This is a genomic window from Sphingopyxis sp., assembly GCF_051861155.1.
Taxonomy (GTDB): Bacteria; Pseudomonadota; Alphaproteobacteria; order Sphingomonadales; family Sphingomonadaceae; genus Sphingopyxis.
Window position 1 is genome coordinate 55,531 of sequence record NZ_JBHYDE010000007.1, and the last position, 55,543, is coordinate 111,073.

The 55,543-nt window shown below is 67.1% G+C and carries 52 protein-coding genes (2 of these 52 running past the window's edge); 23 read left to right on the plus strand and 29 right to left on the minus strand.

The genetic code is table 11. The annotated features are described in order from the left end of the window. Both ACTIFP_RS13380 and ACTIFP_RS13385 read right to left on the minus strand, forming a co-directional pair. A protein-coding gene (locus ACTIFP_RS13380; protein WP_439569208.1) for a S9 family peptidase crosses the window boundary here: on the minus strand, positions 1–519 show its 5' end (the start). 1,644 nt of this gene lie to the left of the window's left edge; only the first 519 of its 2,163 coding nucleotides appear in the window; the start codon lies at positions 517–519; its stop codon lies off the left edge, out of view. A 57-nt stretch (positions 520–576) separates the two neighbouring features. Continuing rightward, positions 577–975: a hypothetical protein gene (locus ACTIFP_RS13385; protein ID WP_439569209.1), complete on the minus strand. Its 399-nt coding sequence runs from the start codon at positions 973–975 to the stop codon at positions 577–579. A 215-nt stretch (positions 976–1,190) separates the two neighbouring features. On the opposite strand from ACTIFP_RS13385, the gene ACTIFP_RS13390 reads away from it, so the two are divergent. Beyond that, positions 1,191–1,769, plus strand: coding sequence for a TetR/AcrR family transcriptional regulator (locus tag ACTIFP_RS13390; protein ID WP_439569210.1), 579 nt, complete (start codon positions 1,191–1,193; stop codon positions 1,767–1,769). A gap of 15 nt (positions 1,770–1,784) precedes the next feature. Here the strand turns inward: ACTIFP_RS13390 and ACTIFP_RS13395 are convergent, their stop codons facing one another. From ACTIFP_RS13395 to ACTIFP_RS13425, 7 genes are all read right to left on the minus strand, one after another. Then, on the minus strand, positions 1,785–2,966 hold the full coding sequence (locus ACTIFP_RS13395; RefSeq protein ID WP_439569211.1) for a GGDEF domain-containing protein: 1,182 nt from the start codon (positions 2,964–2,966) through the stop codon (positions 1,785–1,787). A 99-nt stretch (positions 2,967–3,065) separates the two neighbouring features. Continuing rightward, positions 3,066–4,082, minus strand: a complete 1,017-nt coding sequence (locus ACTIFP_RS13400) for a LacI family DNA-binding transcriptional regulator (RefSeq protein ID WP_439569212.1) — start codon at positions 4,080–4,082, stop codon at positions 3,066–3,068. 87 nt (positions 4,083–4,169) lie between these two features. Continuing rightward, on the minus strand, positions 4,170–5,162 hold the full coding sequence (locus ACTIFP_RS13405) for a DUF2891 domain-containing protein (RefSeq protein WP_439569213.1): 993 nt from the start codon (positions 5,160–5,162) through the stop codon (positions 4,170–4,172). Position 5,163: 1 nt separating this feature from the next. Continuing rightward, positions 5,164–6,102, minus strand: coding sequence for a DUF979 domain-containing protein (locus ACTIFP_RS13410; RefSeq protein ID WP_439569214.1), 939 nt, complete (start codon positions 6,100–6,102; stop codon positions 5,164–5,166). Next, on the minus strand, positions 6,099–6,773 hold the full coding sequence (locus ACTIFP_RS13415; RefSeq protein WP_439569215.1) for a DUF969 domain-containing protein: 675 nt from the start codon (positions 6,771–6,773) through the stop codon (positions 6,099–6,101). The genes ACTIFP_RS13410 and ACTIFP_RS13415 overlap by 4 nt, the downstream gene beginning before the upstream one ends. 130 nt (positions 6,774–6,903) lie before the next feature. Beyond that, complete coding sequence (locus ACTIFP_RS13420) at positions 6,904–10,560, minus strand: hydantoinase B/oxoprolinase family protein (RefSeq protein WP_439569216.1); 3,657 nt, start codon at positions 10,558–10,560, stop codon at positions 6,904–6,906. After that, entirely contained in the window at positions 10,544–12,163 is a 1,620-nt protein-coding gene (locus ACTIFP_RS13425) for a CHASE domain-containing protein (protein ID WP_439569217.1), read from the minus strand. The genes ACTIFP_RS13420 and ACTIFP_RS13425 overlap by 17 nt, the downstream gene beginning before the upstream one ends. 174 nt (positions 12,164–12,337) lie before the next feature. Here ACTIFP_RS13425 and ACTIFP_RS13430 point away from each other — a divergent pair, with 174 nt between their 5' ends. Continuing rightward, positions 12,338–12,994, plus strand: coding sequence for a glutathione S-transferase family protein (locus ACTIFP_RS13430; protein ID WP_439569218.1), 657 nt, complete (start codon positions 12,338–12,340; stop codon positions 12,992–12,994). Here ACTIFP_RS13430 and chrA read toward each other — a convergent pair. The 3 genes from chrA to ACTIFP_RS13445 form a co-directional block, all read right to left on the minus strand. Beyond that, entirely contained in the window at positions 12,989–14,191 is a 1,203-nt protein-coding gene (gene chrA, locus ACTIFP_RS13435; RefSeq protein WP_439569219.1) for a chromate efflux transporter, read from the minus strand. The two genes, ACTIFP_RS13430 and chrA, sit on opposite strands and share 6 nt — an antisense overlap. Positions 14,192–14,322: 131 nt before the next feature. Beyond that, a complete protein-coding gene (locus tag ACTIFP_RS13440) occupies positions 14,323–15,294 on the minus strand; it encodes a magnesium and cobalt transport protein CorA (protein WP_439569220.1) in 972 nt (323 codons plus the stop codon). Between the two features lie 69 nt (positions 15,295–15,363). Next, positions 15,364–18,900, minus strand: a complete 3,537-nt coding sequence (locus tag ACTIFP_RS13445; RefSeq protein ID WP_439569221.1) for a tetratricopeptide repeat protein — start codon at positions 18,898–18,900, stop codon at positions 15,364–15,366. Between the two features lie 406 nt (positions 18,901–19,306). Between ACTIFP_RS13445 and ACTIFP_RS13450 the strand changes: the two genes are divergently transcribed. The 3 genes from ACTIFP_RS13450 to ACTIFP_RS13460 all read left to right on the plus strand — a co-directional run bounded on the left by ACTIFP_RS13450 (position 19,307) and on the right by ACTIFP_RS13460 (position 21,519). Further along, complete coding sequence (locus ACTIFP_RS13450; protein ID WP_439569222.1) at positions 19,307–19,681, plus strand: reverse transcriptase-like protein; 375 nt, start codon at positions 19,307–19,309, stop codon at positions 19,679–19,681. Between the two features lie 94 nt (positions 19,682–19,775). Next, on the plus strand, positions 19,776–20,252 hold the full coding sequence (locus ACTIFP_RS13455) for a hypothetical protein (RefSeq protein WP_439569223.1): 477 nt from the start codon (positions 19,776–19,778) through the stop codon (positions 20,250–20,252). A gap of 226 nt (positions 20,253–20,478) precedes the next feature. Beyond that, the gene (locus tag ACTIFP_RS13460) at positions 20,479–21,519 is read left to right on the plus strand and encodes a rod shape-determining protein (protein ID WP_439569224.1); all 1,041 of its coding nucleotides are present in this window, start codon (positions 20,479–20,481) and stop codon (positions 21,517–21,519) included. Positions 21,520–21,666: 147 nt separating this feature from the next. Here ACTIFP_RS13460 and ACTIFP_RS13465 read toward each other — a convergent pair whose 3' ends face one another. The 6 genes from ACTIFP_RS13465 to ACTIFP_RS13490 all read right to left on the minus strand — a co-directional run bounded on the left by ACTIFP_RS13465 (position 21,667) and on the right by ACTIFP_RS13490 (position 26,091). Beyond that, entirely contained in the window at positions 21,667–22,698 is a 1,032-nt protein-coding gene (locus ACTIFP_RS13465; protein WP_439569225.1) for an adenosine deaminase, read from the minus strand. Beyond that, positions 22,691–23,266 (minus strand): phosphoribosyltransferase, encoded by a 576-nt coding sequence (locus tag ACTIFP_RS13470; protein WP_439569226.1) that lies wholly within the window; start codon positions 23,264–23,266, stop codon positions 22,691–22,693. The genes ACTIFP_RS13465 and ACTIFP_RS13470 overlap by 8 nt, the downstream gene beginning before the upstream one ends. A 59-nt stretch (positions 23,267–23,325) precedes the next feature. Continuing rightward, positions 23,326–24,321, minus strand: a complete 996-nt coding sequence (locus tag ACTIFP_RS13475; protein WP_439569227.1) for an acyl-CoA thioester hydrolase/BAAT C-terminal domain-containing protein — start codon at positions 24,319–24,321, stop codon at positions 23,326–23,328. A gap of 105 nt (positions 24,322–24,426) precedes the next feature. Then, on the minus strand, positions 24,427–24,960 hold the full coding sequence (locus tag ACTIFP_RS13480; RefSeq protein WP_439569228.1) for an SRPBCC family protein: 534 nt from the start codon (positions 24,958–24,960) through the stop codon (positions 24,427–24,429). A gap of 2 nt (positions 24,961–24,962) precedes the next feature. Then, complete coding sequence (locus tag ACTIFP_RS13485) at positions 24,963–25,340, minus strand: ArsR/SmtB family transcription factor (protein ID WP_439569229.1); 378 nt, start codon at positions 25,338–25,340, stop codon at positions 24,963–24,965. Between the two features lie 55 nt (positions 25,341–25,395). Continuing rightward, a complete protein-coding gene (locus ACTIFP_RS13490; RefSeq protein WP_439569230.1) occupies positions 25,396–26,091 on the minus strand; it encodes a hypothetical protein in 696 nt (231 codons plus the stop codon). A gap of 134 nt (positions 26,092–26,225) precedes the next feature. On the opposite strand from ACTIFP_RS13490, the gene ACTIFP_RS13495 reads away from it, so the two are divergent. From ACTIFP_RS13495 to phhA, 11 genes are all read left to right on the plus strand, one after another. Beyond that, the gene (locus ACTIFP_RS13495; protein WP_439569231.1) at positions 26,226–26,957 is read left to right on the plus strand and encodes a peptidylprolyl isomerase; all 732 of its coding nucleotides are present in this window, start codon (positions 26,226–26,228) and stop codon (positions 26,955–26,957) included. 62 nt (positions 26,958–27,019) lie between these two features. Next, complete coding sequence (locus ACTIFP_RS13500) at positions 27,020–27,811, plus strand: outer membrane protein assembly factor BamD (protein WP_439569232.1); 792 nt, start codon at positions 27,020–27,022, stop codon at positions 27,809–27,811. A 47-nt stretch (positions 27,812–27,858) separates the two neighbouring features. Continuing rightward, on the plus strand, positions 27,859–29,541 hold the full coding sequence (gene recN / locus ACTIFP_RS13505; protein ID WP_439569233.1) for a DNA repair protein RecN: 1,683 nt from the start codon (positions 27,859–27,861) through the stop codon (positions 29,539–29,541). Further along, positions 29,538–30,197 (plus strand): hypothetical protein, encoded by a 660-nt coding sequence (locus ACTIFP_RS13510; RefSeq protein ID WP_439569234.1) that lies wholly within the window; start codon positions 29,538–29,540, stop codon positions 30,195–30,197. The genes recN and ACTIFP_RS13510 overlap by 4 nt, the downstream gene beginning before the upstream one ends. A gap of 4 nt (positions 30,198–30,201) precedes the next feature. Then, positions 30,202–30,891, plus strand: coding sequence for a GNAT family N-acetyltransferase (locus tag ACTIFP_RS13515; RefSeq protein ID WP_439569235.1), 690 nt, complete (start codon positions 30,202–30,204; stop codon positions 30,889–30,891). 1 nt (position 30,892) lies between these two features. Then, a complete protein-coding gene (gene ligA, locus ACTIFP_RS13520) occupies positions 30,893–33,022 on the plus strand; it encodes an NAD-dependent DNA ligase LigA (protein WP_439569236.1) in 2,130 nt (709 codons plus the stop codon). A gap of 189 nt (positions 33,023–33,211) precedes the next feature. Then, positions 33,212–34,381: a sterol desaturase family protein gene (locus ACTIFP_RS13525; RefSeq protein ID WP_439569237.1), complete on the plus strand. Its 1,170-nt coding sequence runs from the start codon at positions 33,212–33,214 to the stop codon at positions 34,379–34,381. 215 nt (positions 34,382–34,596) lie between these two features. Beyond that, positions 34,597–34,989, plus strand: coding sequence for a hypothetical protein (locus ACTIFP_RS13530; protein WP_439569238.1), 393 nt, complete (start codon positions 34,597–34,599; stop codon positions 34,987–34,989). Between the two features lie 71 nt (positions 34,990–35,060). Beyond that, positions 35,061–37,085, plus strand: a complete 2,025-nt coding sequence (locus tag ACTIFP_RS13535; protein ID WP_439569239.1) for a TonB-dependent receptor family protein — start codon at positions 35,061–35,063, stop codon at positions 37,083–37,085. A gap of 15 nt (positions 37,086–37,100) precedes the next feature. Then, positions 37,101–38,453 (plus strand): PepSY-associated TM helix domain-containing protein, encoded by a 1,353-nt coding sequence (locus ACTIFP_RS13540; protein ID WP_439569240.1) that lies wholly within the window; start codon positions 37,101–37,103, stop codon positions 38,451–38,453. A gap of 39 nt (positions 38,454–38,492) precedes the next feature. Next, a complete protein-coding gene (phhA, locus tag ACTIFP_RS13545; RefSeq protein ID WP_439569241.1) occupies positions 38,493–39,362 on the plus strand; it encodes a phenylalanine 4-monooxygenase in 870 nt (289 codons plus the stop codon). 117 nt (positions 39,363–39,479) lie between these two features. On the opposite strand, the gene ACTIFP_RS13550 is transcribed toward phhA, so the two are convergent. The 4 genes from ACTIFP_RS13550 to ACTIFP_RS13565 all read right to left on the minus strand — a co-directional run bounded on the left by ACTIFP_RS13550 (position 39,480) and on the right by ACTIFP_RS13565 (position 43,264). Beyond that, complete coding sequence (locus ACTIFP_RS13550; RefSeq protein WP_439569242.1) at positions 39,480–40,451, minus strand: 50S ribosomal protein L11 methyltransferase; 972 nt, start codon at positions 40,449–40,451, stop codon at positions 39,480–39,482. A 3-nt stretch (positions 40,452–40,454) separates the two neighbouring features. Continuing rightward, on the minus strand, positions 40,455–41,147 hold the full coding sequence (locus ACTIFP_RS13555; protein ID WP_439569243.1) for an SDR family NAD(P)-dependent oxidoreductase: 693 nt from the start codon (positions 41,145–41,147) through the stop codon (positions 40,455–40,457). A 164-nt stretch (positions 41,148–41,311) separates the two neighbouring features. Further along, positions 41,312–42,664 (minus strand): methyl-accepting chemotaxis protein, encoded by a 1,353-nt coding sequence (locus ACTIFP_RS13560; protein WP_439569244.1) that lies wholly within the window; start codon positions 42,662–42,664, stop codon positions 41,312–41,314. 126 nt (positions 42,665–42,790) lie between these two features. Continuing rightward, complete coding sequence (locus ACTIFP_RS13565; RefSeq protein ID WP_439569245.1) at positions 42,791–43,264, minus strand: Lrp/AsnC family transcriptional regulator; 474 nt, start codon at positions 43,262–43,264, stop codon at positions 42,791–42,793. A gap of 160 nt (positions 43,265–43,424) precedes the next feature. Between ACTIFP_RS13565 and ald the strand changes: the two genes are divergently transcribed. Further along, complete coding sequence (gene ald / locus ACTIFP_RS13570) at positions 43,425–44,540, plus strand: alanine dehydrogenase (RefSeq protein ID WP_439569246.1); 1,116 nt, start codon at positions 43,425–43,427, stop codon at positions 44,538–44,540. Positions 44,541–44,560: 20 nt separating this feature from the next. Further along, positions 44,561–44,791: a hypothetical protein gene (locus ACTIFP_RS13575; protein ID WP_439569247.1), complete on the plus strand. Its 231-nt coding sequence runs from the start codon at positions 44,561–44,563 to the stop codon at positions 44,789–44,791. Between the two features lie 147 nt (positions 44,792–44,938). Here the strand turns inward: ACTIFP_RS13575 and ACTIFP_RS13580 are convergent, their stop codons facing one another. Further along, the gene (locus ACTIFP_RS13580) at positions 44,939–45,343 is read right to left on the minus strand and encodes a hypothetical protein (RefSeq protein ID WP_439569248.1); all 405 of its coding nucleotides are present in this window, start codon (positions 45,341–45,343) and stop codon (positions 44,939–44,941) included. 278 nt (positions 45,344–45,621) lie between these two features. Between ACTIFP_RS13580 and sdhC the strand changes: the two genes are divergently transcribed. The 3 genes from sdhC to sdhA are packed head-to-tail and all read left to right on the plus strand — an operon-like array spanning position 45,622 to position 48,282. Beyond that, entirely contained in the window at positions 45,622–46,065 is a 444-nt protein-coding gene (sdhC, locus tag ACTIFP_RS13585; RefSeq protein WP_439569249.1) for a succinate dehydrogenase, cytochrome b556 subunit, read from the plus strand. Continuing rightward, positions 46,065–46,466 (plus strand): succinate dehydrogenase, hydrophobic membrane anchor protein, encoded by a 402-nt coding sequence (gene sdhD, locus ACTIFP_RS13590; RefSeq protein WP_439569250.1) that lies wholly within the window; start codon positions 46,065–46,067, stop codon positions 46,464–46,466. The genes sdhC and sdhD overlap by 1 nt, the downstream gene beginning before the upstream one ends. A gap of 1 nt (position 46,467) precedes the next feature. Then, the gene (gene sdhA / locus ACTIFP_RS13595) at positions 46,468–48,282 is read left to right on the plus strand and encodes a succinate dehydrogenase flavoprotein subunit (RefSeq protein ID WP_439569251.1); all 1,815 of its coding nucleotides are present in this window, start codon (positions 46,468–46,470) and stop codon (positions 48,280–48,282) included. Between the two features lie 15 nt (positions 48,283–48,297). Here sdhA and ACTIFP_RS13600 read toward each other — a convergent pair whose 3' ends face one another. From ACTIFP_RS13600 to leuC, 5 genes are all read right to left on the minus strand, one after another. Next, positions 48,298–48,591 (minus strand): hypothetical protein, encoded by a 294-nt coding sequence (locus ACTIFP_RS13600; RefSeq protein ID WP_439569252.1) that lies wholly within the window; start codon positions 48,589–48,591, stop codon positions 48,298–48,300. 107 nt (positions 48,592–48,698) lie between these two features. Then, positions 48,699–49,694 carry an NADPH:quinone oxidoreductase family protein gene (locus ACTIFP_RS13605; protein WP_439569253.1) on the minus strand — a complete coding sequence of 332 codons (996 nt, stop codon included), beginning with the start codon at positions 49,692–49,694 and terminating at the stop codon, positions 48,699–48,701. Positions 49,695–49,704: 10 nt separating this feature from the next. Beyond that, the gene (gene leuD / locus ACTIFP_RS13610; protein WP_439569254.1) at positions 49,705–50,298 is read right to left on the minus strand and encodes a 3-isopropylmalate dehydratase small subunit; all 594 of its coding nucleotides are present in this window, start codon (positions 50,296–50,298) and stop codon (positions 49,705–49,707) included. 1 nt (position 50,299) lies between these two features. Beyond that, positions 50,300–51,151: an N-acyl homoserine lactonase family protein gene (locus tag ACTIFP_RS13615; RefSeq protein ID WP_439569255.1), complete on the minus strand. Its 852-nt coding sequence runs from the start codon at positions 51,149–51,151 to the stop codon at positions 50,300–50,302. Between the two features lie 25 nt (positions 51,152–51,176). Next, on the minus strand, positions 51,177–52,607 hold the full coding sequence (gene leuC, locus ACTIFP_RS13620) for a 3-isopropylmalate dehydratase large subunit (RefSeq protein ID WP_439569256.1): 1,431 nt from the start codon (positions 52,605–52,607) through the stop codon (positions 51,177–51,179). 135 nt (positions 52,608–52,742) lie between these two features. On the opposite strand from leuC, the gene ACTIFP_RS13625 reads away from it, so the two are divergent. Together ACTIFP_RS13625 and ACTIFP_RS13630 are read left to right on the plus strand one after the other, a co-directional pair. Beyond that, positions 52,743–54,416, plus strand: a complete 1,674-nt coding sequence (locus ACTIFP_RS13625; protein ID WP_439569257.1) for a phospholipase D-like domain-containing protein — start codon at positions 52,743–52,745, stop codon at positions 54,414–54,416. Between the two features lie 32 nt (positions 54,417–54,448). Then, positions 54,449–54,967 (plus strand): sterol desaturase family protein, encoded by a 519-nt coding sequence (locus ACTIFP_RS13630; RefSeq protein WP_439569258.1) that lies wholly within the window; start codon positions 54,449–54,451, stop codon positions 54,965–54,967. Positions 54,968–55,081: 114 nt separating this feature from the next. On the opposite strand, the gene ACTIFP_RS13635 is transcribed toward ACTIFP_RS13630, so the two are convergent. Then, positions 55,082–55,543, minus strand: partial view of a glutathione S-transferase N-terminal domain-containing protein gene (locus tag ACTIFP_RS13635; RefSeq protein ID WP_439569259.1) — the 3' portion only. Its footprint extends 219 nt past the window's final position; 462 of the gene's 681 nt are visible here — the last part of the coding sequence; its start codon lies off the right edge, out of view — the gene reads right to left on this strand; it ends in the stop codon at positions 55,082–55,084.

The window sequence follows — 55,543 nt, forward strand, 5'->3', positions numbered from 1 at the left end:
TCCGTCGGGAGCCCAGGCGAGCGACGCGGGCGCGGTCGGCAGGCCGGTCAGCCGCACCGCCTCGCCCCCCGCCATCCAGCGCACCCACAGCTGCGCGCTGCCCCCCTCGGTCGAGGCGTAGGCGAGGCGCTTGCCGTCGGGCGACCAGCGCGGCGCAAAGGCGCCGCCCTGCCGCCCGGCGAGCGGGGTTTCTTCGCCGGTCGCGGTGTCGATCAGCCAGATCGAACTGATCGCGCGGTCGGACATGATGTCGTTCGCGCGGCGGACATAGGCGATGTGGCGGCCGTCGGGGCTGACCTGCGGATCGGCGGCGATTGCGAGGTCGAACAGGTCGGCGCCGGTCAGGCGGCGTTCGGGAGCGGTGCGTGCGCTGCCGACCGCCGATCCGGCCATGGCGGCGGGCGGTGCGGCTGGCGGCGCGGTCTGTTCCTGTGCGGTGGGCGCTGGCGCGTCCTGCGCGAGGCCGGGCGACACCGGAAGCACGAGCAGGCTTGCACCGAGAATTGTCAGTTTGCGCATGAAAAGCCGTCCCTTTTTGCCAGACGGCTTGGGGTTTGTACCTTTCGCGGCGGGTCGTCAATCGGGCGCGGCGCGGAAGGTCGAGGCGAGGACGGCGCCGATCGCGATCGTGGTGACGAGCATCATCGCGACCGCCAGATTGACCCCGCCCACCGCGATCTCGCTGCCGTCGCTGTGGAGCATCGTGCCGCCGTAGAGCGGGCTGAGCGCATAGGCGACGAGAAAGGCGAGCGAGATGATGAAAGCGACCAGCGCGGGCAGCCGCACCTGGCGGCTGCACCAGATCAGCCACAGGCAGAGCATCGCGAGCGAACTGTTGGTAAGCAGCTGCCAGACCTCATGCAGCCGCGCGTGCCCCGGCCAGTCGGGATTGACGACATGCGTCACCCCCAGTTCGAGGACCGGGGTGAGGACGCCGAAGGGGATCAGCGCGAGGGTGAGGACGATACGGCGCATCGGGCGACTCCAATTGACGCTGTCAATATAATATCAGGTAATTGACACTGTCAATTACCGCGGACAGCCAAGATTAAAACGGTGCTGCGGGCGACGTGTGGCGCGGCGGGTGTGAGAGCGGTGTCAAAAAGCGAGCCGGGCGCGCGGCATCGGCAAAGCGCCCGTTCGCCATCGTGCGGCTTGCATCGCGCGATTGACGCCATCAATGATGCGGTATGAAACGAGGCCAACATCATGGCGCGCTGCGCCAGCTGCTGATCGATACCGCACTGGAACTGCTCGACCGCGACGGGGTCGAGGCGGTGACGATCCGCGCCGTGGCGCGCGCATCGGGGGTATCGCACGCCGCGCCGGCCAATCATTTTGCCGACCGGCGCGCGTTGCTGACCGCGCTCGCCGTCCAATGCTTCACCGATTTGCGCAGCGGGGCGTCGGCGGCGCGCGGCGCAGCATCGCCGGCGCCGCGCGCGCGCATCATCGCCTTTGCCGGGGCCTATGTCGATTATGCGCTGGCGCACCGCAACCGGTACCGGATGATGTGGCGGATGGACATGCTCGATGCGGGCGACGGCGACCTGGCGGCGCTGATCGACGGCCTGTATGCGGGGGTCGAGGAGGATGTCGTGGCCCTGCCCGACCGCGACCGCGAGGGCGCGACGACGTTGCTGATCGCGCTGAGCAGCATCGTGCACGGTTATGTGTCGATGCGGATCGACGGCAATTTCGTCGCCGCGGTCGACGAGACGAGCGGCAAGCCGCGTTATCGGGCGATCATCGAAGCGCTGATCGGCTGACCCTGCGGCGCGCGTTCAGCCGCCGCTTGCGGCGAGGCGCACGGGTTTGGGGGTGAAGGTGCGGACGCGGTTGCGGCCGGTGCGCTTTGCCTCATAAAGCGCCTGATCGGCCTCCTGCATCAGCGCCGACAGCCCGGCGCCGGGAACCCCGACGGCGATGCCGAGGCTGGCGGTGGGGACGAGCGCGGCGGGGATGCGGTCGGCGCAGGCGGCGGCGAGCCCGGTGCGCACCGCTTCGGCGAGCTGGCGCGCCGCCTCGATCCCTGCGCCGGGGACGAGCAGCGCAAATTCCTCGCCGCCGATGCGCCCGGCGACCATCTCGGCCGGGCCGATGGCGCGGACGTGCGCGCCGAACGCCGCGATGATCGCGTCGCCGACGGCGTGGCCATAGGTGTCGTTGACGCGTTTGAAATGATCGAGGTCGGCGATCAGCAGCGCGACTGGGCGGTCGTCGTCGATGCAGCGGCGCAGCGCCGATCCGGCGCGTGCCTCGAACCCGCGGCGGTTGAGCAGGCCCGACAGATTATCGTCATCGACCTGGCGCTTGAGTTCGGCGATCTGGTCGATCGCGACCGCGACCATCAGGCTGATCGCGGCGAGGATCGACACCATCGCCTGGCTGAACTGCACCGTGGTCCAGTACACCGACTGTTGAAAGCCGTCATAGCTGTCGAAGCCGCCGCCGAGCGACAAGAGGACGATCGGCCGCAGGATCAGGTTGAGCGCCGACAGCGCCGCGACCCAGAACAGCACGCGGTCGATCAGATAGGCTTTTTCGACCGGCCACAGCGCGCGCACGATCATCACCGCGATGACCCCGGCGCCGATGCTGATCGACAGGATGCGCGCCGCGATGCTGGGCTGGCCGAGCAGGAACCACAGGAAGAAGGCCATCGAAATCGCGCCGGTGATCGCCATCGCGCGCCACGGCACCGGCAACCCATAGCGTTGGATGATCGCCGCGGCGAACAGCGCGCCGGTGGCGAGGAAACCGATATTGGCGGGGATACGGTGGAGTTCGAGCGGCAGCGCCGGGCCGACATCGAGAATCAGGAAGGCGATCGCCGAGGCGGTATAGGCCCCGGCGGCATAAGCGACATAGCGGTCGCGGCGGTTCAGCCAGAGCAGGAAAAAGGCAGCCGCGAAGAGCAGGCCGATGCCCGGGTTGAGCAATTGGATGAAAAATTGACCCGACAAATTGCCTGCCTCTCCGCCCCCGAGGGTAGCAGTGCGATGGATAACGATTTCTTACTTTTCGGATAGTTACGTCACGGTTACGTGGAAATCACTAGCGGGTCAGGCGGTGCCGCGCACCACCAGATGGACCGGGATGCGGGTACCGCTGCGGGTGCGTTCGTCATCCTCGAGCGCCATCGCGACCAACGCCTCGCCTGCGGCGTCGAGATCGGGTTCGAGCGTGGTGAGCGCGGGGTCGGCAAGGGTGCCGGCGCGGATACCGTCGAAGCCGATCAGCGCGACGTCCTGCGGCACCCGGCGCCCGGCGTCCTTCAGCCCCTGGAGTACGCCAAGCGCCAGCATGTCCGACGCCGCAAAGATCGCGTCGGTATCGGGATGCGCGGCGAGCAACGCCTGCACCGCGGCGACGCCCTGCGCATGGCGGTCGGCGGCAGCAGGCGGTTCGGCGATGATCGCGGTCAGCCCGTGCGCGGCAAGGGTCGCGGTGAAGCCGTCGCGGCGTTCGTCGAACTGGCGCTGCGGCGATTGCTGCGGCCCGACAAAGGCGATGCGGCGGCGGCCGGTTTTGACGAAATGTTCGGCGGCGAGCTGGCCGCCCTCGTCATTTTCGCTGCGCATCCAGTGGAACGGGCTGCCCGGGCTGCCCCAGCAGACGAAGTCGAGGCCCGACGATTGCGCCGCGGCGAAATAGTCCCAGGCGGCGCGGTTGCTGGTGGTGCCGATGACGATCATCGCGTCGGCGAGCCCCGAGGCGACAAAATCGGCGCGGAAATTGTCGGGATTTTCCTGGAACGAAACGAGCAGGTTGAACCCGCGCGCCGAGGTCGCGGCGGCGATGCTGCCGAGCAGCGCAAAGTAGAAGGGGTTGATCGCGCTGCGATCCTCGCCGGGGCGGCAGATGGTGACGAGCGCGATCGTCTCGCTGCTTTTGAGGCGCAGCGACGAGGCGTGACGATCGACGACATAGCCAAGCTCGCGCGCCGCGGCGGACACGCGGGCGCGCGTTTCGGCGTTGACCCCCGGGCTGTTGCGGAGCGCGCGCGAGACGGTCGATTGCGACACCCCGGCGCGCTCGGCGACGTCGAACGATGTCGGGCGCAGCATTTTTGCGGTCATGGCGGCCTCTCTCCCCTTGGCCTGTCTCTCGCCGGGGGGGCGGAGCTTGTCAATCGGCGAGGGCGTGCGCTGGCCCGGAACGACGGCCTAAAGGCCGTCGAGTGTCAGCAGCGCGAAGGTCGCGAGCCAATGTTCGCCCATATAGTCGCCGGTGACGTGCGGCAGGGCGGCGGCGAGGTGACGCTGTGCGGTCGCCTCGGCGACCGGGGTGACGGGGTGGTCGGGGCCGAGCGCGGCGGCGATGGTGCGCCAGTTCCACGCGCGGCTGAGGTTCAGGCCGTCGAGATGCGCGATCTTGCCGTCGCTGCGGTCGGAGACGGTGGCGGGGGTGAACAGGGTGGCCGGGTGCTGGTCGGCGGCGCGGGGGAGGAAGGTGTTGAACCAGCCGGCGAAGTCGCTGCCAAGGACGGCGGTCATCAGATGCGCTTCGCTGAGCGCCGAGGAGAGGAATTCGTCGCCGCCGGGTTCCCACGCCTGGCAGTCGCGGTCCTGGCCGAACCAGTCGCGCGCGCGGGCGTCGATGAGGGTGACGAGCGCGGGGTCGCGGGTTTCGGCCCAGTCGCGCGCGAGGAGAAGCGCGAAGGCGATGTTGAAATGGGTGCCGACGCGCAGCGGATAGGTGAGCTTGGGCAGGAAGGCGTGGAAGCGCTGCGCGAAAGCCGCGGCGAGCGGTGCGAGCGCGGCGGCCCAGGGGGCGTCGTGCCGCTCGGCCTCGGCATGAAGCGCGAGCAGCCAGCCCCAGCCATAGGGGCGCTCGAAGGCGGCCGAATAGGGGCGTGCGAGGAAGGCGAGTTCGACCGCGACCTTGTCAGGGACGAGCATGGCGTCGGCGCGGGCGCGGATTTCGGCGGCGATGGCGAGATCGGGGAAGCGGCGCGCGAGGCGGAGGATCTGCCACCAGCCATGGACGCAGCTGTGCCAATCGAAGCTGCCGTGGAAGATCGGGTGATGCTCGCGCGGGGGCTTGGCGTCCTCGGGACCGTTGAGGACGAGGTCCATCTTGTAGGGATATTCGCGGCCGAGGTGCGACAGGGTGGCGGTCGCGAAGCGGGTGGCGTGGTCGGGGGTGAGGTGGGTCATGTCAGAATGCAAACAACCAGATGAAGACGATATTCACCGCCAGCAGCGGGACCGCCGTCCCGATCTGCGCCTTGATCACGCCATAAGGGTTTTTGAGTTCGAGCAGCGCGGCGGGGACGAGGTTGAAGTTCGCCGCCATCGGGGTCATCAGCGTGCCGCAGAAACCCGCGAGCATACCGATCGCCGCGACCACCGCGGGGTCGCCGCCATATTGCTTGATCAGCAAGGGCATGCCGACCGCGGCGAGCATCACCGGGAAGGCGGCGAAGGCGTTGCCCATTACCATGGTGAACAGCGCCATGCCGAGCCCGAAGGCGAGGACGGCGCCGAACAGGCTGCCCTGCGGGATCGCGGTGCCGATGAGGTCGCCGACGACCTCGCCAACCCCGGCGAGCGCGAACACCGCGCCGAGGCTGGCGAGCATCTGCGGCAGGATGGCGGCCCAGCCGACCGCGTCGAGCAGGCGGCGCCCCTGTTGCGCGGGGAGCAGGAGCGGCGGTTTGAGCCGCGCCATGCCGACGGCAAGCGCAATGAGCACGCCGAGCGCGAGCGAGATGAGCGTCGCCTGCTTGGGGTCGGCGAGGCCGGGGAGCCATTTGAACACAAAGGTGCCCGCGAGCGCCGCGGCGGGGATGATCAGCGCGACGAGGAGGAGAAAGGGGCCGTGCTGCGCGGCGCGTGTTGCCTGCACCTCGGCAGCGACGTCGCCGCCGGGGGCGCGGCCGATCTGGCCGGTGCCGGCGATGGCGACGAGCGCGAGCACGAGCAGGCCGTTGCCGAAATCGCCGAGGTAATCGCCGCCGAGCATCGACAGCGCGAGCAGCCCCCAGAAGGCGGCGTTGCCGAAGCGTTTGGGGTTGCTGCGGTCCATCGCGCCCAGCACCGCGAACAGCGCGAAGGTGAGGCCCGCGAGGACGTAAACGAAGCCGAGGGTGATCATGCCGCGGCCTCCGTCCTGGCCGCCATGCGCCGGTCGAGGCGGCGGAGGCGCAGGCCGTGGATCAGGAAGGCCGCGATCGCGGTCGGGATGGCCCAGAGCGAGAAGTGCAGCGGCTCGATCTGATAACCATAGCCTTCGAGCACGCCCTTCATCAGCAGGATCGAGCCGATCGCGAGGAAGATGTCTTCGCCGAAGAATAGCCCGATATTGTCGGTCGCGGCGGCGTGCGCCTTGACCTCCTCGCGCTGGTCGCCCGAGAGCGCGGGGTTGGCGGCTTCGGCGGCGGCCTCGGCCATCGGGGCGACGAGCGGGCGCACGGTCTGGGCATGGCCCGCGACCGAGGTGAGGCCGACCGCGGCCATGCCCTGACGCAGCAAGAGATAGCCGGTGAGCAGGCGGCCGAGCGTGGCGCCTTTCATACGGCCGATGAGGGTGCGCGCGTGTTGCTGGAGCCCATAAGCTTCGAGCAGGCCGATGACGGGGAGGACGATCCAGATGATCGAGACATAGCGCGTGTCGTTGAACGCCTTGCCAAAGGCGGCGCCGATCGCGGCGATGTCGAGCCCCGCGGCGAGGCCCGTGGCGAGCGCCGAAGCCATGATGACGAGCAGCGGATTGAAGCGCAGGACGAAGCCCGCGATGATGATGAGGATGCCGATCAGGACGAGCATGGCTGGGTTTCCCTATCAACAAAACTGTTCCCCGGCGAAAGCCGGGGTCCAGGGCTGCCTGACGCAACGCTGGCTTTGAAACGCCCTGGGCCCCGGCTTTCGCCGGGGAACGGCAAAGTGGAGCTGTCGATCATTCGTCTTCCCCCGCTTCGCCATAACCCCCGCCGCCCGGTGTTTCGATCACGAAAGCGTCGCCTGCCTCGAGATCGGCGCTGCCCGTCGCGCCGAGCATCTCGACCGACCCATCCCGACGTTCGACCCAGTTGCATCCCGGTGCGGCATCTTCGCCGCCCGCCAGCCCGCGCGGCGGAATCGCGCGGCGGTTGGCGAGGATGTTGGCGGCCATCGGTTCGCGGAAACGGGTGCGGCGGGTGGCGCCGTCGCCGCCGTGCCAGCGGCCCGCGCCACCCGAACCCTTGCGGATCGAGAATTCCTCGACGATGACGGGGAAACGCGCCTCCATCACCTCGGGATCGGTCATCCGGCTGTTGGTCATATGCGTCTGGATGACGCTGGTGCCGTGAAAGCCCGGCCCGGCGCCCGAGCCGCCCGCGATGGTTTCATAATATTGGTGCGTGGCATTCCCGAAGGTGAAATTGTTCATCGTCCCCTGCGCCGGGGCCATCGCGCCAAAGGCCGCGAACAGCGCGTCGGTGATGACCTGGCTGGTTTCGACATTGCCCGCGACGACCGCGGCGGGATAGCTGGGCGAGAGCATCGAGTTGGCGGGGACGATCAGGGTGACGGGGGCGAGGCAGCCCTCGTTCATCGGAATCGGGTCGTCGAGCATCGTGCGCAGGACATAGAGGACGGCGGCGCGAACGACGGGCAGCGGCGCGTTGAAATTGTCGGGCAGGGTGGCGCTGGAGCCGGTGAAGTCGATGGTGACGTGGCGCGCGGTGCGATCGACCGTGACCGCGACGACGACCTCGGCGCCATTGTCCATCGCATAGCGGAACTCGCCGTCGTCGAGCCGCGCGAGCAGCTGGCGGACCGCGGCTTCGGCCTGATTCTGCCCGTGCGCCATATAGGCGGCGACGGTTTGGACGCCGTGCGCGGCGCTGAGGTCAGCGAGCGCGCTGGCGCCGCGCTGGCAGGCGGCGACCTGCGCCTTCAGGTCGGCGATATTGAGTGCGGGGTTGCGCGCCGGGAAGGGGCTGCCCGCCAGATGCGCGGCGATCGCGGCGTCGCGGAAATGTCCGTCGTCGACGAGGAGGATATTGTCGAAGATGATCCCCTCGTCCTCGATGCTGCGGCTGTTCGGCGGCATCGACCCGGGCGCGATCCCGCCAAGATCGGCGTGATGGCCGCGCGCAGCGACGAAGAAAGCGGGGGCGGGCTGATCGGCGACGAACACCGGCATGATGACGGTGATGTCGGGGAGGTGGGTGCCGCCGTCGTAAGGGGCGTTGAGCGCGTAAGCGTCGCCGCGCCTCAGGCCGCGTCCGTCGCGCGGGAGGCCGTCCGCTCCGGACCCGCGCTGGCGCAATATGGTGCGCACGCTTTCGCCCATCGAGCCCAAGTGGACGGGCATATGCGGGGCGTTGGCGACGAGGCGGCCGTCGCCGTCGAAGATCGCGCAGGAGAAATCGAGGCGCTCGCGGATGTTGATCGACGAAGCGCTGTGTTGCAGCGCGCCGCCCATTTCCTCGGCGATCGCCATGAACAGGCTGTTGAAGATTTCGAGGCGGATGGGGTCGGGTTGATCCGCGGAATATGTGTTCCCCGGCGAAAGGCGTTCAGAGGCACGTGACTCTGATGCGCTGGGCCCCGGCTTTCGCCGGGGAACACTTGTTAGCCGCAACGTCCCCTCATGTTCGACCGTCGCTGTCCAGCCCGGTTCGATCACCGTCGTCGCCAGCGCATCGACGATGATTGCGGGGCCGGCGATGTGGCGGCCCGGCGCGAGGTTTGGGCGCTGGTGGAGCGGGACGGCGTGCTGGGCGCCCGCGAGCCAGGCGGTGACGGTTTCGGGGGCGGTTTCGGCGCCGGGGGCAGGGGGTGGCAGCGTCGCCCGCGCTTCGCCCGCTTCGGTCAGTTCGACGCGGATGCGGTCGACGACGAGATTGTCGTGCGGGGCGTAGCCGAAGCGCTGGCGGAAGGCGGCGGCGAAGGCGGTCGCGACGTCGGCGGGCGGGGCGAGCGGCAGTTCGATCGCATTGTCGCTGTCGGCAAGGCGGACAAAGAGCAGCGTTTCGCGGCTGGTGTCGGCGGCGGGCGAGAGGTCGGCGCGGGCCTGCGCCGAAAGTTCGGCCTCGACTGCGGCGAGGGTGGCGGAACAATTTTCGTCAAGTTTGAGCGCCAACGTGCGCTCGCGGATCGCCGAGGGTCGCGCGAGGCCCATGCCATAGGCCGAGAGCACCCCGGCGAGCGGGTGGAGCAGGATTTCATCGACCCCGAGCGCGTCGGCGACGAGGCAGACATGCTGGCCCGCAGCGCCGCCGAAGCCGACGAGGCTGTAGCCCCGCGACACGTCGTGGCCGCGCGCGATGGTGATGCGTTTGATCGCGTTTGCCATCTGCTGGACCGCGATGCTCAGCAGGCCTTCGGCGAGGGCGGCGGGGGTGATGTTGCCGACTTCGGCGGCCATCGCGGCGAATTTTTGTGCGACGACATCGCGGTCGAGCGGCTGGTCGCCGCGCGGGCCGAACAATTTGGGGAAATGGTCGGGCTGGATCTTGCCGAGCAGCACGTTGCAGTCGGTGACCGTCAATGGCCCGCCGCGGCCATAGGCGGCGGGGCCGGGATTCGCCCCCGCGCTTTCGGGGCCGACCGACAGCCGCGCGCCGTCCCAGCGGCAGATCGAGCCTCCCCCGGCGGCGACGGTATGGATGCGCAGCATCGGGGCGCGGATGCGGGTGCCCGCGACGATCGTTTCATTGTCGCGTTCGAGGCGTCCGGCATAATGGCTGACGTCGGTCGAGGTGCCGCCCATGTCGAAGCCGATCAGGCGCGTCTTGCCGAGCGGCGCGGCGCTGCCGACCATGCCGACGATGCCGCCCGCGGGGCCGGAGAGGATTGCATCGCGGCCGTGGAAAGCGGCGGCGGAGGCAAGGCCGCCCGAGCTTTTCATGAATTGCGGGTCGACGCCTTCCCCGAGTTGCGCGACGAATTGCCGGACATAATGGTGGAGGACGGGGGAGAGATAGGCGTCGGCGAGCGTCGTGTCGCCGCGGCCGATCAGCTTGATCAGCGCGCTGACATCGTGGCTGGTCGAGATTTGGGTGAAGCCGAGCTCGGCGGCGATGGCGGCGAGGCGCTGTTCGTGCGCCGGGTAGCGATAGCCGTGCATCAGCACGATCGCGATGCTGGTGAGGCCGCGGTCGCGCGCGGATTGCAGCGCGGCGCGCGCGGCATCCTCGTCGAGCGGGGTCAGGATGTCGCCGTCGGGGCCGACGCGCTCGGCGATCTCGGCGACTGCGGCGTGCGGCGGCGCTATGCGGTCGAGGCGGCGGGCGAACAGCTCGGGACGGTCCTGATAGCCGATGGTCAGCGCGTCGCCGAAGCCGCGGGTGATCGCGAGCAGGGTCGGCTCGCCCTTGCGTTCGAGCAGCGCGTTGGTGGCCACCGTGCTGCCCATGCGGATCGCGAGCGGCGGCAGCGCGCCATCGCCTGCACCGGTCAGGTCGCGGATCGCGCCAACCGCGGCGTCGCCGGGACGCGCGGGGTCTTCGCTGAGATATTTGGTGGTGACGACCACGCCGTCGGGCGACCGCGCGACGACATCGGTGAAGGTGCCGCCGCGGTCGATCCAGATCTGCCAGCGGTCGTCAGTTTGCAGGGCCATTGTCCGGCCAGCGAATGACGATGGCGAGGCTGTTGTCAACCGCGCTGCGCTGCCAGCTGCCCTTCAGCTGCCGTTCGATCAGCGAGCGGATGAAATGGGTGCCAAAGCTCTCGCTGTCGATCTGCGGCGTTTCGGGCAGGCCGCTTTCGGTCCAGCTGAGTTCGATATCGCCGCCGTCGCGGCGCCAGCCGACGGCGAGGTCGCCGTGCCCCGCGAGCGCGCCATATTTGATGCTGTTGGTGACGAATTCGTGGATCGCGAGCGACAGCGCCTGCGCGGCTTCGTCGTCGAGGCGGACGTCGGGGCCGGTGGTCGCGGCGAGCCGGTCGGGCGACCAGCCGGCGAGTTCGAGTTCGCGGCGGACGATCTTGCCCAGTTCGACGGTGTCGACGGCGCCGGTGACCAGCATCTGCTTGGCGTCGGACAGCGCGCGCATACGGCCATCGAATTTGGTTTCAAATTCGTCGAGGCTGGACGATTCGCGCAGCGTGATGCGCGCCAGCGCGCCGATGCGGGCAAAGGCGTTTTTCATCCGGTGCGCCATTTCGCCGATCATCAGCTCGCGGTCCTCGGCATGGCGCGCCTTTTCCTCGGCCAGCCGTTGCAGCGTGCCGACGCGGCGTTGCTGGACGCGGTGGAGCTGGGTCGCGAGCAGCGCGAGCGCGATGCCGAAGATCAGGATGCCGAGCGGGCGCCCGAGCCGTTCGAGCAGGCGGCCATAGGAAATCCGCATCGTCCATTGGCGGTCGGCGACGCGCAGCACCTGCTCATGCGCGTCCCAGCCCATCGCGCCCTTGCGAAAGACGAGCGGCGCCGCGGGGCCTTCCCCGGCATAGACCTCGATCCCGTCGATGCCGTCGAGCTGTGACCCGAGCACCGCTTTCATCATGTCGTGGATGCGGAACGGCGCATAGACGAACGCCTCGACCGGCCGCCCGCCACCGGCGGTCGCGATCGTGTCGGGGTTGGTCTCGACTGGGCCGCGGGCATAGACGGGGACATAGATCAGGAACCCCGGCTGCTTGACCTTGGCCGCGCGTTCCTGTGCCAGGTGGACGACGCCGCTCGCCGCGGGGCGGCCGGTTTGCCAGGCGCGGCGCATCGCCGCGCGCCGCGTCGGTTCGCTGTACATGTCGAAACCCGGCGCGACGTTGCGGCGCGGGGTATAGGGTTCGACCAGGACGACGCCAAAACCGATCGGTTGGTCGGTCGCAGGCCAGACCTTGATATCGCGGCCGTAATTTTCGCGCAGCTTCGCCTCGAGCGCCGCGGGGGTGCCGGCGCGCATCGCGGCGGCGATGCCGACCCCCTCCATGCCCGGTGCCTGAATCTGCGGGCGCAGCGCGCCGAGATAGGCGCGGATGCCAGGGCCGCTGGTGGCGCTGTCCGACTGATAAAGCGCGCGCACCCCTTCGAGCACCGCGACATGATCGCGCAGCCGCATGTTGACCTGGGTCGCGACGCGTTCGGCCTGTTCGGCCTCGTTGGCCTGGTTGTAGAAATAGCTGGCGGCGGCGGCGGCAATGGCGGCGAGCAGGATGACTAGGCCGACAAACCGGACGAGCAACGCCAACAGCCGATCAGCCCATGAATTCGGGCGCATTGAGTTCAGTCCTGCCTGCTGGCTGCCGCAGCAGCGCCCCCCTCGCGGTCCCGATGTTCCACGCCGCGCAGCCGATAGCAAGAATATTTCGTGCAAGCGTGGCAGGGTCGGCGATGGGTTGCGGACCGCAACCTTTTGCCTATGATAGCGGCCAACAGGATCGGGAGAGATGCAATGATTATCTATGGCTCGCTGGTGTCGCCGTTCGTGCGCAAATTGCTGGCATATCTGGGCGAGAAAGGGATCGCTTTCGAGCTGAAGGGGGTCGGGATCGCCGACCCCGATCCGGGGTTCCGCGCCGCGTCGCCGCTGGGCAAGATGCCAGCGATGGAGGATGATGGCTTCACCCTCGCCGATTCGAGCGCGATCATCCACTATCTGGAGGCGAAATACCCCGAACCGCCACTGATCCCCGCCGACGCGCAGGCGCGCGGACGGGTGATCTGGTGGGACGAGTTTGGCGACACGGTGTTGGCGGCGTGCGGCGGCAAGATGTTCTTCAACCGCATCGTCGCGCCGAAATTCCTGGGGCGCGAGGGTGACCTGGTCGCGGCGGCGCAGGCCGAGGCCGAGGAACTGCCCAAATTGCTGACCTATCTGGAAAGCGCGATCCCGGCGTCGGGGTTTCTGGTCGGCGACCGGCTGACGCTGGCCGACCTGGCGGTTGCATCGCCGTTGATGAACCTGCGGCATTGCGGCTGTGGGGTCGATGCTACGGCCTATCCCAAGGCCGCGGCGTGGAGCGAAGCCATCCTGTCGCGCCCGAGCATCGCGCCGTGGATCGCCAAGGAGGAGCGGATGATCGCCAAGGTGCTGGCGCCGGCCTCATAGCGGCACCAGCCATCCGGCGAGCGCCGCGGCGGCGACGATCGCGGGGGTGACCCACGCGCCCTTGATCCGCCAGACCACGGCGAGCGCGGCGGCGAAGAGCAGGATCGCGAGCAGCGGCGCGGTGACGCGTGCGGCGGTCGCTTCACCGAGCTGGACAAAGGTCGCGGCGATGATGCCGACGACTGCGGCGGCGACCCCAGCGAGCAGCCGGTGGAGCGCGGGGTTTTCGACCACCGCCTCGAGCCGTTCGAAGAAGACCATCGAAAAGGCGAAGGCGGGCAGGAACATCCCCGCGGTGATCGCGAGCGCGCCGCCGGGGCCGCCGACGACATAGCCGACAAAGGTCGCAAAGATGACGAGCGGCGCCGGGAGCACCCCGGCGAGCGCGATGCCGTCGAGGAACGTCGCGTCGTCGACCCAGCCGCGCCCGACGGTGTCGGCGCGCACATAGGGGATGGCGGTATAGGCGCCGCCGAAGGTCAGCAGGCCGCCCTTCAGCCCCGCGACGAACAGCGCGAGCAGGGTGATCGGGGCGCCCGCGGCGCCCGCGACCAGCGCGGTGGCGGTAGCAGGGGCGGCGAATTGCTGCGCGGCGAAGGCGGCGGCGATCGCGGCGATGCCGACCGCAAGGACGACCAGCGGGCGCTGCACGGCGGCATAGGCAAGCCCGCCCGCGGCAAGCGGGATCCAGAACGGCACCCCGGCGAGCGTCGCGAGCAGGCTGGCGACCGCGATTCCGGCGAGCAGGCGATCTTCGATGATATGCTGGCCGATGCGGACGACGGCGCGCAGGATGATCGCCAGCACCGCGATCTGCACCCCGAGCAACACGCCCGTCAGCCCGGCGTCGCCCGCGATCCAGGTGACGTAGAGCCAGCCCGCGAGCAGCATCAGCAGCAGGCCGGGCAGCATGAAGCCGAGCCCGGCAAGCAAGCCGCCGATCCGCCCGCGCGCGATCATCCCGAGGTGGACGCACAGCTCATGCGCTTCGGGGCCGGGCAGCACTTGCAAGACTGCGAGCAGGCGGTTGAAGCGCGCCGGTTCGATCCAGCGTTCCTCTTCGACCAGCGCCTGGCGCAGCATCGCAATCTGCGCGACCGGGCCGCCGAACGCCAGCGCGCCGAAGCGCAGGAATTTGAGGAACAGCGCGAGCAGGCTGAGCTGTGACGGGCCGGTTGGGGACGAGAGAGGGGTCATATCAACGCTCCGAGCGCCGCGGATGCGGCGGGTGGAGCGGACTTGGATGGCTGGACCATCTGAACGGGCGTCCGCGTCGGCCCGTTGGTGTCCCTATCGGCGAAGGCACGCGGCGCTGTCAAGCGCGGTTGCTACAGCCAGCCGATGCTTTTGAAGCGCCAGAAGACGAGCCCCGAGCCGCCGAAGATCAGGGTCAGTGCAAAGGGATAGCCGAGCAGCCAGTCGAGTTCGGGCATGAATTCGAAGTTCATCCCGTAAATGCCCGCGATCGCGGTCGGCACCGCGAGAATCGCGGCCCAGGCGGCGAGCTGGCGGGTGATGACGCCCTGGCGTTGCTGTTCGAGCATGCCGTTGGTTTCGATCACCGATGCGGCGACGTCGCGCAGCCCGGTGAGGCGAAATTCGGCGCGCTGGACATGGTCCCAGATGTCGCGAAAGAACGGCCGCACCGCACCGTCGATGCACGGCAGATCGTCCTCGCCGGCGAGGCGCCCGGCGACGTCTTTCATCAGACCAGTGAGCCGTTGAAACCGGATAACCTCGTGGCGCTGCGCGTAAAGCTGGCGGATTTCGGCGGCGTCGAGCGGGGTGTCCATCACGCTGTCCTCGACCATCAGCATCCGGTCCTCGATCGCGTCGATCAGCGGGAAATAGCCGTCGACGATGAAATCGAGGATCGCATAAAGGACATAGTCGGGGCCATGCGCGAGTTTCGCGGGCAGCGTTTCGAGCCGCGCCCGCACCTCGGTATGCGCGCGCGCCGAGCCGTGGCGGACGGTGACGATGAAATGGCGGCCGACAAAGATTGCGGTTTCGCCCGACTGGATCGTGCCGCCGCCGAGAGTGCCGGTGCTGGCGATGATGAACAGCTGGTCGCCGTAAACCTCGACCTTGGGCAGCTGCTTCGCCTTGGTCGCATCCTCGACCGCGAGCGGATGGAGACCGAAGCGCTGGGCGATGCCTTCCAGCTCGCCGGGGGTCGGCTCGTAGAGGCCGAGCCAGAAGAAATCGCCCTCGGCGCAGTCGACGGGCAATTCCTCGTCGGGGCCGATGTCGCGGACAAGCTTGCCGTCGTGATAGACGCGGGCGGCCATGATCGGCATCGGCAGGTCACTCCCTTGAACTGCCGTCCCTATAATCGGCGCGGCGGCGAAGGGAAATGCGCTGTGCGGTCAATCGTCGCGGTTGGCGATGTTGGTGAAGGCGGCCCAGGCGGCGGGATGCACCCAATCGGCTTTCCAGCCCGCAATCGCGCTGCCGTCGGCGCGCTTGCCGCTGCGCACCGCCTGCATCCCGAGTTGCAGCGCCTGCGCGCGTGACAGCGCCGGGTTGGCGCGCCGCGCCAGCAGCGTTTCGACGGTCAAGACCGCGGTCGCCTCGTCCGACACGCGCCAGTGGCTGGCGAGCAGCGCGTCGGCCCCGGCATAGAGGAAACCGCGCGCCAGCGCCGAGAGACTGTCGCCGCCGCCCGAATTTTCGGCCGATGCGGTGTTGCACGCCGACAGGATCACCCAGTCGGCCGACAGCGTCAGCCGCGCCGCCTCGGTCGCGGTCAGCAGCCCGTCGTCGAGGTCGCTCGCGGTCGTCGGCGGGGTGAGCACGAGTCCCGGCTCGCCGAGCCCAAGCGATGGGTCGGGGAGCAGGCCGTGGGTCGCGATCGCGATAACCTCGCTCGTCGCGAGCGCCGGATCCCGGCGCAGCGCCGCCTCGGTCGCCTTGCCGTCGATGGTCAGGCTGCCCGGCGCGACGCCGAACAGCCGCGCCATCGCCGCGAGCTCGACCTTGGTCCCCGGCAGCGGCGCCAGGCGGCGCAGCGCGTCGGGATCGGCGAGCGGTGAGCCCGATTCGGACACCGCGTCGAACACCGCGATGCCGCGGGCGGCGCGCGACCCTGTGTCGCCGCCGATCAGGACGGGGGCGCCATAGCCGCGAAAGCTGTTGCTGCGGCGGCCGCGCGCCGCCGCGCGGGTCAGGGTCAGCGCCGCGACCGCGGGCAGGCTGGTAAAGGCGTAGCGATCGGACAGCCAGGCGGCGCGGGCAAGTGTGTCGGGATCGGCGACGTCGGCGCCGTCGGGCCGCGCGGTCGCCGACAGCATCGCGAGCGGCAGATCGCCGAGCTTGCCTGAGCTCGCGACATAAATCCGCTTGCTGTCCTTGAGCAACGGTTCGATCGGCGCGATCAGCGAGGTGTAGAGCGCGTTCGCGGTGTCGAGGTCGAAGCGGCGATGCCCCTCCAGCTCCATCGGCGACAAGGCCTGCGCGTCGAGCTCGGCCTTGCGAGCCGCCGAGCAGGTCGCGAAATCGACGTCGCAGCGCAGGTCCGAAATTTGTTTGAGGATGATGGCGACGTCCTTGTTCGGACGGCTCCACCCCACCCCAGTCGGGGTGACGACGAACAGGTGAAAAGTATTCGCCGCCTCGGTCATCAGCAGCAGTGCTTCGCCGGGCTGGAGCGCCTGCCGCGCCTCGGCGATGCTGATCGGGCGCGGCGCGACCAGCTGGCGATAGGAGGGATATTTCTTGTCGATCAGCGCGCTGACCTCGGCCAGCTGGGCCTGCACGCCATCGAGCTCGCCGCGCAGCCGCGCCGCTTCGACCGGTTTGCGGTCGCCAAGCGCGCGGAGGAGGTTTTTGTCGATCAAGTTCGCCTTGGCGGCGAGATCCTGTTCCTCGCGCACCGCTTCGGCCATTTGCGGCGTCTTGGCGGCGCCGCGCGCGGCGGTTTGCAGCACCGCGCGGCCCGAAGCCGAGGCGATGGCATCCTGCGCCGCGCGGAAGGCGCGGTCCTGAATCTCCGCCTGCTGCGCCGCGCCCGGGGTCACGTCCATCAGCGCGAAGGCGGTGTTCAAATAGGTGGTGAAAATACCGCGATCGGGCGCCGCCTGTTGCCGGTCGAGCGCCGCGAGCCCGACGGCGCCACTGCCCGCGGCGCTTTGTTCGTTGAGCCGGCGCAGGATGGCGACCGCTTTGGCGGCCAGCGGTTCGGCCTCGGCCGCCTTGCCCTGGCGCAGCAGGGTGAGCGCCAGATTTTCATAGGCGCGCGCGGTGTCGATATGCGCTTCGCCGAGGTTGCGGCGCAGGATCGCGAGCGACTGGCGGTAATAGGGTTCGGCGGCGCGATCCCCGGCGCCGCTGCGGTCGCTGCGCACCAGCGCCGAGGCGACATTGTTATAGGCGACCGCGGTCAGCGGATGATCCTCGCCGAGCAGGCGGCGACGGATGGCGAGCGCCTTGCCGGTCATTTCGGCCTCTTCGGCGGCGCGGCCGAGCCCGCCGAGGGTCGAGCCGAGACTGAGATAGGCCCAGGCGGTTTCGGGATTATCCTCGCCGAACTTGGCGCGATAGACGCCCAGCGCCTGCCGCATCAGCGGTTCGGCGCGCTCGGCCTGGCCGCCGTCGCGCAGATTATAGCCAAGGTTGATCAGCGTCGCGGCGAAGGAGGGGTGGTCGCGGCCGGCGATGCCGCCCTGAATTTCCAGCGCGCGCAGATACATCGGCTCGGCCTCGGCATAGCGGCCCTGCTGGTTCAGGTTATGCGCGACATTGGCGTACATCGTCGCGGTGCGTTCGCTGCCTTCGCCAAAGGCGCGGCGGGTCGTGTCGAGCGCCTGGCGCAGCAGCGGTTCGACGGTGCTGGGCGGCAAGCCCTGATTTTCCATGTTGAGCGCGAGGTTGTTCGTCGCCTCGGCGGTGAGCGGATGTCCCGCGCCGAGCAGCTGGGTGCGGATCGCGAGCGCCTTGCGATAAGCGGCGTCGGCGTCGGCGAAGCGCCCGGTCAGGCCATAGCTGTAACCGAGCACGGTGTAGCCGAGCGCCGCCTGGGTGCTGTCGTCGCCCTTGGTTTCGCGCCAGATGGCGAGCGCCCGGTTCGCCGCGGTCTCGGCCTCGGCGTAGCGCCCAAGTTCAGTAAAGTTCACCGCGCGGTTATAATGGTGGAGCGCGACGTCGGGGCCTTTGGGGCCGGTCAGCGCCTCGTCGATCGCCAGCGCCTTGTCGAGCATCGCCGCGGCCTCGTCGAAGCGCGCGAGGCTGCGGAGCGTGACCGCGAGATTGGCATATTGCGACGCGGTTTCGCGGTGTCGTTCGCCATTCAGCGCCAGATTGGCGGCGAGCGCCTTGCGGAACAATTGTTCGGCGCCCTTCATATCGCCAAGTTCGACCAGCAGCCCGGCGAGGTTGCCGGTCGCGGCGATCGTCTTGGCATGCTGTTCGCCGAACTCTGCGGTGCGCGCCGCGAGCAGAGCGCGGCGCAGCGGCAGCGCGTCGGCGGGGCGGCCCTGTTTGGCGAGGTTGGTGGCGAGCAGGCCGGTGGCGGTGAGCGTCTGATCGTCCTGCGGCCCCAGCAATTTGGTGTTGATTGCAAGCAGGCGGCGCCAATGCCCCTCGGCATCCTTCAGCTGGTTCTGCTCCTCAAGGTTGCCGGCGAGCAGGCGGTAGCCGAGGCTGGTGATCAGACCGTCGGCGCCGTAACGCTTTGTCGCTTCGTCGATCCAGCGCCGATAGATGTCGCCCGCCTCGCGCAGCTTGCCGCCGCGTTCGAGGTCCATGCCGCGGTTCATCAGGTCGAGCATCTTTTGCTGGTCGGCGTCGAGGGTGCTGGCGGGCGGCGTGCTGACGGGCACCGCGTCCTGCGCAAAAGCCGCGGGCGCGGCAGTCCCCAGCGGTGCGGCGAGGAGAAGGGCGAGGAGGCGATGTCGACGGTCGGCCATGAAGCGGCATTTTCCCTGTTTTGACCCAAGATAGTGATAAAATTGGGATATTGTCATCTGCGATATGGCGCGACAGCGCGGCGGGTGGTGCGGGTGGACGCCGATCAGGGCTTAGAGGGCGCGGGTTTTCAGGGGTGTGATCGGGGTCACTGATGATGGCTGCGCCGATGACCCGGTACATTGTTTGGGTGCGCGAGGGGGCGGTTTCGGGTGGAGGTGGACATCTCCTATCTCGTCGCCCTGAACTTGTTTCAGGGTCCATGGCCCGAGCTTTCCTACCGCGCGGCGCCTGAGGAGAAGGCAGGCCATGGATGCTGAAACAAGTTCAGCATGACGACGTTGAATGGACAGCTCCCTACGCCCAAAAACAGTCGTCGCCCGCCTCCCTCGGCGCTATGCCCGACGGATGAAACCCCGCCGCATCAAAATCTATTTCGATGGCGGTTGCCGTCCCAATCCCGGCGCGATGGAGATTGCGGTGGTCGTCGGCGGGGTCGCGTTCATCGACCGCGCGGTGGGGACGGGCAGCAGCATGGATGCCGAATGGCTGGCGCTGACCGCGGCGCTGCGGGCTGCGCAGGGGCGCGGGCTGGTCGATTTTGTCCTGCTCGGCGATGCCGCAGCGGTGGTGGCGCAGGCGAATGGCGCGGTCGCGGCGCGCGGCGGCGCGGCGGCGCATCTGGCGGCCTTTCGGGCGCTGGTCGGCGGTGGCGCGCCGCCGCGCATCCGCCATGTCAAGCGCACCCAGAATCTGGCCGGAATTGCGCTGGCGCGCCGCTGACGGCAGGAAAATTGCGGGTTCGGTAATAGATATGTACTAGTCTTTGCCGGGGGTGCGGCGCTATCCCCATGCAAAACAACGAAAGACTGGTGCGTTGAAGCCGACCCATCCCTTGCCCGTGCACCACAGTTGGCCGCTGTACGAGCGCGCGCGCTATTTTGCGCTGGGCCAGCTGCACGGACCCGACACGCTCGACGCGGTCGCCGATTTGGCCGACCTGGCTGCGGAGACCCGCGTGCTGGATATCCGACCGGGCTGGTGGGAGTGCGACCTTGCCAACAACAACCGGCTGCGCTGGTCGAGCGAGGTTTATGATATTTTCGGCCTGCCGCGCGGCGCCGCGGTGACGCGCGCCGAAACCGTCGCGCTGTACGAGGACGGGTCGCGCGCGGCGATGGAGAAATTGCGCGCCTATGCGATCAGGCACCGCCGCGGCTTTACCCTCGACGTCGAAATCAGGCCCGCCACCGCGCCGCCGCGCTGGATGCGCCTGATCGCCGCGCCGGTGTGTATCGACGACCGCATCGTCAAGCTGCAAGGGCTGAAGTTCATCGTGCCGGAGCGCGAATAGGCGGCGCGCCGATCGTCGACCGATAGCGGCTGTGGGCGACGAACCGTTGCTCCACGGCGGCGGATGGCGTCCGCGGCTCGACCGGGCCTGATAAACCAACGGTCTGCGCCAGCGCCGTTGACGCGATTTAACCATCGTCACAAGCCGAAATCCACGGGTGTTGCGGGCGTGACCGCGCGCGTCCCCGATTCTCCACCACCCGCATGACCAGGGGCGTTCGGCGCATATGAAATTCTTTAATCGGTTCGGTTCGGCCGCCTATGACATGGCCATCGACCTGGGGACCGTGAACACCGTCGTTTATGTGCGCGACAAGGGCATCGTGCTGAACGAACCGTCGGTCGTCGCGCTGGAAACGCGCGATGGGGTGCGGCGGGTCAAGGTCGTCGGCAACGAGGCGAAGCCGATGATGGGCAAGACGCCGAGCAACATCCAGGCGATCCGGCCGCTGCGCGACGGGGTGATCGCCGACATCGACGTCGCCGAACAGATGATCAAGCATTTCATCGACAAGGCGCTGGGCGGGCCGAGCCGGCTGCGCCAGCGCAGCAATGTCGTGATCTGCGTGCCGTCGGGATCGACGATGGTCGAACGCCGCGCGATCCGCGATGCGGCGTCGAACGCGGGCGCCGTGTCGGTGCAGCTGATCGAGGAATCGCTGGCCGCCGCGATCGGCGCGGGGTTGCAGGTGACCGCGCCGATGGGCGCGATGGTGGTCGACATCGGCGGCGGCACGACCGAGGTCGCGATCCTGTCGCTGGGCGGCATCGCGTACAGCAATTCGGTGCGCGTCGGCGGCGACAAGATGGACGACATGATCTCCTCCTACATCCGCCGCAAACATAATCTGATGATCGGCGAAATGACCGCCGAGCGGGTCAAGCTGGCGATCGGTTGTGCGGTGGCGCCCGAGGGCGAGGGGATGGTCATCGCGGTCAAGGGCCGCGATCTGGTCAATGGCCGCCCGGCTGAGGTCCAGGTGTCCGAGGCCGAGATCGCCGAGGCTTTGGCCGAACCGGTCGGCCAGATCGTCGCAGCGGTGCGCGCCGCGCTGGAACAGACGCCGCCCGAACTCTCGGCCGACATCATCGACGAAGGGATCACGCTGACCGGCGGCGGCGCGCTGCTGCGGCGGATGGACGTCGCGATCGCCGAGGCGACCGGACTGTCGGTGCGGGTAGCGGAAAATGCGCTGATCTGCGTCGCGATGGGCGCGGGCCTAGCGTTCGAGGACCGAACCTATCATGGGGTGCTGATCGCGGCTTGATTTCGGTTGCAGGGGAAGGGCTGAGAAGGGGTGGAGGGCGGACATTCGCCCTATATCGTCGCCCCCGCGAAGGCGGGGGCCGCAAGCGGTCTTTTCCTGCTTTGCTGCGTAAACCGACAGCGGCCCCCGCCTTCGCGGGGGCGACGATTAACCCTGCGCGTAAGCGTCGACCGCCGCGAGGTGCTTTGCCTTCGCCGCGTCACCCAGAAACGATCCCGTGAAGCTGTTGCGCGCCAGCGTGACGAGGTCGGCGCGCGACAGGTCGAGCGCGTCGGCGACGGCCAGATAGTTGGCGTTGACATAGCCGCCGAAATAGCTGGGATCGTCCGAATTGACCGTCGCTGCGAGCCCCGCGGCGAGCATGGTGCGGAGCGGGTGCGCCGCCATGTCGTGGACGACGCAGAGCTTCAGGTTCGAGAGCGGGCAGACGGTCAGCGTCATGCCTTCGGTTGCAAGCCGGGCGACGAGCGCCGGGTCTTCGAGGCTGCGGTTGCCATGGTCGATGCGGTCGACGCCCAGCACGTCGAGCGCTTCGTAAACATAGGCGGGCGGGCCTTCCTCGCCAGCATGCGCGACGATTTTGAGGCCGAGGGCGCGCGCGCGCGCGAAGACGCGGGTGAATTTCGAGGGCGGGTGACCGACTTCGGAGCTGTCGAGCCCGACGCCGTCGATGCGATCGAGATACGGCTGCGCTTCGTCGAGGGTCGCCTCGGCGTCGGCTTCGCTGAGGTGGCGAAGGAAGCACATGATGAGTTTCGAGGTGATGCCATAGCGCGCGTGCGCATCGTCGAGCGCGCGGGCGATGCCGGTAATGACGGTGCCGAATGCGACGCCGCGTTCGGTATGCCCCTGCGGGTCGAAGAAGATTTCGACGTGGCGCACCGCGTCGGCGTGGGCGCGGGCGAGGTATGCGGCGGTGAGGTCGAAGAAATCCTGTTCGGTGTGGAGGACGCCCATGCCCTGATAATAGATGTCGAGGAAATCCTGGAGGTTCGAAAAGGCGTAGGCCGCGCGCACTTCGTCGACGCTGGCAAAGGGGATGGCGACGCCGTTGCGCTGCGCGAGTTCGAACATCAGTTCGGGTTCGAGCGAGCCTTCGATATGCAGATGCAGCTCCGCCTTGGGCAGGCCGGCGATGAAAGCGGCGCGATCGGCCGCGGATGCGAAGCCGTCAACCATTGATGTGCCCCTCCTCGCGCAGGATGATCGCCGCCTCGGGTTTGTGGCGGCGGATTTCGTCGATCGTCAGCCCGTCGATCTCGTGCGGAAAGATCAGCCACTGGTCGGTTTCGTGGACGAAGAAATCGGGCCTGAGGTCGGTGACGTTGCGGCGCGGTTTGAACCAGACGGTGGCGATGCGGATGTCGCGCGGCATATTGTGGCGGCAGCGCGCTTTCAGTTCGGCGATGAAGGCGCGGATGCTGCGCCCGCTGTCGAACACATCGTCGATGATGAGCAGCCGGTCTTCGGGGTCGAGGGTGTCGATCAGATAGCCGAGCGCGAACACTTTGACGTGCGGATCCTGGCGGTCGATGCCCTGGTATGACGAGGTGCGGATCGCGATATGGTCGCAGTGGGTGCCGTGATAATCGAGCAATTCCTGCACCGCGATCCCGACCGGCGCGCCGCCGCGCCAGATGCCGACGAGATGCGTTGGTTTGAAGCCGCTGTCGATGACCTGCATGCCAAGCCGCAGCGAATCGGCGAGGAGGTCGTTGGCGCTGATGAAGATTTTGTCGGCGGTCATGGGGGAGGGGGTAATCGGGTGGGATGCCGTCCGCAAGGCGGGTTTGCGGCGAACCCGGCTCAGTCGGTCGTGGCTTTCGTGCCCAGCTCGGCGCGCAAAAAGGCGCTGATCTTTGCCCAGCTGTCGGCGCGCGCCGCGGCATTGCCCGCTTCGCTGCCGCCCAGCTGCGTCCAGGATCGGCGCGTCTTGGCGTCGGTAAAGGGCGCCCCCATCACGCCATGTCCGGCGTCCTTGTACCGCAACACGATCGGCGCGGGCGCTGCCGTCTTGGCGGCGCGCGCCACGATCTGGTCGGTCATCGGGCAGCTGGGCCACAGTTTTTCGGCTTCGCCGCAGACGAGCATGAGTTTGCCCTGAAATTTCTCGACCGGGATGACGGCCGCGGGGTTGGCGTCCAGTTCCTTGAGCCCGTTCACGAACACCGGCATCAGCCCGTCGGCGCCCGGTCGCCCCTTATAGGCGAGATGCGGGAGCGGTTCGCCCTTCTCGCTCCACGACGAGCTGAACGATCCGAACATGTAGTTTTCGCCCGACATGCCGTCCCACACGACGCTCGACGGCATGCCGAGCACCGCGGCGCGAACGCCCGGATAGCGCGTCGCGACGACCAGCCCCGCCTCGGCACCCTTCGAATAACCGATGATGCCGATCCGGCCCGGATCGACCCCCGGCTGCTGCTTGAGCCAGTCGAGCCCTTTGTAGAAATCCTCCAGCGGGATATTCTTGAGCTTGGCCGATTTGCCGGGCGCGTTGTGATAGGCGAGCTGTAGCGTGCTGTAGCCCTGCGCCTGCAGCAATAGCGCCAGCGCGCGCATGTCCTTGCCCAGCCCGCCCTCGGACCCGCCGAGCAACAGGATGGCGGGCGATGGGGCGGACCCCGCGGCCGGGAAATAATTGGCGAAAATGCCGTCGTCGGCCACCCGCTGGCCGGTCGGCCCGGCATCGGCGATTCGCGCCGGTTTCGGCGGCTGGACGATCATCCACGTCGCTCCGCCCACACCGACGACGACCAGCGCGCCGAGCAGCCCGAGTGTGACCTTCCATTTCCGCTTCATCGTCGCCCTCCCCATTCAGCTGTGTTACTCGTATAGATCAGTTATGGGATTGGCTACAAAAAAGGGCCGCTCTCACGACCCCTTTTTGATACCGGTATCTTGCGATCAGCCCGCGAGCCGTGCCGTATATTCGCCGCGCAGGCGCACAAAATTGTCCCAGTGCGGCGCCGCGGTCGTGCCGTGCAGCCGGGCTTCGAGCACGTCGACATGCGCGTGCCAGCCGGCGCTGACATTGAGCAGGACCGCGGGATCGGCGACGCGGCGGTGGGTGATGGCGAGCAGCACCTGGTCGCCCTTTTCCTGCAGCGTGAAGGTCACGCCGCCGGTGCTGCCCCAGCTGATCGCCAGCCGGTGCGGCGCGGCGATTTCGAGGATTTCGCAAGTCATGCGATGCTCCTCGCCCATGCCGTCGGGGCGGGTGCCGGGCGGGTCGGTCAGTTCGTCGTTGCGCCAGACGAGGTCGACCGGGGCGCCGACCCGCTGCTCCATCGCGCCCGCGGCGAGCCACTGGCTGCGCCGGCCGCTGTCGACAAGATACGACCAGACGCGCTCGATCGGGCCGGGGAGCAGGCGTTCGAGCGTCAGCGTCGCATCCTCGGTCACCACGCCATAATCGTGGTCGGTTGCCATGATCGTCATCGTCATTCTCCTTTTGTCCCAGGGAGGGGCGGCTTGGGGGGAGGCGGGGCGGCGCCGTCGGCGCGCAGCAATATTTCGAGGGTGTCGAGGCGGCCGGTCCAGAAGCGGCGATAGACGCCGAGCCACTGGTCAGCCGACATCAGCGGCATCGGTTCGAGCGAACAGACATGGGTGCGGCCGCGGACATCGCGGCGGATCAGCCCCGCGGCTTCGAGTACCTTGATATGCTTCGACGCTGCGGCGAGCGACATCGCGAAGGGTTCCGCAAGCTCGCCCACCGTGCGGTCACCGACCGCGAGGTCGCCGAGCATCGCGCGCCGCGTCGCGTCGCCAAGCGCGTGGAAGATCGTGTCGAGAGTTTGCGAATCATGTTCAACCATGTGGTTGAATATGATCGATTCGACGAGATTGTCAACCAGATGGTTTAATTAACCTCTAGCGCGTCCCGGCAAGCCTTTTTCCGGCGTCTTCGCGATAGAGCGACCAGTCGGCGGGGCATGTTTTTACCTGCCGGGGCAGCCCCTGCATCCCCTCGGTGATCCAGCAGTCGTTGAAGATCGAGCAATAGCAGGAGCGCACCGACATCTTCCACCGTTCCTTGTTGAACGCCTGCCAGGTCGCCTCGTTGGCGGGGGTGCGGGGCAGGCCGAGAAAGCGCAAGCTCTCACCGGGGCGCAGCGCGACGCCGGTCGACGGCGAGGTGGCAAAGGACAGGGCGGTCGCTTCGCTGCCCTTGCTGCAACAGGCGTCGAGCAGCGCGATCGGGTTCGCCACCGCCTTGCCGCGATAGCGGATCTCGATCGGCCCGAGGATCGCCGGGCCGACGCCATTGTTGGTGAGCGACAGCGAAATATCGGCTTTGCCCTCGTCATCGACATTGCTGGTGCCAAAGGTGACAAAGGGCATCGCGCCGCCGGTCTGCATCTTGCGCGTCGCATCGGCCTGGACGAAGGCGAAATAGGCGAGCGCGAGCGAAGCGATCAGCGCCGGCAGGCCGATGACAAAATGCGCGATGGTAATGAAGGGCAGGTAGCGCAGGAAGCGCGAGCCGACCTCGGCCGGGGTCGCGGGGGGCGCCGCAGGGGTCGGCGCAGGGGTCGGGGCAGCATCGCGGTCGGGGGTGTCGGTCATCGGCGGGCGGTTCCTTTGCGCGGAGCGAACCGCTGCCTAGCGCGCGCTGGCAATCTTTCCAACGACCTATGTGACAATGTTCCGCGGCAATTTCCGGCTTTCGCGGCGCGGCGGATCGGATCATAAGCAGGGTCATGTTGACCGGCATGATCCTTTCGCTCGCCCTGACCGTTCAGACCGCCCCCGCGGTCGTCACCCCCGTGCCGCGACCGGACACGACCGTCCGGCCGATGCTGTCGCCGCCGCCCCCGCCGCCGCCCCTGCCGGTGCCCTTGCCAGCGCCGGTCGTGGCGCCCGACACGCGCCCCTATGTCGCGCTGGTCACCGACCTCGGCACGATCGTGGTGCGGATCGAGAACAAGCGGGCGCCGGTGACCAGCGCCAATTTCCTGCGCTATGTCGATGCCAAGCGGATGGACGGGTTCAAATTCTATCGCTCGACCGAAAGCTGGGGACCGGCGAACCAGCTGGTCCAGGCGGGCAATCGCGGCGATGCGCGCAAGAATTTCCCGCCGATCGCGCACGAGCCGACCAAGACCAGCGGGCTGACCAATTGCAAGGGCGCCTTGTCGATGGCGCGGCTGAACCCCGGCGATGCGACGACCGATTTTTTCCTGCTGCTGTCCGACATCAAAGGGTTCGACAGCGACGCGGTGGGCGGCGACGGCGCGGGCTTTGCGGTGTTCGGCGAAATCGTCGCGGGCGCCGACGTCGCGGCGGCGATTTTCAATGCCCCGATCTCGCCGACGGCGGGCGACGGGGTGATGAAGGGCCAGATGCTGGAGCCGCAGGTCACGATCAAGACCGCGCGCCGCGTCCCGGCGCCCGCGGCGGCGCCGAAAGGGTGTGTGGTGAAGGCGCCGTAAATCTGCGCCGAACTACCCATCATTTATTTTGCGTTCATCGGCGCTGTGGCTATACCGCGCGCATGACTCACCGTTTCCCCTCCCGCGTGTCGCTGCGCCTGCTCGCCGCCGCCCTGATCGCCACCCCTATGCTGGCCGCCTGCGCCGGCGGCGGGGTCAAGAAGGACACGCGTTATGTCGCGCGCGACGTCAACACGCTGTACCGCGCGGCGCAGGAACGGCTTGACCGCGGCCAATATGGCGTCGCCGCGGCGCTGTTCGACGAGGTCGAGCGCCAGCATCCCTATTCGCCCTGGGCGCGCCGCGCGCAGCTGATGAGCAGCTTCAGCTATTATATGGACCGCGAATATACCCCGGCGATCGAAGCCGCGCAGCGCTTTCTGGCGATCCATCCGGGCAACAAGGATGCGCCCTATGCCTATTATCTGATCGGGCTTTCCTATTATGAGCAGATCAGCGACGTCACCCGCGATCAGAAGATCACCCAGCAGGCGTCGAACGCGCTGGGCGAAGTGATCCGCCGCTATCCCGACAGCCGCTACGCCGCCGACGCGCGATTGAAGATCGACCTGGTGCAGGACCATCTGGCGGGCAAGGAAATGGAAATCGGCCGTTTCTATCAGCGCAGCTCGAACTGGCTGGCGGCGTCGATCCGGTTCCGCGAAGTCGTCGACAAATATCAGACGACCAGCCACGCGCCCGAGGCGCTGTACCGTTTGACCGAATGCTATCTGTCGCTGGGCATTCCGGCAGAGGCGAAGAAGTCGGCGGCGGTGCTCGGCGCCAACTATCCGGGCAATGAATGGTATGAGCGTGCGTACAAGCTGATGCAGAAGAACGCGCCGACGGCCTGATCGCGCCGGGAATAGATTCTGCCTTTGTTCTGCGGTAAGGACGGCCTGTGCTGACCGCGTTATCCATCGCCAATATCGTTCTGATCGAACGGCTCGACCTCGATTTCGCGGCCGGGCTGGGGGTGCTGACGGGCGAGACGGGGGCGGGCAAATCGATCCTGCTCGATGCGCTCGGCCTCGCGCTCGGCGCGCGCGCCGACAGCGCGCTGGTCCGGCAGGGAAGCGGGCAGGCGCAGGTAACCGCAAGCTTCGTCGCGCCCGCGGCAGGGACGACGCTCGCTACGCTGCTCGCCGAAAATGAGATCGCGCTGGAGCCGGGTGAGCCGCTGCTGGTCCGCCGGACGCTCAAGGTCGATGGCGGCAGCCGAGCCTTCCTGAACGACCAGCCCTGTTCGGCGGCGCTGCTGCGCGAGGTTGGCGGGCATCTGGTCGAAATCCATGGGCAGCACGACGACCGCGGCTTGCTGGCGCCGGCGGGGCACCGCGCGCTGCTCGACGCCTTTGCGCGCGCCGACACGCAGTCGGTTGCGGTGGCGCATGCGGCATGGCGCGCCGCCGAGGCGAAACTGGCCGCGGCACGCAGCGCGCTCGACGAAGCGACGCGCGACCGCGAATGGCTGGAACATTGCGTCACCGAGTTGCAGGCGCTCAACCCCCAGCCGGGCGAGGACGCCGAACTGTCCGAAGCGCGCGCGGCGATGCAGAAGGGCGAAAAGATCGCGGGCGATCTGGGCGCTATCCTGGAAGCGTTCGACGGCAGCGACAGCGGGCCGGCGCAATTGCGCGGCGCGGCGCGGCGGCTCGACCGGCTGGCGGGCGATCACCCGCTGCTCGCCGAAGCGCTCGCCGGGCTCGACCGCGCGATCATCGAGGCCGATGAGGCCGAAACGCGGCTGCGCGACGCGGCCCGCGCGATGGAATATGATCCCGAGCGGCTCGATGCGACCGAGACGCGGCTGTTCGAACTGCGCGCGATGGCGCGCAAGCATGGGTGTCAGCCCGACGAACTGACCGAACTCACCGGCACGCTCGCGGCGCGGCTCGACGCGATCGAGGGCGGCAGCGCGGGGCTCGCAAAGCTGGAGGCCGCGGTTGCCGAGACTGCCGCCGCCTACACCCATGCCGCGAGTGCGCTGTCCGCCCTGCGCACCAAGGCGGCGGCGCGGCTCGATGCCGCGGTCGCGGGCGAGCTGGTGCCGCTGAAGCTCGACGCGGCGCGCTTCCAGACGTTGGTCGAGCGCCTGCCCGCCGAGCGTTGGGGACCGGAAGGGATCGACCGGGTCGAATATCTGATCGCGACCAACCCCGGCGCGCCGTTCGCGCCGCTAGCCAAGATCGCGTCGGGGGGCGAGCTTTCGCGTTTCATCCTCGCGCTCAAGGTCGCGCTCGCCGAAGAGGGCGGCGCCGACACGATCATCTTCGACGAGATCGACCGCGGGGTCGGCGGCGCGGTGGCCAGCGCGATCGGCGAGCGGCTCGCGCGGCTGGCCAAAGGGACGGAAGGCGGCGTCGGCAAGCAGTTGCTGGCGGTGACGCACAGCCCGCAGGTCGCGGCGAAGGGCGCGGCGCATTTCGTCATCGCCAAGTCGAGCGAGGGGGTTGTAACGCGCACCAGCGTCCACGCGCTTGACGAAGCGGGCCGCCGCGAAGAAATCGCGCGGATGCTGTCGGGCGCCGAGGTGACCGCCGAGGCGCGGGCGCAGGCGGAAAGGTTGCTGGAGACGATATGACCGAGGGGGCAGAGCTTTATCGCGCGCAGGGCTATCTGGCGCTGCCGGGCTTTGTCCCGACCGACGTCACGCACGCGTTCCTCGCGACGCTCCGATCCGACCTGATCCGCGGCGGGGTGTCGTTCGACGCGCTGAAGCGCGGGTCGGCGCTGCTCAAGACCGAGGCGGTCGAGGTTTACGGGATGCAATATACGCCAATGGCGACATTCCTGTGGGGAATGACCCCGGCGATCCGGGCGCTGGTCGGCCATGATCTGCGCCCGACCTATTGTTATTTCCGCATGTACCGCGCCGGCGACATCTGCCGCGTCCATTCGGATCGTTATGCGTGCGAACACAGCCTGTCGCTGTTGCTCGCGGCGAGCGACGACAAGCCATGGCCGCTCGAGGTCGGGGCGCAGCATATCGAGACGCCGCGCGAGCGCGCCGACGCCGATTTCGGCGACGAAAGCTATGGATCGGTGCCGATGCTGCCCGGCGATGCGGTGCTTTATCAGGGGGTCCACCGCCTGCACGGGCGGATGATGCCGAACCCCAATCGCTGGTCGGCGCATCTGTTCCTGCACTGGGTCGATCCCGCCGGACCTTATGCGGTGCAGGCGTTCGAGGGCATGCAGATTCCCGCCACCGAAGCGCTGGCGATGGAAGGAAGTTGAATCTATGATCGTACACCCACTCGACCGCCCGGTGTGGAGCATGCTGACCGAACGGCAGGCGCATCTGGCGACCGGCGACGCGCGCGCGCTGCGGCTCGACCGCGGCTATGGCGTGTTCGGGGTTGCCGCCGACACCGGCGCTGAAGCGCAGGCGGCGCTTGCGGCGCTGATTCCCGCGGGCGAGGAATTGTGGATCGTTGAGGGCGACGCCTGGCCGGTCCCGCCGGGCGCGCGCGAGGTGAAGCGCGCGGTGCTGGCGCAGATGGTCGCCGAGGGCGCGCCGCCGCCCCCGCGCGCGGGCGAGCCCGCGATCGTCGCGCTCGGCGAGGTGGACGTCGCCGAAATGACCGCGCTGGCCGAGCATGCGAAGCCCGGGCCATGGGGGCCGACGACGCATCGCTATGGCCCGTTCTTTGGAATTCGCGGCGACGATGGCCGCCTGCTGGCGATGGCGGGACAGCGGATGCTGATGCTTGGGATGGCCGAGGTGAGCGGGGTATCGACCTGGGCCGACTGCCGCGGCCGCGGCTATGCCCGCACGCTGATCGGCCATGTCATGCGCGAAATGGTGGCGCGCGGCGAAACGCCCTTCCTGCACAGCTATGCCGACAATGCGGGGGCGATCGCGCTGTATGAATCGTTGGGGTTCCGCATTCGGCGTGAGGTGCATGTGCTGGTGATTGCGGAAAGCTGAGATGACCGACGTCTCCACCATCTCCGAAGCCGACGCCGCCAATGAACTGATGCGGCTGGCAAAGGCGATTGCGCATCACAACCGACTGTATCATGCCGATGACAGCCCCGAGATCAGCGACGCCGACTATGACGCGCTGGTGCGCCGCAACAATGCGCTGGAGGAGGCGTTCCCGCAGCTGGTCCGCGCCGACAGCCCGAACCGGCTGGTGGGCGCGGCGGTCGAGGCGTCGCCGCTCGCCAAGGTCACCCATGCGCAGCGGATGATGAGCCTCGACAACGCGTTCGCTGACGACGATGTCGCCGAGTTTGCCGCGCGGGTGCGGCGGTTCCTGAACCTGCCCGAGGATGCCGCGGTCGCGCTGACCGCCGAGGACAAGATCGACGGGCTGTCCTGCTCGCTGCGCTATGAGCGCGGGGTGCTGGTGCAAGCGGCGACGCGCGGCGACGGGAGCGTTGGCGAGGATGTGACTGCAAATGTGCGGACCATATCGGATATTCCGCAAAAGCTCGCCGGAGACGCACCCGATCTCTTCGAAATCCGCGGCGAAATCTATATGGCCAAGGCAGATTTTGCTGCGCTCAATGCTGCGCAGCAAAAAGCCGAGGCTAAGGTCTTTGCCAATCCGCGCAACGCCGCCGCCGGATCGCTGCGGCAGAAGGATGCGAGCGTCACCGCGGCGCGGCCGCTGCGCTTTCTGGCGCATGGCTGGGGCGAGGTCAGCGAGGTGCCCGCGGCAACACAATATGACATGATGCGGTTGATCGAAAGCTGGGGCGTGCCGGTGTCGCCGTTGCTCGGCCGCTTCGACAGCGTCGCCGCGGTGCTGGCGCATTATCGCGGCATCGAGGCGCGGCGCGCCGAGCTGCCCTATGACATCGACGGCGTCGTTTATAAGGTCGACCGGCTCGACTGGCAGGCGCGGCTGGGCTTTGTGGCGAAGGCGCCGCGCTGGGCGATCGCGCATAAATTCCCCGCCGAACGCGCGCAGACGACCCTCGAAGCCATCGACATCCAGGTCGGGCGCACCGGCAAGCTGACCCCCGTCGGGCGACTGACCCCGGTGACCGTCGGCGGGGTGGTGGTGTCGAACGTCACGCTGCACAACCGCGACGAGATCGGACGATTGGGGGTGCGCCCCGGCGACCGCGTTGTTGTCCAGCGCGCGGGCGATGTGATCCCGCAGGTGGTGGAAAATCTGACCCGCGATGAGGATCGCGCGGCTTATGCTTTCCCCGACCATTGCCCGGTGTGCGGCAGCGAAGCGGTTGCCGAAGAGGGCGAGGTCGATGTCCGCTGCACCGGCGGGCTGATCTGCGCGGCGCAGAAGTTCGAGCGACTGCGTCATTTCGTCAGCCGCGGCGCGCTCGACATCGAGGGGCTGGGCGAAAAGAGCATCGCCGAATTTCTCGAGCTTGGCTGGCTCGACAAGGGGCCGGCGGATATTTTCCGGTTGCATCACCACCGCGACGCCTTGCTGGCGCGCGAAGGGTGGAAGGAAAAATCGGTCGACAATCTGTTCGCGGCGATCGAGGCGAAGCGGTCGCCCGATGCGGCGCGGCTGCTGTTCGGGCTGGGCATACGCCATATCGGCGCGGTGACCGCGCGCGATCTGCTGAAGGGCGTGGGCGACATCGCGCTGCTGCCGGGCAAGGCGGCCGAGATCAACGCCTATGTCGCGGAAAATCCACGCGGCGAGGGCGAGTCCGACGGCAAATATGCGGCGCGCAAGATGGATGCGATCAAGGCGATCCTCGATGTCCGCGCCGACGGCATCGGTCCGGCGGTGGCCGAGGCGCTGGGCGATTTTTTCCACGAACCGCATAACCGCGCGCTGTGGGACGATTTGCTGTCCGAAGTATCGCCGCCGACGTTCGTGGTCGAGACGCGCGAAAGCGAGGTGTCGGGAATGACAGTGGTGTTCACCGGCAAGCTCGAGACGATGAGCCGCGACGAAGCCAAGGCGCAGGCCGAAGCGCTGGGCGCCAAGGCGGCGGGATCGGTGAGCGCGAAGACCGATCTGGTCGTCGCGGGGCCGGGCGCGGGGTCGAAGCTGAAGCAGGCGGCGGCGCTTGGGATACGGGTGATCGATGAGGCCGAGTGGGCGGCGATTGTCGCGGCGGCGGGGTGATGATCCTCCCCGGGACGGGGAGGGAGACCACGAAGTGGTGGAGGGGCACCATCGGGAAACGCTGCGCGTGACACCGCGTGCCCCTCCACCATCCTTCGGATGGTCCCCCTCCCCCGTTGGGGGAGGATCGGCTATCGTCGCGTGCGCGTCGTCACAGACGGCGCCGCGCAAATGGGGTGAGGGAACCAAATGGCCAAACGCGATTATCTGAACCACCTGATGCGCGATCTGGAATCGCATACCGAGGTGCGGCGGTTCGGCAGCGGGTGGCTGTCGGGGTTCTTCGCGCTGCTGTTCGCGATCGTCGGGTTCGGGATGGTAATCGCGCTGCGCTTTCCGGACTGGTTCGCGACGCCCGAACTCGCGATCATCAAGGATTGGGGCGGATTTCGCGGGCTCGTGCATCTGGTGCTGCTCGCGAGCTATGGCTTGGCGCTGCTCAGCCTGTTGCTGCGCCCGCGCAAGGTGCTGGGCGCGACGGCGCTGATCGTCGCGCTCGCGGCGACGCTGATCGGCGGCGCCAATGTTCAGCCCGCCGAAACGCAGAGCTGGGGGATTTTCTTCGGGCTCGACTTTTTCGTCGTCAATTTGCTGATCACCGGCTTCATGTTTGCGCCGCTCGAACGGCTGTTCCCGCATCGCCGCGCGCAGCGCCTGTTCCGCACCGAATGGCGCGAGGATCTCTTCTATTATCTGGTCAGCACGATGTTCGTGCAGGTGCTGGGCTTCCTGGCGCTCGCGCCCTCGACGATCATCAACGACAATACGTCGAGCTGGCAGGCGTTCCGCGCCGGGGTCGCGTCGCTGCCCTGGCTGGTCCAGTTCGCGATTGTCCTCGTCGCGTCGGACCTGGCGCAATATTGGTATCACCGGCTGTTCCACAAGGTGCCGTTCCTGTGGGGGTTCCATGCGATCCACCACAGCGCGAAATCGATGGACTGGCTGGCGGGGTCGCGGATGCACTTTGTCGAGATCATCCTGCTCCGCTCGATCACCTCGCTGCCGCTGTTTACCTTGGGGTTCAGCCCGTCGGTGATGCAGGCCTATATCGGCTTCGTCTATGTTTGGTCGTCGCTGCTGCACGCCAATGTCGGGGGCAATTTCAACCGGCTGGGCCACTGGATCGCGACGCCGCGGTTCCACCACTGGCACCATGGGCTGGAGCGCGAGGCGTTCGACGTCAATTTCGCGATCCATTTCCCGTGGCTCGACAAGATTTTCGGGACATTTCATCTGCCCAGGGACCGCTGGCCGGAGAATTACGGCATTCCCGAGGATGTGCCGAAAAACTACTGGGGGCAGTTTCTCTATCCGTGGACGCGGACGGGGAAGAAGGTCGATGAGACGCCGGCGGAGTAGCGCCGGGTGCGAAGGCGCCCGATGGTCATGATTATATTCGCGCAGAGACGCAGAGGGCGCAGAGAAAATGAATAGAGCGCGAAGCCGCTCAATGAGAATGCTGGGGCGTTGGTTCCAGTATGCTCACGCCCGTCGCCTCTGCGTTCTCGGCGCCTCTGCGCGAATCCTTCTGCCGCTTCTTGCCAGAACCAACGACCGACCATAAAGGCGGCCGCGTGAGCATGCTCGCCGCCTTTCGCCGTCCCGGCATCCTGCTACTGTTGCCGCTGCTGCTCGCGCTCGCTGCGCGGGTGCTGGTGGCGCCGGGGTGGATGATCGAGAGCGATGCCGGCGGGTCGATCACGGTGCGCATCTGTTCGGACCCGACCGACCCCGGCAAGACGGTGACGATCGCGCTGGAAAAAGCGGGCAGCCACGACGCGGGCGAAACGCAGCAGCATTGCCCGTGGGGCGCGCTCGCCAATGCGCCGATTGTCCCGGACGAACCCGTGCTAGCGGCGGCGCCGATGACTGCGGCGCCGGTGCCTGCCGCAGTGCGCTCGCTCGGCTTTGCGCCGGGAATCGCTTCGCCGCTGCCGCCGAGCACCGGGCCGCCTGCTTTCGCCTGAACCAGACTGACCGGCCGCCCGCGCATCTGCGCGGCGCGGCGCATTGCTGATTTCACGCGAAAGAATGAACCATGACAGCTCACGCCTATCGGGTGGCGCCTTTACTGGCGCTCGCCTTCTCGCTCGTCCCTGCCGCGGCTCAGGCCGCCGAGGCCGAAGCCGATCCGACAATTATCGTCACTGCTCCCGAACTGACCAATTTTGCCGAAGAGCGCGTCGCCAAGACCGCGGGCGGCGCCGACGTCGTCAGCCATCAGGATTATGCCGACAAGTCGATCGTCTCGCTGCGCGACACGCTGGCCTTTTCGCCCGGGGTCTATCTCCAGCCGCGCTATGGGCAAGAAGTCCGTATTTCGATCCGCGGATCGGGGCTGTCGCGCGGTTTTCATATGCGCGGGCTGACGCTGCTCCAGGACGGGGTGCCGATCAACCTCGCTGACGACAATGGCGATTTTCAGGAGCTCGAGCCGATCTTTTTCGACCATCTCGAAGTCTATCGCGGCGCCAATGCGCTGCGTTTCGGGTCGGGGACGCTCGGCGGCGCGGTCAATGGCGTGACGCCGACCGGGCGCACGGCCAAGGGCTTTTACCTGCGCAGCGACATCGGCAGCTTCGACAGCTATCGCGGGCTGGTGTCGGCGGGCGTCGCGGGCAGCCATGTCGACGCATGGGGCGCGATCAGCGCCGACACGTCGGATGGCGATCGCGACCATGTGCAGCGCCGCAGCCTGCGTTTTCACGGCAACGTCGGGCTGAAGCTGAGCGACACCGTCTCGACCCGCTTCTATGCCAGCTATAATGACATCAAGCAGGAAATCCCGGGCGCGCTGACGCGGGCACAGGCGTTGACCGCCCCGCGCATGGCGAGCGCGGCGGCGGTGGCGGGCGATCAGGCGCGCGACATCGTGTCGCTGCGGCTGCAGAACCGCACCTCTTTCGATTGGGGCGCGTTCCGGCTCGACGTCGGGGGCTTCGTCAACGCCAAGTCGCTCTATCACCCGATCTTTCAGGTGATCGATCAGGATTCGCTCGATCTCGGCGGCTTTTTCCGCGCCGATTATGCTGCGGGGCCGATCGAGATCACTTTGGGCGGCGAATTGCGCCGCGGCAGCACCGATGCGCGGCAATATGTCAATATCGCCGGACGGCGCGGCGCGCTGCTGTTCGATGCCGATCAGACCGCGCGCACCGCCAATATCTATGGCGAGGTGCGGGTGCGGCCGGTCGAAACGCTGACGCTGATCGCTGGCGGTGTCTATGCCGACGGTTTCCGCAAGCGCCGCGTCAATGTGTCGACGTCGCGCGACGGGCGGATCGACTTCGACGCCTTTTCGCCCAAATTCGGCGTACTTTTCGCACCAAACGACAGCGTGCAATTCTTTGCCAACTACAGCCGCTCGGGCGAATTTCCGGGCTTTGGCGAAGTGTTCCAGACCATCGGCACCCCGCCGGTCAGCCAGCTCGTCTCGACGATCCGCCCGCAGCGGGCGTGGACGGCCGAGGTCGGGACGCGTGGCAAGGCCGGGCTCGTTCGCTGGGACCTCGCGATTTACCGCTCGACGCTGAAGGGCGAATTGCTGCAATTCACCACCAATGTCAGCATTCCCGCGGCGACGTTCAACGCCGGTCGCACGCTGCATCAGGGGGTCGAGGCTGCACTGGAAATCGCGCCGACCGGCTGGCTGCGGCTGCGGCAAGTCTATACCTACAGCGACTTCCGCTTCCGGACTGACAGCCAGTTCGGGAACAACCGCCTGCCGGTGGTGCCGCGCCATGTCTATCGCGCCGAAGCTTGGATCGGCAGCGACGCGCTGCATATCGCGCCGAATGTCGAGTGGGTGCCCGATGGTCCGTTCGCCGATTATCGCAACCTCGTCCAGACGCCCGGCTATGCCCTGCTCGGCGTGACCGGTGGGGCGCGGGTTGCCGAGGGGATCGACGCCTTTGTCGATGTCCGCAACATCATCGGCAAGAAAGCGATCGGCGACATCAGTGCGGCGATCACGGTGATCCCCCCCAATGTCGCGCCAGGGTCGGCGGTCTATTATCCGGTTGAGCGCCGCGCGGTGTCCGCCGGCATTCGCGCGCGCTTCTAAAGGGAGGAACAGGGGATGACCGACATCAACCGGATTCCGCTCTATCGCACGATCTGGCGCTGGCATTTCTATGCCGGGCTGTTGGTCATCCCCTTCATCCTCATGCTGTCGGCGACGGGCGCGGCCTATCTGTTCAAGCCCGAGCTCGACCGGTGGCAGGAGCGCGAGTGGCGCGGGTTGCCGACCGCTGAGCGGGTCGATGCCGATGCGCAGGTGAAGGCGGCGCTGGCGGTCTTTCCCGGCGCGACCTTTCATTATTACCGTGTCCCGCAGGCGCCGGGCGATGCGGCAATCGTTCACGTTGGCCTGCCCGCGGGCGGGATGCGCGACGTCGCGGTGTCTCCGCGGGGGCAGGTGATCGGCAGCGCTAATCCCAACGACCGCATTTCGGCGTGGCTGGCCAAGATTCACGGCAGCCTGCTGATCGGCCGCGCGGGCGGCTTGCTCGTCGAACTGGCGGCGAGCTGGGCGATCGTGATGATCCTGACCGGGCTGTACCTGTGGTGGCCGTGCGGGCGCGGGCTGGCCGGGGTGGCGTGGCCGCGGGTGGGGCAGGGTGGGCGGACGATGCTGCGCGATCTGCACGCGGTCACCGGCTTCTGGGTATCGGGGCTGGCGCTGGTGCTGCTGCTTACCGCTTTGCCATGGACCGATGTCTGGGCGCAGGGTTTTCGTGCGGTGCGTGCGGAGATGGGCTGGGTGCGGGGCGCGCAGGACTGGAAAAGCGGCGCGGCGGATCATCATGCGGCGCATGACCACAAAGCGATGGCCACGACGATGCAAGCGCCGGTCGTGATCGGTGATGCGCCGCGGGTCAAGCTCGACCGGATCGTGCTGCGCGCCCGGAACGAAAATCTGCCCAGGCCGGTGATTATCCAGCCGCCGGGGGCGCCGACCCTGTTCGGGCCGCCCAATGGCGACGTCTGGACGCTGACCACGCAGACGCAGAACCGCCCGCAGGTCCGCAAGGTGAGTTATGATGTGGTCACCGGGATCGAGGTGTCGCGCAGCGGCTTTGCCGACAAGCATGTCATCGACCGTATCGTCGGGATCGGTATCGCGTGGCACGAAGGCGCGCTGTTCGGGATCGTCAGCCAGCTGATCGGGGTGCTGACCGCGCTGATGCTGATCATCCTCGCGGTATCGGGGTTCCTGATGTGGCGGCGGCGCAAACCCGGCGATGCGCTCGGCGCGCCGCCGCTCCCGCGCGACCCGGCGAAGCTGAAGGGGGTCGCGGCGATCATCCTGTTGCTCGCGGCGCTGCTGCCGCTGCTCGCCGCGTCGCTGATCTTGCTATGGCTCGTCGATCGGCTCATCATCGCTAGCCTGCCGCGCGCCGCCCGCTGGCTGGGGGCCGCACGCGCATGAAGGTTTCATTTGCAACTAAATCATGCTAGACGGAGCGCCATGAAAGACGGCTTTACCCATGTCCACGAAACGCCGCCGCCGGGCGCCGCGGCCGACTGGACGATTTCGCAAAATTGGAACGCCTTCACTGCCGACGAACATGCGATGTGGGACAAGCTGTTCGCGCGCCAGTCGGCGATGTTGCCCGGCCGTTCTGCCGACGCCTTCCTGCGCGGGATCGACGTGCTCAAGCTCGAAAAGCCGGGGATTCCCGACTATCGCGAGCTCAACGCGCGGCTGGTGGCGGCGACCGGGTGGCAGGTTGTGGCGGTGCCGGGGCTGGTCCCCGACGAGGTGTTTTTCGACCATCTGGCGAACCGGCGCTTTCCCGCGGGCAATTTCATCCGGACGCCCGATCAGCTCGACTATTTGCAGGAACCCGACGTGTTCCACGACGTGTTCGGCCATGTCCCGATGCTCGCCGACCCCGTGTTCGCCGATTATATGGTCGCTTATGGCGAAGGCGGGCTGCGCAGCCTGAAATTCGACGCGCTGAAACAGCTGGCGCGGCTTTACTGGTACACCGTCGAATTCGGGCTGATTCGCGAGGCTGACGGTCTGCGCATCTACGGCGCCGGGATCGTGTCCTCCTATGCCGAAAGCGTGTTCGCGCTCGATTCGGACAGCCCGAACCGCATCGGTTTCGACCTCGCGCGCGTGATGCGCACCGACTACCGGATCGACGATTTCCAGCAGAATTATTTCGTCATCGACAGCCTCGACCAGCTGCTCGACACGACGGTGAACACCGATTTCGCGCCGCTCTATGCCGCCAATGCGGCGCTGCCGCCGATCGCGATTGCCGACATCTTGCCCGGCGATGCGGTGGTGACGCGCGGCACGCAGGACTATGCGCTGGGTAAAGTCTAGGCGCTTCCTTCATTTCCGTTCGTCCTGAGCTTGTCGAAGGACCGTCCTTTTCTTCGGCGTCAAAAGGAAGAACAGCCCTTCGACAAGCTCAGGGCGAACGGAGGAGGGGCAGGTTGCCTACCAGCTCCCGAAACTGGCATCCGAAGGGCTGGCGCGGTGGAAGGCGCGCTCTTTCCGCCGCCAGCCATAACGGCGCCGCTTGACCAGCAGCAGGCACGGCCATTCGGCGCTGCCGCCGCGCGCGGCAAGGCGAAAGCCCTGTGCGCGATAGGCGGCGAGCACCGGTTCCATCTGGCGCGCGATCAGCCCGGCGAGGATCGCATGGCCGCCCGGCGCGGTCGCGGCGCCGATGTCGGGGGCCAGCGTAATCAGCGGCCCGGCGAGGATATTGGCGATGACCAGATCATAAGGCGCGCGGTGGCGGATCGCGGGGTGGTCAGTTCCCGGCGCGACCGCGAGCGCCAGCCGTCCGCCGCCGCGGCCCAATGGCACGTCGTTGATCGCGGCATTGTCGCGGGTGACGAAAATGCTGGCGGGATCGATGTCCGATGCAATCGTCCGCGCGCGCGGCCACAGCGCCATTGCAGCAAAGGCGAGCAGCCCGGTGCCGGTGCCGATGTCGGCGATGTTGCGCGGCGCGGTGCCCTGGCTTTTCAGCCGGTCGAGCATCGCCAGGCAGCCCGCGGTGGTGTCGTGGCCGCCGGTGCCGAACGCCTGGCTCGCATCGATCAGGAACGGCGTCGTGCCGTTGGGGACGCGGTCGGCATAGCTGCTGGTGTGGACGAAAAAGCGCCCCGCATGCACGGGCTCGAGCCCCTGCTGCGACAGCGTGACCCAATCCTGCTCGACCAGTTCTTCGACGACCGGTTCATGCCCCTTGGCGCTTGGCACGAATGACTGAAGCAGCGCGAGCAGCGCGGCCCCCGGTCTGTCGTCCACATAGGCGTCGAGCTGCCATAGCCCGGCATCCTCGTCGATTTCGCGCGTCACCACCACGGGCGCGGCGGCCAGCGCGTCGAGTTCGGGAATTTCGCCCGCCAGCGCCTCTGCCTCGGTGCGGGTGCAGGGGAGCGAGACGATCCAGCTCATCGGTCAGCGCACATAGCTGGCGCCGTTGACGTCGAGTACCGCGCCGGTCATCGAGGCGGGCGCGTCGAGCGCACACCAGCGCGCCATTTCGGCGACTTCACCCGGCATTGCGACGCGGCCCAGCGGAATGTCGTCGAGCAGCTTGTCGCCGTCCTGGCTGGCGCGATAGTCGTCGGCCATGCCGGTCGCGGTGAAGCCGGGGCAGATCGCAAAGGCGAGGATGCCCTCTGCGGCATAAGCGCGTGCGATCGTCTTGGTCATCGCCACCATCCCGGCTTTCGACGCGGCATAATGCCAGTGCGCCGGGCTGTCGCCGCGATGCGCGGCGCGGCTGGCGATGTTGACGATACGGCCGACCGTCTTGTGGTCCTGCCAGTGCAGCACCGCATGACGGCATAGGCTGGCACTCGCAGTCAGGTTGACCTGAAGCGTCCGGTTCCAGCTCGCGAGCCATTCGGCGTCGGCGGCGTCGATCGGGTTGGCCTCGAAAATCCCGGCGTTGTTGATCAGCACGTCGATACGACCGTCGAGGCCGGCGAGGCATTTGTTCCATAGCCGCGCCGGGGTGGCAGGGTCGGCAAGATCGCCGTCGGCGCTCGCCAGCGCGACCGTGCGCGTGGCGTCGGTGGTCAGCGCGGTGGCGATCGCGGCGCCGATACCGCGGCTGGCGCCGGTAATCAGGATATGGGTTTGCATAGTGCGCGTCTCTAACGACGCGCGAGCTTCAGCGCAAAGCCTGACCTTCCAAAACCGTTCGCCCTGAGCTTGTCGAAGGGCTGTTCTCGCCTTTGGCCGGCGAAAGAGAAGGACGGTGCTTCGACAAGCTCAGCACGAACGGACTATTTGATGAAGATGTCCGGTTACGCCACCCGGCGGCTGAACTCGCTCGCGGCCTGCTCCAGCTGCTGCAACCGCCCGCCCATCTTGCCGAATTCCTGGCTGAGCACGCTGATCTCGCTGGCGACCATCCCCGAATCGTTGCGGATGCTGGCGATCGTCGATGACATGCTGTCGGCGGCGAGCGCGGTTTCGTCGACCGCGGCGGTGATCGAGGTGACGGTCTGTGCCTGTGCGTCCATCGCGTCGCGGATGCGCTGCGCCGAACGCTGGACCTCGACGATCGTCTGCTGGATCGACTGGTTGGCGGTCACCGACCCGCGCGTGGCCTGCTGGATCGCGGTGATCTTGCCCGCGATGTCGTCGGTCGCGCGGGCGGTTTCGTTGGCCAGGCTTTTGACTTCCTGCGCGACGACGGCAAAGCCGCGCCCCGATTCGCCGGCGCGCGCCGCCTCGATCGTGGCGTTGAGCGCGAGCAAGTTGGTCTGGCCCGCGATCTCGCGGATCAGGCCCAAAATGGACTCGATCGATTCGGCATGGTGCGACAATGTTTCGGACATCGCGACGGCTTCGCCCGCCTGTTCCGACGCGCGGGTGGCAACGCTCGCCGATGCCTCGACCTCGCTGCGCGCATCCTCGATCGCGCGGATCAGCCCGGCGGCGGTCGAGGCGGCTTCGCGCATCGCCATCGCCGATTGTTCGGATGCGGCGGCGACTTCGCTCGTCTTGGCGATCATGCCCTTCGCCGCCTGGTCGGCCGAAGCTGCCTGCCTGGCGAGCTGTTCGCGCACCCCGTCGGTGTCCTGCACCAGCGAGGCGATCGAGCGGTCGAAATCGCCCGCGAGCGTCTGGCGTTCGCTGGAGATCAGCGCGCGGTCGAGCTTTTCGGCATAGCGCTGCATGATGTCGAATTCGAGCAGCGCCAGCCGGTTGACCGCGCTGGTCAGCCGCGCCAGCCGCGCCGCATCGTCGATGCACGCCGCAACGACATAGTCGATCGTCAGTCGCTGGCTTTCGGCGATGCACGACATCACCGAGGCAAGCGGCAGTTTGACGCGCCGCGCCATATGGGCGTTCTGGCACGCGATCGTCGCGACCTCCTGTCCCGCGGCCTCGGCATATTTGGTTTCGGTGTGGCGCGCGCTGCCGCGGATGTACGACGCGAGCAGCTCGCCCTCGACCGCGCGCTCGACGCTGGGCAGCGCGTTGAACGCGTCCCAATAGGCGCGTGCGACGGCCTCTTCACGGCCCGCGATGATCATGTGGATCTCGGCAGCGTTGGCGGCGAGCTGGCCGTCGAGGTCGTAATAGGGAAAGCGGTCGGCCATCAAGATCGGGTCGATTTGCTGCTTATGAATGGGATTTTCCTTCACCATGATCCTGCTTCCCTGATCGATCCCGACGCCCGGGTCTGCCGCCCGCCTGTCGTCCGCAAAACATATGACCGGGCTATGCCGCGCCTTTGGTAAATTGCGCGTTAACCAGCGCAGTGTTTTTCATGGCTAGTATGTATCGCCGGCCGGGACCGGATAGCCCTCGAACGCCTTGATCGTGCGCAGCGCGAAGGCGCTGTGCATCGCCGCGACGCCGGGCAGCCGTGACAGGCAATGACGGTGCAGCCGGTCGAAATCGGCAACGTTGCGCGCCGCGACGCGCAGCCGGTAGTCTGAGGCGCCCGAGAGCAGCTGGCATTCGAGGATTTCGTCAAAGCTTTTGACCGCACTTTCGAACGCGGTCAGCGCCTCTTCGCTCTGCGATGTCAGGCTGATGTCGACGAACACATCGAGCCCCAGCCCGATGCGGTCGGGCGCCAGCCGCGCGGCATAGCCGGTGATGATCCCCGCCGCCTCCAGCGCGCGGATACGCCGGTGGCACGCCGACGCCGACAATCCGACCGCTTCGCCGAGTTCGGCGGCGGGGCGCGGACCATGTCGTTGCAGCAAGCTTAGGAGCTTCCGGTCGATTCGATCAATCATTGTGCGTCAATTGTCCATTTTGTGCAAAAATCATGCGTGATTGTCGCCAATCCAAGGACGATATGCAAGCACCTCGCGCGCCGTTTCTGCTATCAGGCGCAGCCATGAACGACGCGGCGCCGGGACAGCGCGACCGGCGGCGAAGCAATGGAGAGCGACCATGATCATCGGCACCCCCAAGGAAATCAAGAACCACGAATATCGTGTCGGGCTGACCCCCGAAAGCGCGCGCGAACTGACCGTCCATGGTCACCGGGTGCTGGTGCAGACCGGCGCCGGCGAAGGCATCGGCGCGCACGACCGTTTCTATGTCGAAGCCGGCGCCGAGATCGTCCAGACCGCCGAAGAGATTTTCGCGACCTGCGACATGGTGGTGAAGGTCAAGGAGCCCCAGCCCGGCGAGCGCGCGATGCTGCGCGAAGGGCAGATTCTCTACACCTATCTCCACCTCGCACCCGATCCCGACCAGACGCGCGACCTGATGAAGTCGGGCGCGGTGTGCATCGCTTATGAAACCGTCACCAGCCCGCACGGCGGCCTGCCGCTGCTGAAGCCGATGAGCCAGGTCGCGGGGCGGATGTCGATCCAGGCCGGCGCGACCGCGCTCGAAAAGGCGCATGGCGGCCGCGGTGTGCTGCTCGGCGGCGTTCCTGGTGTCGCGCCGGGCAAGGTCTGCGTGATCGGCGGCGGCGTCGTCGGCTTCAACGCGGCGCAGATGGCGGCGGGGCTCGGCGCCGACGTCACCATCCTCGACCGCGATCCCGAAGTGCTCGAACGCGTCGGCACCTTTTTCGAGGCGCGCGCCAAGACGCGCTTTTCGAACCGCGCCAACCTCGCCGAATGTGTGGCCGAGGCCGACCTCGTCATCGGCGCGGTGCTGATCCCCGGCGCCGAAGCGCCCAAGCTGGTCACGCGCGCGATGCTCGGCACGATGCGCCCCGGCTCGGTGCTCGTCGACGTTGCGATCGACCAGGGCGGCTGCTTCGAAACCAGCCATGCGACGACGCACGCCGACCCGACCTATGTGGTCGACGGCATCGTCCATTATGCGGTCGCCAACATGCCGGGCGCGGTCGCGCGCACCAGCACCTATGCGCTGAACAACGTCACCCTGCCACACGCGCTGCGCATCGCCGACCTGGGGTGGAAAGACGCGCTGAAGCGCGACGTGCATCTTGCGCAGGGTTTGAACGTATGGAATGGCAAGGTGACGTTCGAGGCGGTAGCCGAAGCGATCGGAACCGATTATGTGTCTGTGGAGCAGGCACTCGCCTGAATACAAGGACATAAGCGACGATGACCGACCAAGTGCCGCCTCCCCCGCCCGAAGAAGAAGAAAATGAAGTGCTGCGCGCCGCGCGCGAGCGCCAGCAGCAGCGCGAAGCGGCCGAAGCGACCGAAGCCGCTGACAAGGAAGCCGCCAAGGGTAAACGCGGCTGGAAAACCGCTGCCGCGGCGGGGATCGGCATCGGTTCGGCCGCGGTGATCGCTGCGTTGCTCTATGTGAACCGCGACAAGATCAAGTGACGCGATGAGGTGAGGGTTGCGGGGCGGCAATCGGCCTTTCCCTCCGTCGCTGCGTAAACCGACGGCGGCCCCCGCCTTCGCGGGGGCGGCGGCCGGCGTCCGATCGATAGTCGCCATTCGCTCCCAATCCTGCGCGCGCCTGTCGCCTCATTCTCTTTCAGCGTCGCGGCGCGTATCGATGCGCGCCAGCTCGGCCTCGTAAAGCGCCGTTGCGCAGTCGCTGGCTTCGTCTTCCAAGGGTTTGATCAGCGCGCGCCGTTGGGAGCGTGGTGGTTTGCTCGCGACCAAGGTGTCGCGTTTGGGCTTGACCTGATTATAGCATATCTCGCTGACACGGCATGCCATCGTATCGACCTCAGGATCGCCGCTGGACTTGCGGGTTCGGCATTTCCCACTCTTCAACCCGATTTTGCCGCGCCAGTTTTTCAGCCGCTCGCGGGCGGTCACGACGATTTCTTGTTGCGCTTCAACCTGGCCGATTGCGGTGTCGTTTGAGGTCAGCGGCGCGGCAGGCGCGAGCGCGATAATGGCGGTCATCAGGGCATGGATCATTATTGGCGTTCTTTCGCTGCAATCCCTGTTCGTCTTGCCGCCCTACTGCACCAGCCAATCGCGGTGACGATCCGATGTGTACCGGTTCGATTGATGACGGGAAAAAGGATCGCCTCACGCCATCATCACGCGCTTCTCCCGAGGCCTATGCCATGTCAGGCGCTCACTGCGGCGGCTGCCCGATTTCTTCCGATCCACGCCCGCTAAGCAATTGCATATCGCGGCGGGAGGGATTACCGGCTCCACATCGACCGAACAGAGTCAGAAACGGGGCTGATATGGCTGGCAACGAACCGAGTGCGCGTCCGCGCGCGCCGCATTTGCAAGTGTATAAATGGGGCCCCGCAATGGCGGTGTCGATCCTTCACCGCGCCAGTGGCGACGGATTGGCGATTGCCGGGGCGGGCCTGTTCCTGTGGTGGCTCGGCGCGATCGCTGCGGGGCCGGAGGCCTATGCCGCGTTTGTTGCCTGCGTCTGGCACGATCCCAGCCCCGACATCACGCTGTTTCACCAGGTGACCAATATCCTGGGCAAGATCGTCCTCGTCGGGCTGACCTGGGCATTTTTCCAGCATCTGTTTTCGGGGCTGCGCCACTTCGTGCTCGACACCGGCGCGGGGTATGAGCTGAAATCGAACAAGCTGTGGTCGACCGTCGTGATCGCCGCGGGCGTGTTCGCGACCGCCGCGACCTGGCTTTATATCATGGCGGAGGCACTCTGATGGGCGATGGCACGCATCTGGGCAAGGTCCGCGGCCTCGGCTCGTCCGGACATGGGTCGCAGCATTGGCTGCAACAGCGGCTGACCGCGCTCGGCAACATCCTGCTCGTCGGCTTTTTCGTGGTGTCGCTGGTCCGGCTGCCGCTCGGCGATCATGCTGCGGTGCTGCGCTGGGCGGCGGACCCGATGGTGGCGCTGGCGCTGATCCTGATGGTGGTCAGTGTGTTCTGGCACCTGCGACTTGGCCTCACGGTGCTGATCGAGGATTATGTCCACGGGCCGATGCTGCTGCTCGCCACCGTGCTGCTCAATTTCTACGCCATCGGCGGCGCCGCCTACGGGATCTTCACGATCGCCCGCATTGCGCTGACACCCGTTGTGGCCGGCCCGGGGGGCATCTGACATGACCGACGCTTACAAGATCATCGACCATATCTATGACACCGTCGTTGTCGGCGCCGGTGGATCGGGCCTGCGCGCTACGATGGGCAGCGCCGAGGCGGGACTGAAGACCGCGTGCATTACCAAGGTGTTCCCGACGCGCAGCCACACGGTGGCGGCGCAGGGCGGCATCGCGGCCAGCCTGGGCAATAATTCGCCCGATCACTGGACCTGGCATATGTACGACACCGTCAAGGGCTCCGACTGGCTCGGCGACCAGGACGCGATCGAATATATGGTCCGCGAAGCGCCGCAGGCGGTGTACGAGCTTGAGCACGCCGGGGTGCCGTTCTCGCGCAACGCCGACGGCACGATCTACCAGCGCCCGTTCGGCGGCCATATGCAGAATATGGGCGAAGGCCCGCCGGTCCAGCGCACCGCCGCCGCCGCCGACCGCACCGGCCACGCGATGCTCCACGCGCTCTATCAGCAGTCGCTGAAATATGACGCCGACTTCTTCATCGAATATTTCGCGCTCGACCTGATCATGGAAGACGGCCCCGACGGCAAGGTTTGCCGCGGCGTGATCGCCTTGTGCATGGACGACGGCAGCATTCACCGCTTCCGCAGCCAAGCCGTCGTGCTCGCGACCGGCGGCTATGGCCGCAGCTATTTCACCGCGACCTCGGCGCACACCTGCACCGGCGACGGCGGCGGTATGGTGCTGCGCGCCGGGCTGCCGCTCCAGGACATGGAGTTCGTTCAGTTCCACCCGACCGGCATCTACGGCGCCGGGGTGCTGATCACCGAAGGCGCGCGCGGCGAGGGTGGGTATCTGACCAACTCCGAAGGCGAGCGCTTCATGGAGCGCTATGCCCCGTCGGCGAAGGATCTGGCGTCGCGCGACGTCGTGTCGCGCTCGATGGCGCTCGAAATCCGCGAAGGCCGCGGCGTCGGCCCGCATAACGATCATATCTTCCTGCACCTCGACCATATCGATCCCGCGGTGCTCGCCGAGCGGCTGCCCGGCATTACCGAAAGCGGCAAGGTGTTCGCGGGCGTCGATTTGACGCGGCAACCGCTGCCCGTCGTCCCGACGGTCCATTATAATATGGGCGGCATTCCGTGTAACTATCATGGCGAAGTCGTGACCTTGGGCAAGGACGGCCCCGACACCGTCGTCCCCGGCCTGTTCGCGGTCGGCGAAGCGGCGTGCGTGTCGGTGCACGGTGCGAACCGCCTGGGGTCGAACAGCCTGATCGACCTTGTCGTGTTCGGCCGCGCGACCGGCCATCGCCTCCGCGACATCATCAAGCCCGGCGCGGCGCAGCAACCGCTGCCTGCCGACAGCGCCGACCTGGCGCTCGGCCGCCTCGACCATTTCCGCCACGCCAAGGGCGGATCGCCGACCGCGGAAATCCGCACCGAAATGCAGCGCGCCATGTCGGCGCACGCCGCGGTGTTCCGCACCGACGAACTGATGGCCGAAGGCAAGGAAAAGCTGACCAAGACCTATCAGCGGATGAACGACGTCGGTGTGACGGATCGCAGCCTGATCTGGAACACCGACCTCGTCGAAACGCTCGAGCTCGACAATCTGATCAGCCAGGCGACGGTGACGATGCACTCGGCATTCAACCGCAAGGAAAGCCGCGGCGCCCACGCGCACGAGGATTTCCCCAATCGCGACGATGCCAACTGGATGAAGCACACCGTCGCCTGGTTCGACGGTTGGGGCGGCAAGGGCGGCGGTGTCCGTCTCGATTATCGCCCGGTCCACGAATATACGCTGTCGGATGACGTGGAGTATATCAAGCCGAAGGCGCGGGTTTATTGAGCGCCGAGGCGACGGCTATTCGCCGAACAGGTCGCTCACCGGGTTGATGTCCGAGAACGGCACGTCGACGTCCTGACCCATGATCCACAGTTTCTGGCACGCGATGGTGAAAAAGATCAGCGCGATGGTCCATACGATGAAGGTTTTGCGGATCTGCCAGCGGTGTTCGGCCTCGGCGGCCTTGGCGCGCGCCTTGTAATCGATGCCCAGCTCGCCCTCGAACTCGGCAACGAGCTGGGCGCGGCGGGTGCGCGAAATATTCGCGATACTCGCGTTACCTTCATCAGCCTTCGCACGGCGAGTCGCCATTGTTGCACCCTTGGCCCAGCTAGTCCTGTCGCTGGACAATAAGGCGGAGCCCCTGCCAAAGGGTTAACCGCGGCGCATCAATCGCGCGCGGCGGTTGCGTATGGACCCTAGATCGTGATCACCAGCTTGCCGACCGCGCTGCGGTCGCCGAGTTTGGCGATCGCCTTGCCGCCGTCGGCGAGCGCGAAGCTTTCGGTGACGCGCGGCTGGATCTTGCCCTGCTCCCACAATTGGAACAGTCGCGCGATATTGGCGCGGTTGCGCGCCGGTTCGCGCGCGACGAAGGCGCCCCAGAACACCCCGGCGACGTCGCAGCTTTTGAGCAGGGTGAGGTTGAGCGGCAGGCGCGGGATGCCGGCGGGGAAGCCGACGACGAGGTAACGACCCTCCCACGCGATCGAGCGCAGCGCGGGTTCGGCATAATCGCCGCCGACCGCATCGTAGATCAGATTGGCGCCGTTCGAGCCAACCGCGGCCTTGAAGCTGTCGGCGAGCGCCTTCGACGCGTCCTTGTCGAACGGCTGATAGCCATAGACGACGACTTCGTCGGCGCCGGCCTGGCGCGCGATGTCGGCCTTGGCCTCGCTCGATACGCCCGCGACGACGCGCGCGCCGAACGCCTTGCCCAGCTCGATCGCGGCGATCCCGACCCCGCCCGAGGCGCCGAGGACGAGCAATGTGTCGCCTTCCTGGATCTGGCCGCGGTCGACGAGCGCATGGATACTGGTGCCATAGGTCATCAGCAGCGAGGCGCCCGCGGCGAAATCATGGCCTTCGGGCAGGTGATAGACATTGTGCACCGACACCGCGACGGCTTCGGACATGCCGCCATTGCCGCAGCCCGCGATGACGCGGTCGCCGAGCTTGAATTCGGTGACGCCTTCGCCGACTTCGGCGATCAGCCCCGCGACTTCGCCGCCGGGGGCAAAGGGGCGCGCGGGTTTGAACTGATATTTATCCTCGATGATCAGCGTGTCGGGGAAATTGACCGCGCACGCCTTGACGTCGATCACGACCTGTCCGGCGCCGGCGGTCGGCCGCGGCAGCTCGCCCAGGGTCAGCGTTTCGGGGCCGCCGGTGGCGGTCGACAAGAGAGCCTTCATCATCTTCTCCTTATGCCAGCGTCGGCGTCAGCCACGGCTGTGTTTTGGCTATTTTCTGTTCGTGCGCGGCGATCGCCGCTTCGCTCTTTTCGGTCAGTGAGATCTCGTCGAGGCCTTGCAACAGGCACATCTTGCGGAACGGGTCGATGTCGAAGGTGAAGCGGTCCTGAAACGGCGTCGTCACCGTCTGGGTGTCGAGGTCGACATGGATCGGATCGGTCGCAGCGACCTCCATCAGCCGGTCGATCGCGGCTTGGGGAAGCACGACGGGCAGGATGCCGTTCTTGACCGCATTGCCCGAGAAGATGTCCGAATAGGAGGGCGCGATGACGACGCGGACGCCAAGGTCGCCGAGCGCCCAGGCGGCGTGCTCGCGGCTCGACCCGCAGCCGAAATTGTCGCCCGCGATCAGGATCGGCGCACCTTTGAACTGGTCGCTGTCGAACAGATTGTCGGGGTCGGCGCGCAACGTTTCGAAGGCGCCCCGGCCGAGTCCTTCGCGGCTGATCGTCTTCAGCCATTTTGCCGGGATGATGACGTCGGTGTCGACATTCTTCAGTCCGAAGGGGATCGCGCGGCCCTCGACTTTTTCGATCGGGGTCATGCTATTCAGCGGCCTTCGGGAAAGCGGGCAGCTTGCCGACGTCGCGCGGTTCGTGCTGGAGGATCACCGTTGCCTTCAGATTTTTCGCGAGCGCCTTGAAACGGTCGAACGAGGCCAGGGTGTCGGCGCGGTTGGTGTTGAAGGTCGGCACGCCGTTGCTGTCGTAATTTTCCTGAAAATGCGCCTGATCGCCGCTGAGCAGCACCGGTCCGCGGCCCGCCAGTCGCACCAGCAGCGTGTGATGCCCCGGGGTATGCCCCGGCATGTCGAGCATCACGACACGCCCGTCGCCGAAAATATCCTTGTCGCGTTCGACCGGTTCGACCGCACCGCCGCCGCCGATCCAGCGCGCAAAGGGTTTGGGATCGATCCGCGCCGGCCGGTCGCTGGCGGTCAGCCAGTCCCAGTCGCCCTTGCCGATATAGAGCTTCGCGGCGGGGAAATCGGGCAGCTGGCCGATATGGTCGAAATGAAAATGGCTGATGGCGACGACATCGATGTCGTCGGCCTTGATCCCCAGGTCGGCGAGCTGTTCGACCAGGCTGCGGCGCACCGTCGCCGACATGTCGCCGGTCGTGGTGAACGCCGCGCCCTTGAGCGCGGTCGGCAAGCCCAGATCCCACAGCATCAGCTGGTCGCCGTGGCGGATCAGGTAGCAACCGACGGTCAGGTCGCGGCTCTGCCCCGGATAGGCCTCGGTGTCGGAAAAAGCGTTGAGCCGGTTCACCCGCACCGTGCCGCAATCGAGCCGGGTCAAGCTGATCTTGGCCGCCGCCGCGGGCTTGTCCTGTGCGAGAGCGGGGGTGGCGAGGGCCAGTGCCGCTGAGGCCGATGCGATAGCTTTCCAGATCATGCCATTCCGCTCCTTTTCCCTACACTCAATCCATCAGTTCCCGCACGTCGGTGAGCCGTCCGGTCACCGCCGCCGCCGCCGCCATCGCGGGCGACACCAGATGCGTGCGGCTGCCCGGGCCCTGACGCCCGACGAAATTGCGGTTGCTGGTGCTGGCGCAGCGTTCGCCCGCGGGCACCTTGTCGGGGTTCATGCCGAGGCATGCCGAACAGCCGGGCTCGCGCCATTCGAGCCCCGCGTCGGTAAAGATACGGTCGAGCCCCTCGGCTTCGGCCTGCGCCTTCACCAGCCCCGATCCGGGGACGACGATTGCCCATTTGACGTTGGCCGCCTTGTGCCGCCCCTTCAGCACCGCGGCGGCCGCGCGCAGATCCTCGATCCGGCTGTTGGTGCAGCTGCCGATGAAAATATTCTCGATCGGTACGTCTTGCATGCGCGTGCCGGGCTCAAGGCCCATGTAAGCGAGCGATTTGGCCGCCGCCGCCTGCTTCGACGGGTCGGCGAAGCTATCGGGCGCAGGGACCAGCCCGGTGATCGGCACGACATCCTCGGGGCTGGTGCCCCAGGTGACGCTGGGCGCGATGTCGGCGGCATCGATCACAACAATCTTGTCATAGGTCGCGCCGGGATCGGTCGCGAGGCTGGTCCAGTAAGCGACTGCGGCGTCCCAGTCGGCGCCCTTCGGCGCATAGGGGCGGCCTTTGAGATACGCGAAGGTCGTCGCGTCGGGCGCGATCAGGCCCGCGCGCGCGCCGCCCTCGATCGCCATGTTGCTGACCGTCAGGCGGCCCTCGACGCTGAGCGCGCGGATCGTGCTGCCGGTATATTCGATGACATGGCCGGTGCCGCCCGCGGCGCCGATGACGCCGGTGATATGGAGGATGACGTCCTTCGCGGTGACGCCGGGGCCGACCTCGCCATCGACGCGCACTTCCATTGTTTTCGCGGGCTGGAGCAGCAAGGTCTGCGTCGCGAGGACATGCTCGACCTCGCTGGTGCCGATGCCGAAAGCGAGCGCGCCGATACCGCCGTGGCACGCGGTATGGCTGTCGCCGCAGACGATCGTCGTGCCGGGCAGCGAAAAACCCTGCTCGGGACCGACGACATGGACAATGCCCTGCTCGGCGGCGACCGCGTCGATGTAGCGGATACCGAAATCAGGGGCGTTTTGCGCAAGCGCCGCGAGCTGCGCCGCGCTTTCGGCATCGGCGATCGGCAGCCGGTTGCCCGCCGCGTCCTTGCGCGCTGTCGTCGGCAGATTGTGATCGGGGACCGCGAGGGTGAGGTCGGGGCGGCGCACCGTCCGCCCGCTCGCGCGCAGCCCGGCGAACGCCTGCGGGCTGGTGACTTCGTGGACCAGGTGGCGGTCGATGAAGATCAGGCAGGTGCCGTCGGGGCGCTGTTCGACAACATGCGCGTCCCAGATTTTTTCGTACAGGGTGCGGGGGCGAGTCATGGCGTTGCCTTAGATCAGCCGGACAACATTGCAAGCCGGTGGCGATAGGAAACGCAATTTTCGGTCGCGTTGGCGCCAAAGATGCTTAGCATGGCGCCGCCCTTCTGGAGTCGCGCTTTGGAACAGGAGAGGCCCATGGTATCGATTCCCGCCTATCGCCCCGTCATCCGCACGACGCGCGGACCCTATCGCGCCGCGGCGCTGGTCGGCACTCACAGCATCTCGATCGGCTGGGATGTCGATCCGGCGCAAAGCGCGGGGCTGCACGGCTTTGCAGTGCGCAAGAGCGAGGTCGATCTGGTCAGCGGCGAGGTGATCGCGGTGAACTGGCTGCGCGGTGAGAAGCGTTTCAAGGGCGATCCGGTCGATGGCTATGACGTGTCGTCGCGCGAGGCGCCGTTCCAGCGCTTTCGCTGGAGCGATTACACGCTCAAAAGCAGCCTCGGCTATGTCTTCGACATTTTCCCGGTGCGCGGCACGCCGCCGGGCGGGCTGACCACCGACGAGCCGCCCTTGACGCTGAAGCTGCGGCCGTCGCCCGAAATGGCGGGCGGGGTCGGCGCCTATGTCAATCGCGGCGTCACCTCCGCCTTTGCCTATCTCGACCGCTTCAAGGGCGCGCATCCGCGCGACGTTCCCGATGGCGCGGCGTGGCGCTGGCTGTCGCGCGGGCTGAAGGAGGCGTTGATCGGTTTCGTCGAAGGCGCGGGCGGCGGACACGGCCTGCGGGTGGGCATCTACGAGTTTTTCGACGACGAGGTCGCGGCGGCGCTGGCGGCGGCCAAGGCGCGCGGGGTCGATGTGCGGATCGTTTATCATGCCAAGCCGGGCGACCATGCGACGCACAAGAGCGAGACGGTGCTCGCCGCGCACGGCCTGACGTCGATCGCGACCCCGCGCGCCGCGATCCAGAAGATCAGCCATAACAAGTTCATCGTCCATCTGGTCGGGGGTGCGCCGGTGCGGACCTTTACCGGGACCGCCAATTTTTCGGAGAACGCCTTTTATTATCAGACCAATGCTGCGGTAATCCTCGACGATCCCGTCGTCGCGGCGGCCTATCACGACTATTGGCTGATCCTGGCCGACGACCCGGCGCGCGGGCCGTCAAAGAGTGATCCCGCCGAGGTGCGCAACCGCGTCAGGGCGCTGCAGGCGCGGCTCGCGGCCGTCGGCGGCGGCCCGTTTAGGATGCAATATTTCTCGCCGGTGCGCACCCTCGACATCATCGACAAGGCGGTGGCGATGGTCGGTGCGGCGAAAAGCTGTGTCCTCACCAGCGCGCCGTTCGCGCTCGACCCCGCGATCGTCGCCGCGATCGCGGCGCAGCCACAGGAACTGCTCCACTATGGCCTTGCCAATACGACAGTGCGCAAGAAGGTCGAGGCGCTGACGACGAACAATACGCGCTATTTCGTGCCGTCGCGGCTCGAAACCTATATGGGGCGGCAATGGGATGCCAAGGCGTTCGGCAACCACAAGATCCACAGCAAGCTGATGATCATCGATCCGTTCGGCGCCAAGCCGCAGATGCTGTTCGGGTCGGCCAATTTCAGCGACGAAAGCTGTCAGGGCAATGACGAAAACGCATTTCTGAGCGAAGACCCGCGGCTGGTCGCGATCATGGCGACCGAATTTCTGCGGATGTTCGACCATTATAAATCGCGCGCCTTCATCAACCAGATCCGCGGGCAGGGGCTGACCGACGATGATTATCTGAGCGAGGATGGCGGCTGGATGAAGACCAGTTTTTCGCCGACCGCACGCAGCCACAAGTTTCGCGACCGGCTGGTGTTCGTCGGCGACTAGCGCGGTCGGCGCCGCGGGGGTATGATCGCGCCATGTCGCTGCCCGCCATCCTTGCGCTGATCGTCGCCACTGTCGTCGCGATGGAATTTGTCGCGTGGGGCAGCCACAAATATATCATGCACGGCTTTGGCTGGGCGTGGCATCGCGACCATCATGAGCCGCATGACAAGATGTTTGAGAAAAACGACCGGTTCGGGCTGTTCGGGGCGGCGCTGAGCATATCGATGTTCGCGGTGGGAAGCCCGATGATCATGGGCGCGAGCGCGTGGGAACCGGGGACGTGGATCGGCCTGGGGGTGCTGTTTTACGGCATCATCTATACCGTGGTGCACGACGGGCTGGTCCACCAACGCTATTTCCGCTGGGTGCCGCGGCGCGGCTATGCCAAGCGGCTGGTGCAGGCGCACAAGCTGCACCATGCGACGATCGGCAAGGAGGGCGGGGTGAGCTTTGGCTTCGTCTTTGCGCGCGACCCGGCGACGCTGAAGGCCGAGCTGAAGGTGCAGCGCGCGGCGGGGATTGCGGTGGTGCGCGAGGCGTTGGGCGACTGATTGCCGTCATTGCGAGGAGCCGAAGGCGACGCGGCAATCTCCAGCTATCGGCTTCGCGTGAGGCCGATAGCTGGAGATTGCTTCGCTTCGCTCGCAATGACGAGGAGAGGAATGCTACCCCGTCCGGTAATCGGCGGTAATCGCTCCGGCGGCCATCAACTCTTCCTCATGCCCTTCCTCGCGCCAGCCTTCGGCGAGCGCCTGCCGTTCCCAATCGAGCATGGCGGGATGCGCCAGGATATGATCGACCCACGCCCGCCCGGTGCCGACGTCGAGGCCATAGGTGCGGATGCGGAAGGCGACGGGGGCGAAAAAGGCGTCGACCGCGGTGAAGTCGCGGCCCGCGAGCCATGGCCCGCCGAATTTTGCCAGCCCTTCCTCGAACAGCTCGCGGATGCGCGCGACATTGGCCTGAAGCGCGGCGGACATCGGCTTCGGCGTCACGCGGACCCCGACGTTCATCGTGCAATCATTGCGCAGCGCCGCAAAGCCGCTGTGCATCTCCGCCGCGGCGCATTGTGCCCAGGCGCGGGCGTCGGGATCGGCCGGCCACACGCCCTCGTGCCGGTCGGCGAG

Excerpts from the sequence above, each read along its gene's own strand:
- ACTIFP_RS13415 (WP_439569215.1), bottom strand. The coding sequence starts at position 6,773 with ATGCTCGTCCTGATCGGCATCCTCATCATCATCGCGGGCTTCGTCCTG.
- ACTIFP_RS13510 (WP_439569234.1), top strand. The coding sequence starts at position 29,538 with ATGACCGAGGGGGCAGAGCTTTATCGCGCGCAGGGCTATCTGGCGCTG.
- ligA (WP_439569236.1), top strand. The coding sequence starts at position 30,893 with ATGACCGACGTCTCCACCATCTCCGAAGCCGACGCCGCCAATGAACTG.
- leuD (WP_439569254.1), bottom strand. The coding sequence starts at position 50,298 with ATGACCCCGATCGAAAAAGTCGAGGGCCGCGCGATCCCCTTCGGACTG.
- ACTIFP_RS13580 (WP_439569248.1), bottom strand. The coding sequence starts at position 45,343 with ATGATCCATGCCCTGATGACCGCCATTATCGCGCTCGCGCCTGCCGCG.
- sdhD (WP_439569250.1), top strand. The coding sequence starts at position 46,065 with ATGGGCGATGGCACGCATCTGGGCAAGGTCCGCGGCCTCGGCTCGTCC.
- sdhA (WP_439569251.1), top strand. The coding sequence starts at position 46,468 with ATGACCGACGCTTACAAGATCATCGACCATATCTATGACACCGTCGTT.
- ACTIFP_RS13490 (WP_439569230.1), bottom strand. The coding sequence starts at position 26,091 with ATGACCGACACCCCCGACCGCGATGCTGCCCCGACCCCTGCGCCGACC.
- ACTIFP_RS13425 (WP_439569217.1), bottom strand. The coding sequence starts at position 12,163 with ATGCGCCCGAATTCATGGGCTGATCGGCTGTTGGCGTTGCTCGTCCGG.
- leuC (WP_439569256.1), bottom strand. The coding sequence starts at position 52,607 with ATGACTCGCCCCCGCACCCTGTACGAAAAAATCTGGGACGCGCATGTT.
- ACTIFP_RS13460 (WP_439569224.1), top strand. The coding sequence starts at position 20,479 with ATGAAATTCTTTAATCGGTTCGGTTCGGCCGCCTATGACATGGCCATC.
- ACTIFP_RS13535 (WP_439569239.1), top strand. The coding sequence starts at position 35,061 with ATGACAGCTCACGCCTATCGGGTGGCGCCTTTACTGGCGCTCGCCTTC.
- ACTIFP_RS13575 (WP_439569247.1), top strand. The coding sequence starts at position 44,561 with ATGACCGACCAAGTGCCGCCTCCCCCGCCCGAAGAAGAAGAAAATGAA.
- ACTIFP_RS13485 (WP_439569229.1), bottom strand. The coding sequence starts at position 25,340 with ATGGTTGAACATGATTCGCAAACTCTCGACACGATCTTCCACGCGCTT.
- ACTIFP_RS13385 (WP_439569209.1), bottom strand. The coding sequence starts at position 975 with ATGCGCCGTATCGTCCTCACCCTCGCGCTGATCCCCTTCGGCGTCCTC.
- ACTIFP_RS13400 (WP_439569212.1), bottom strand. The coding sequence starts at position 4,082 with ATGACCGCAAAAATGCTGCGCCCGACATCGTTCGACGTCGCCGAGCGC.
- ACTIFP_RS13630 (WP_439569258.1), top strand. The coding sequence starts at position 54,449 with ATGTCGCTGCCCGCCATCCTTGCGCTGATCGTCGCCACTGTCGTCGCG.
- ACTIFP_RS13565 (WP_439569245.1), bottom strand. The coding sequence starts at position 43,264 with ATGATTGATCGAATCGACCGGAAGCTCCTAAGCTTGCTGCAACGACAT.
- ACTIFP_RS13420 (WP_439569216.1), bottom strand. The coding sequence starts at position 10,560 with ATGGCCCTGCAAACTGACGACCGCTGGCAGATCTGGATCGACCGCGGC.
- sdhC (WP_439569249.1), top strand. The coding sequence starts at position 45,622 with ATGGCTGGCAACGAACCGAGTGCGCGTCCGCGCGCGCCGCATTTGCAA.
- ACTIFP_RS13605 (WP_439569253.1), bottom strand. The coding sequence starts at position 49,694 with ATGAAGGCTCTCTTGTCGACCGCCACCGGCGGCCCCGAAACGCTGACC.
- ACTIFP_RS13450 (WP_439569222.1), top strand. The coding sequence starts at position 19,307 with ATGAAACCCCGCCGCATCAAAATCTATTTCGATGGCGGTTGCCGTCCC.
- ACTIFP_RS13470 (WP_439569226.1), bottom strand. The coding sequence starts at position 23,266 with ATGACCGCCGACAAAATCTTCATCAGCGCCAACGACCTCCTCGCCGAT.
- ACTIFP_RS13625 (WP_439569257.1), top strand. The coding sequence starts at position 52,743 with ATGGTATCGATTCCCGCCTATCGCCCCGTCATCCGCACGACGCGCGGA.
- ACTIFP_RS13410 (WP_439569214.1), bottom strand. The coding sequence starts at position 6,102 with ATGATCACCCTCGGCTTCGTTTACGTCCTCGCGGGCCTCACCTTCGCG.
- ACTIFP_RS13440 (WP_439569220.1), bottom strand. The coding sequence starts at position 15,294 with ATGCCGATCATGGCCGCCCGCGTCTATCACGACGGCAAGCTTGTCCGC.
- ACTIFP_RS13445 (WP_439569221.1), bottom strand. The coding sequence starts at position 18,900 with ATGGCCGACCGTCGACATCGCCTCCTCGCCCTTCTCCTCGCCGCACCG.
- ACTIFP_RS13480 (WP_439569228.1), bottom strand. The coding sequence starts at position 24,960 with ATGACGATCATGGCAACCGACCACGATTATGGCGTGGTGACCGAGGAT.
- ACTIFP_RS13500 (WP_439569232.1), top strand. The coding sequence starts at position 27,020 with ATGACTCACCGTTTCCCCTCCCGCGTGTCGCTGCGCCTGCTCGCCGCC.
- ACTIFP_RS13405 (WP_439569213.1), bottom strand. The coding sequence starts at position 5,162 with ATGACCCACCTCACCCCCGACCACGCCACCCGCTTCGCGACCGCCACC.
- ACTIFP_RS13615 (WP_439569255.1), bottom strand. The coding sequence starts at position 51,151 with ATGATCTGGAAAGCTATCGCATCGGCCTCAGCGGCACTGGCCCTCGCC.
- phhA (WP_439569241.1), top strand. The coding sequence starts at position 38,493 with ATGAAAGACGGCTTTACCCATGTCCACGAAACGCCGCCGCCGGGCGCC.
- ACTIFP_RS13560 (WP_439569244.1), bottom strand. The coding sequence starts at position 42,664 with ATGGTGAAGGAAAATCCCATTCATAAGCAGCAAATCGACCCGATCTTG.
- ACTIFP_RS13495 (WP_439569231.1), top strand. The coding sequence starts at position 26,226 with ATGTTGACCGGCATGATCCTTTCGCTCGCCCTGACCGTTCAGACCGCC.
- ACTIFP_RS13600 (WP_439569252.1), bottom strand. The coding sequence starts at position 48,591 with ATGGCGACTCGCCGTGCGAAGGCTGATGAAGGTAACGCGAGTATCGCG.
- ACTIFP_RS13465 (WP_439569225.1), bottom strand. The coding sequence starts at position 22,698 with ATGGTTGACGGCTTCGCATCCGCGGCCGATCGCGCCGCTTTCATCGCC.
- ACTIFP_RS13390 (WP_439569210.1), top strand. The coding sequence starts at position 1,191 with ATGAAACGAGGCCAACATCATGGCGCGCTGCGCCAGCTGCTGATCGAT.
- ACTIFP_RS13525 (WP_439569237.1), top strand. The coding sequence starts at position 33,212 with ATGGCCAAACGCGATTATCTGAACCACCTGATGCGCGATCTGGAATCG.
- ACTIFP_RS13430 (WP_439569218.1), top strand. The coding sequence starts at position 12,338 with ATGATTATCTATGGCTCGCTGGTGTCGCCGTTCGTGCGCAAATTGCTG.
- ACTIFP_RS13550 (WP_439569242.1), bottom strand. The coding sequence starts at position 40,451 with ATGAGCTGGATCGTCTCGCTCCCCTGCACCCGCACCGAGGCAGAGGCG.
- ACTIFP_RS13540 (WP_439569240.1), top strand. The coding sequence starts at position 37,101 with ATGACCGACATCAACCGGATTCCGCTCTATCGCACGATCTGGCGCTGG.
- chrA (WP_439569219.1), bottom strand. The coding sequence starts at position 14,191 with ATGACCCCTCTCTCGTCCCCAACCGGCCCGTCACAGCTCAGCCTGCTC.
- ACTIFP_RS13515 (WP_439569235.1), top strand. The coding sequence starts at position 30,202 with ATGATCGTACACCCACTCGACCGCCCGGTGTGGAGCATGCTGACCGAA.
- ACTIFP_RS13475 (WP_439569227.1), bottom strand. The coding sequence starts at position 24,321 with ATGAAGCGGAAATGGAAGGTCACACTCGGGCTGCTCGGCGCGCTGGTC.
- ald (WP_439569246.1), top strand. The coding sequence starts at position 43,425 with ATGATCATCGGCACCCCCAAGGAAATCAAGAACCACGAATATCGTGTC.
- ACTIFP_RS13555 (WP_439569243.1), bottom strand. The coding sequence starts at position 41,147 with ATGCAAACCCATATCCTGATTACCGGCGCCAGCCGCGGTATCGGCGCC.